General features: G+C 65.3%; 53 protein-coding genes, 3 tRNA genes and 1 other RNA gene (2 of these 57 only partly in view). 15 read left to right on the plus strand and 42 right to left on the minus strand.

Features of this window, described 5'->3' with window-relative positions:
* The 5 genes from NQ204_RS08390 to NQ204_RS08410 form a co-directional block, all read right to left on the minus strand.
* Positions 1-925, minus strand: the 5' portion of a protein-coding gene (locus tag NQ204_RS08390; RefSeq protein WP_116864231.1) for a PepSY domain-containing protein. 581 nt of this gene lie to the left of the window's left edge; only the first 925 of its 1506 coding nucleotides appear in the window; it begins with the start codon at positions 923-925; its stop codon lies off the left edge, out of view.
* Between the two features lie 11 nt (positions 926-936).
* Complete coding sequence (locus NQ204_RS08395; protein ID WP_256643561.1) at positions 937-3072, minus strand: TonB-dependent receptor; 2136 nt, start codon at positions 3070-3072, stop codon at positions 937-939.
* 176 nt (positions 3073-3248) lie between these two features.
* The gene (locus tag NQ204_RS08400) at positions 3249-3689 is read right to left on the minus strand and encodes a DUF2946 family protein (RefSeq protein ID WP_256643599.1); all 441 of its coding nucleotides are present in this window, start codon (positions 3687-3689) and stop codon (positions 3249-3251) included.
* A 128-nt stretch (positions 3690-3817) separates the two neighbouring features.
* A complete protein-coding gene (locus NQ204_RS19625) occupies positions 3818-4000 on the minus strand; it encodes a tautomerase family protein (RefSeq protein ID WP_343238472.1) in 183 nt (60 codons plus the stop codon).
* A complete protein-coding gene (locus NQ204_RS08410) occupies positions 3982-4197 on the minus strand; it encodes a tautomerase family protein (RefSeq protein WP_256643562.1) in 216 nt (71 codons plus the stop codon). Before NQ204_RS08410 ends, NQ204_RS19625 begins: the two co-directional genes overlap by 19 nt.
* A 618-nt stretch (positions 4198-4815) precedes the next feature.
* Between NQ204_RS08410 and NQ204_RS08415 the strand changes: the two genes are divergently transcribed.
* Complete coding sequence (locus NQ204_RS08415; RefSeq protein ID WP_256643563.1) at positions 4816-5121, plus strand: hypothetical protein; 306 nt, start codon at positions 4816-4818, stop codon at positions 5119-5121.
* An 82-nt stretch (positions 5122-5203) separates the two neighbouring features.
* Here NQ204_RS08415 and NQ204_RS08420 read toward each other — a convergent pair.
* From NQ204_RS08420 to NQ204_RS08485, 14 genes are all read right to left on the minus strand, one after another.
* A tRNA-Val gene (locus NQ204_RS08420) sits at positions 5204-5278 on the minus strand.
* A gap of 169 nt (positions 5279-5447) precedes the next feature.
* Positions 5448-5801 (minus strand): PilZ domain-containing protein, encoded by a 354-nt coding sequence (locus NQ204_RS08425; RefSeq protein ID WP_079220849.1) that lies wholly within the window; start codon positions 5799-5801, stop codon positions 5448-5450.
* Positions 5798-6751, minus strand: coding sequence for a DNA polymerase III subunit delta' (locus NQ204_RS08430; RefSeq protein ID WP_256643564.1), 954 nt, complete (start codon positions 6749-6751; stop codon positions 5798-5800). The genes NQ204_RS08425 and NQ204_RS08430 overlap by 4 nt, the downstream gene beginning before the upstream one ends.
* On the minus strand, positions 6748-7413 hold the full coding sequence (gene tmk / locus NQ204_RS08435) for a dTMP kinase (protein WP_116864242.1): 666 nt from the start codon (positions 7411-7413) through the stop codon (positions 6748-6750). Before tmk ends, NQ204_RS08430 begins: the two co-directional genes overlap by 4 nt.
* On the minus strand, positions 7410-8471 hold the full coding sequence (gene mltG / locus NQ204_RS08440; protein ID WP_256643565.1) for an endolytic transglycosylase MltG: 1062 nt from the start codon (positions 8469-8471) through the stop codon (positions 7410-7412). The genes tmk and mltG overlap by 4 nt, the downstream gene beginning before the upstream one ends.
* A gap of 104 nt (positions 8472-8575) precedes the next feature.
* Positions 8576-9940 carry an aminodeoxychorismate synthase component I gene (locus tag NQ204_RS08445; RefSeq protein ID WP_256643566.1) on the minus strand — a complete coding sequence of 455 codons (1365 nt, stop codon included), beginning with the start codon at positions 9938-9940 and terminating at the stop codon, positions 8576-8578.
* 102 nt (positions 9941-10042) lie between these two features.
* Complete coding sequence (gene fabF / locus NQ204_RS08450; RefSeq protein ID WP_116864245.1) at positions 10043-11305, minus strand: beta-ketoacyl-ACP synthase II; 1263 nt, start codon at positions 11303-11305, stop codon at positions 10043-10045.
* A gap of 141 nt (positions 11306-11446) precedes the next feature.
* A complete protein-coding gene (gene acpP / locus NQ204_RS08455; protein ID WP_005415509.1) occupies positions 11447-11686 on the minus strand; it encodes an acyl carrier protein in 240 nt (79 codons plus the stop codon).
* A gap of 153 nt (positions 11687-11839) precedes the next feature.
* Positions 11840-12583, minus strand: a complete 744-nt coding sequence (gene fabG / locus NQ204_RS08460) for a 3-oxoacyl-ACP reductase FabG (protein ID WP_079220844.1) — start codon at positions 12581-12583, stop codon at positions 11840-11842.
* 81 nt (positions 12584-12664) lie between these two features.
* Positions 12665-13609, minus strand: coding sequence for an ACP S-malonyltransferase (fabD, locus tag NQ204_RS08465; protein WP_256643567.1), 945 nt, complete (start codon positions 13607-13609; stop codon positions 12665-12667).
* 170 nt (positions 13610-13779) lie between these two features.
* Positions 13780-14562 carry a BUD32 family EKC/KEOPS complex subunit gene (locus tag NQ204_RS08470; RefSeq protein WP_256643568.1) on the minus strand — a complete coding sequence of 261 codons (783 nt, stop codon included), beginning with the start codon at positions 14560-14562 and terminating at the stop codon, positions 13780-13782.
* A 73-nt stretch (positions 14563-14635) separates the two neighbouring features.
* Positions 14636-15616, minus strand: coding sequence for a beta-ketoacyl-ACP synthase III (locus NQ204_RS08475; protein WP_108767982.1), 981 nt, complete (start codon positions 15614-15616; stop codon positions 14636-14638).
* A 90-nt stretch (positions 15617-15706) separates the two neighbouring features.
* A complete protein-coding gene (gene rpmF / locus NQ204_RS08480; RefSeq protein WP_004154640.1) occupies positions 15707-15901 on the minus strand; it encodes a 50S ribosomal protein L32 in 195 nt (64 codons plus the stop codon).
* Between the two features lie 116 nt (positions 15902-16017).
* A complete protein-coding gene (locus NQ204_RS08485; RefSeq protein ID WP_164073650.1) occupies positions 16018-16527 on the minus strand; it encodes a YceD family protein in 510 nt (169 codons plus the stop codon).
* A gap of 114 nt (positions 16528-16641) precedes the next feature.
* Between NQ204_RS08485 and NQ204_RS08490 the strand changes: the two genes are divergently transcribed.
* Positions 16642-17214: a Maf family nucleotide pyrophosphatase gene (locus NQ204_RS08490; protein WP_256643569.1), complete on the plus strand. Its 573-nt coding sequence runs from the start codon at positions 16642-16644 to the stop codon at positions 17212-17214.
* Between the two features lie 182 nt (positions 17215-17396).
* Here NQ204_RS08490 and NQ204_RS08495 read toward each other — a convergent pair whose 3' ends face one another.
* Positions 17397-19235, minus strand: coding sequence for a glycosyltransferase family 39 protein (locus NQ204_RS08495; protein WP_256643570.1), 1839 nt, complete (start codon positions 19233-19235; stop codon positions 17397-17399).
* A gap of 44 nt (positions 19236-19279) precedes the next feature.
* On the opposite strand from NQ204_RS08495, the gene NQ204_RS08500 reads away from it, so the two are divergent.
* From NQ204_RS08500 to NQ204_RS08515, 4 genes are read left to right on the plus strand one after another with little or no spacing between them, the layout of a single operon-like run.
* Positions 19280-20233 carry an AAA family ATPase gene (locus NQ204_RS08500; RefSeq protein ID WP_116864638.1) on the plus strand — a complete coding sequence of 318 codons (954 nt, stop codon included), beginning with the start codon at positions 19280-19282 and terminating at the stop codon, positions 20231-20233.
* Positions 20230-21180: a DUF58 domain-containing protein gene (locus NQ204_RS08505; protein ID WP_488192350.1), complete on the plus strand. Its 951-nt coding sequence runs from the start codon at positions 20230-20232 to the stop codon at positions 21178-21180. Before NQ204_RS08500 ends, NQ204_RS08505 begins: the two co-directional genes overlap by 4 nt.
* Complete coding sequence (locus NQ204_RS08510) at positions 21173-23122, plus strand: transglutaminase TgpA family protein (protein WP_256643571.1); 1950 nt, start codon at positions 21173-21175, stop codon at positions 23120-23122. Before NQ204_RS08505 ends, NQ204_RS08510 begins: the two co-directional genes overlap by 8 nt.
* Positions 23119-23637: a Slp family lipoprotein gene (locus tag NQ204_RS08515; RefSeq protein ID WP_116864625.1), complete on the plus strand. Its 519-nt coding sequence runs from the start codon at positions 23119-23121 to the stop codon at positions 23635-23637. The genes NQ204_RS08510 and NQ204_RS08515 overlap by 4 nt, the downstream gene beginning before the upstream one ends.
* Before the next feature lie 115 nt (positions 23638-23752).
* Here NQ204_RS08515 and NQ204_RS08520 read toward each other — a convergent pair whose 3' ends face one another.
* The 4 genes from NQ204_RS08520 to dnaX all read right to left on the minus strand — a co-directional run bounded on the left by NQ204_RS08520 (position 23753) and on the right by dnaX (position 27274).
* Entirely contained in the window at positions 23753-24112 is a 360-nt protein-coding gene (locus NQ204_RS08520) for a histidine triad nucleotide-binding protein (protein ID WP_256643572.1), read from the minus strand.
* Positions 24113-24172: 60 nt separating this feature from the next.
* The gene (gene recR, locus NQ204_RS08525; protein ID WP_256643573.1) at positions 24173-24772 is read right to left on the minus strand and encodes a recombination mediator RecR; all 600 of its coding nucleotides are present in this window, start codon (positions 24770-24772) and stop codon (positions 24173-24175) included.
* 111 nt (positions 24773-24883) lie between these two features.
* Positions 24884-25204, minus strand: coding sequence for a YbaB/EbfC family nucleoid-associated protein (locus tag NQ204_RS08530; protein ID WP_005408298.1), 321 nt, complete (start codon positions 25202-25204; stop codon positions 24884-24886).
* A gap of 6 nt (positions 25205-25210) precedes the next feature.
* Entirely contained in the window at positions 25211-27274 is a 2064-nt protein-coding gene (gene dnaX / locus NQ204_RS08535; protein WP_256643601.1) for a DNA polymerase III subunit gamma/tau, read from the minus strand.
* 145 nt (positions 27275-27419) lie between these two features.
* On the opposite strand from dnaX, the gene NQ204_RS08540 reads away from it, so the two are divergent.
* The 3 genes from NQ204_RS08540 (at position 27420) to NQ204_RS08550 (ending at position 29360) form a co-directional block, all read left to right on the plus strand.
* Positions 27420-27512 (plus strand) — tRNA-Ser (locus NQ204_RS08540).
* Between the two features lie 131 nt (positions 27513-27643).
* Positions 27644-28090 (plus strand): GNAT family N-acetyltransferase, encoded by a 447-nt coding sequence (locus tag NQ204_RS08545; RefSeq protein WP_256643574.1) that lies wholly within the window; start codon positions 27644-27646, stop codon positions 28088-28090.
* A 121-nt stretch (positions 28091-28211) separates the two neighbouring features.
* Positions 28212-29360 (plus strand): DUF3667 domain-containing protein, encoded by a 1149-nt coding sequence (locus NQ204_RS08550; protein ID WP_256643575.1) that lies wholly within the window; start codon positions 28212-28214, stop codon positions 29358-29360.
* A 10-nt stretch (positions 29361-29370) separates the two neighbouring features.
* On the opposite strand, the gene NQ204_RS08555 is transcribed toward NQ204_RS08550, so the two are convergent.
* Positions 29371-29688 carry a DMT family transporter gene (locus NQ204_RS08555; RefSeq protein ID WP_256643576.1) on the minus strand — a complete coding sequence of 106 codons (318 nt, stop codon included), beginning with the start codon at positions 29686-29688 and terminating at the stop codon, positions 29371-29373.
* A gap of 300 nt (positions 29689-29988) precedes the next feature.
* On the opposite strand from NQ204_RS08555, the gene ffs reads away from it, so the two are divergent.
* Positions 29989-30085, plus strand: an RNA gene (ffs, locus tag NQ204_RS08560) — signal recognition particle sRNA small type.
* 77 nt (positions 30086-30162) lie between these two features.
* On the opposite strand, the gene NQ204_RS08565 is transcribed toward ffs, so the two are convergent.
* Genes NQ204_RS08565 through NQ204_RS08575 form a run of 3 tightly spaced genes read right to left on the minus strand, consistent with a single transcriptional unit; the run spans position 30163 to position 32065 of the window.
* Positions 30163-30552: a nuclear transport factor 2 family protein gene (locus NQ204_RS08565; protein ID WP_256643577.1), complete on the minus strand. Its 390-nt coding sequence runs from the start codon at positions 30550-30552 to the stop codon at positions 30163-30165.
* On the minus strand, positions 30549-31316 hold the full coding sequence (locus NQ204_RS08570) for an MBL fold metallo-hydrolase (RefSeq protein WP_256643578.1): 768 nt from the start codon (positions 31314-31316) through the stop codon (positions 30549-30551). The genes NQ204_RS08565 and NQ204_RS08570 overlap by 4 nt, the downstream gene beginning before the upstream one ends.
* Complete coding sequence (locus tag NQ204_RS08575; protein WP_116864630.1) at positions 31316-32065, minus strand: 3-deoxy-D-manno-octulosonic acid kinase; 750 nt, start codon at positions 32063-32065, stop codon at positions 31316-31318. Before NQ204_RS08575 ends, NQ204_RS08570 begins: the two co-directional genes overlap by 1 nt.
* A gap of 20 nt (positions 32066-32085) precedes the next feature.
* On the opposite strand from NQ204_RS08575, the gene NQ204_RS08580 reads away from it, so the two are divergent.
* Positions 32086-33132 (plus strand): glycosyltransferase family 9 protein, encoded by a 1047-nt coding sequence (locus NQ204_RS08580; RefSeq protein ID WP_256643579.1) that lies wholly within the window; start codon positions 32086-32088, stop codon positions 33130-33132.
* 51 nt (positions 33133-33183) lie between these two features.
* Here NQ204_RS08580 and NQ204_RS08585 read toward each other — a convergent pair whose 3' ends face one another.
* From NQ204_RS08585 to NQ204_RS08630, 10 genes are all read right to left on the minus strand, one after another.
* Entirely contained in the window at positions 33184-33570 is a 387-nt protein-coding gene (locus NQ204_RS08585; protein WP_256643580.1) for a DUF6165 family protein, read from the minus strand.
* Between the two features lie 203 nt (positions 33571-33773).
* Positions 33774-34259: a hypothetical protein gene (locus NQ204_RS08590; RefSeq protein WP_256643581.1), complete on the minus strand. Its 486-nt coding sequence runs from the start codon at positions 34257-34259 to the stop codon at positions 33774-33776.
* A 240-nt stretch (positions 34260-34499) separates the two neighbouring features.
* Positions 34500-36542 carry a protease Lon-related BREX system protein BrxL gene (brxL, locus tag NQ204_RS08595; RefSeq protein WP_256643582.1) on the minus strand — a complete coding sequence of 681 codons (2043 nt, stop codon included), beginning with the start codon at positions 36540-36542 and terminating at the stop codon, positions 34500-34502.
* Between the two features lie 10 nt (positions 36543-36552).
* Positions 36553-39174, minus strand: a complete 2622-nt coding sequence (gene pglZ, locus NQ204_RS08600) for a BREX-1 system phosphatase PglZ type A (protein WP_256643583.1) — start codon at positions 39172-39174, stop codon at positions 36553-36555.
* A 63-nt stretch (positions 39175-39237) separates the two neighbouring features.
* Positions 39238-42813: a BREX-1 system adenine-specific DNA-methyltransferase PglX gene (gene pglX, locus NQ204_RS08605; protein WP_256643584.1), complete on the minus strand. Its 3576-nt coding sequence runs from the start codon at positions 42811-42813 to the stop codon at positions 39238-39240.
* 3 nt (positions 42814-42816) lie between these two features.
* Positions 42817-46476: a BREX system P-loop protein BrxC gene (gene brxC, locus NQ204_RS08610; protein ID WP_256643585.1), complete on the minus strand. Its 3660-nt coding sequence runs from the start codon at positions 46474-46476 to the stop codon at positions 42817-42819.
* 10 nt (positions 46477-46486) lie between these two features.
* On the minus strand, positions 46487-47065 hold the full coding sequence (locus NQ204_RS08615) for a DUF1788 domain-containing protein (protein WP_256643586.1): 579 nt from the start codon (positions 47063-47065) through the stop codon (positions 46487-46489).
* The gene (locus NQ204_RS08620) at positions 47062-47715 is read right to left on the minus strand and encodes a DUF1819 family protein (RefSeq protein WP_256643587.1); all 654 of its coding nucleotides are present in this window, start codon (positions 47713-47715) and stop codon (positions 47062-47064) included. The genes NQ204_RS08615 and NQ204_RS08620 overlap by 4 nt, the downstream gene beginning before the upstream one ends.
* 4 nt (positions 47716-47719) lie before the next feature.
* Positions 47720-47956 carry a hypothetical protein gene (locus tag NQ204_RS08625; protein ID WP_256643588.1) on the minus strand — a complete coding sequence of 79 codons (237 nt, stop codon included), beginning with the start codon at positions 47954-47956 and terminating at the stop codon, positions 47720-47722.
* A gap of 373 nt (positions 47957-48329) precedes the next feature.
* Positions 48330-48420: transfer RNA gene (locus NQ204_RS08630), tRNA-Ser, on the minus strand.
* Between the two features lie 166 nt (positions 48421-48586).
* Here NQ204_RS08630 and NQ204_RS08635 point away from each other — a divergent pair.
* The gene (locus NQ204_RS08635; RefSeq protein WP_256643589.1) at positions 48587-49291 is read left to right on the plus strand and encodes a PP2C family protein-serine/threonine phosphatase; all 705 of its coding nucleotides are present in this window, start codon (positions 48587-48589) and stop codon (positions 49289-49291) included.
* 70 nt (positions 49292-49361) lie between these two features.
* Here NQ204_RS08635 and dnaQ read toward each other — a convergent pair whose 3' ends face one another.
* The 3 genes from dnaQ to NQ204_RS08650 are packed head-to-tail and all read right to left on the minus strand — an operon-like array spanning position 49362 to position 51204.
* Complete coding sequence (gene dnaQ / locus NQ204_RS08640; protein WP_256643590.1) at positions 49362-50090, minus strand: DNA polymerase III subunit epsilon; 729 nt, start codon at positions 50088-50090, stop codon at positions 49362-49364.
* Between the two features lie 4 nt (positions 50091-50094).
* Positions 50095-50547 carry a ribonuclease HI gene (gene rnhA / locus NQ204_RS08645; RefSeq protein ID WP_108767964.1) on the minus strand — a complete coding sequence of 151 codons (453 nt, stop codon included), beginning with the start codon at positions 50545-50547 and terminating at the stop codon, positions 50095-50097.
* A gap of 12 nt (positions 50548-50559) precedes the next feature.
* Positions 50560-51204: a class I SAM-dependent methyltransferase gene (locus tag NQ204_RS08650; protein ID WP_256643591.1), complete on the minus strand. Its 645-nt coding sequence runs from the start codon at positions 51202-51204 to the stop codon at positions 50560-50562.
* A gap of 11 nt (positions 51205-51215) precedes the next feature.
* Between NQ204_RS08650 and gloB the strand changes: the two genes are divergently transcribed.
* Together gloB and NQ204_RS08660 are read left to right on the plus strand one after the other, a co-directional pair.
* A complete protein-coding gene (gloB, locus tag NQ204_RS08655; RefSeq protein WP_256643592.1) occupies positions 51216-51980 on the plus strand; it encodes a hydroxyacylglutathione hydrolase in 765 nt (254 codons plus the stop codon).
* Positions 51977-53182 (plus strand): lytic transglycosylase domain-containing protein, encoded by a 1206-nt coding sequence (locus NQ204_RS08660; protein ID WP_256643593.1) that lies wholly within the window; start codon positions 51977-51979, stop codon positions 53180-53182. The genes gloB and NQ204_RS08660 overlap by 4 nt, the downstream gene beginning before the upstream one ends.
* Before the next feature lie 194 nt (positions 53183-53376).
* On the opposite strand, the gene NQ204_RS08665 is transcribed toward NQ204_RS08660, so the two are convergent.
* Positions 53377-55332: a peptidyl-prolyl cis-trans isomerase gene (locus NQ204_RS08665; protein ID WP_256643594.1), complete on the minus strand. Its 1956-nt coding sequence runs from the start codon at positions 55330-55332 to the stop codon at positions 53377-53379.
* A 227-nt stretch (positions 55333-55559) separates the two neighbouring features.
* Here NQ204_RS08665 and NQ204_RS08670 point away from each other — a divergent pair, with 227 nt between their 5' ends.
* Positions 55560-56142 carry the 5' portion of an NAD-dependent epimerase/dehydratase family protein gene (locus tag NQ204_RS08670; RefSeq protein ID WP_256643595.1) on the plus strand. It continues 374 nt past the right edge of the window, so only the first 583 of its 957 coding nucleotides appear in the window; it begins with the start codon at positions 55560-55562; the stop codon falls past the right edge of the window.

The raw sequence follows: 56142 nt of genomic DNA on the forward strand, positions 1-56142 counted from the left end.
GCGCGACGGCGGTATCCAGCGACACAGCCCCGCCGCGATAGCGCGCCGCATCCACTGCACCTGCCGTGGTGCTGAACACCTGCAGCGGGTTCATCGACATCAGTCCGCTGAAGATCCAGGTGAACACGAAGGCGCACGCCATCAGGCCGACCAGATGATGCCAGCGCATCCATGGCTCCACGTAGGGCGTCTTCGCACCCGAGCGGTAGCTGCCACGAAAACGCCAGCGCCACACGCCCACCACGATGCCACTGATGGCCGCCACTGTGCACAGCGCGGACAGCACGATCACCATCCACGTCCACACCGGGTCCACCGATTGCATGCGCAGGAAGTACAGCCAGTGCAGCCACGCACCGACGTAGTTCCAGCGCTGCTGGTGGTACGGCGCATCCAGAACCACTTCGCCGGTGCGCGAGGAAACGTACAGACTGCCTGGCTGGCGGCCGCCCACTTCCACCTTGTACAGCGGCCGTTGCGCGTCCAGCCCACGCGAATGCGTCCAGCGATCCTCGTCCACGCGCACCGCACCCGGGAACGCCTGTCCACCAGCAAACACCGCGGCCGACAGCTCGGCGCGCTGGGCAGACACCGGCAGCAGCGCGTGGCCCGTAGCTGCCGACCACGCGCCGACGTTGGCACCGCTGCGCACCACGTAGGCCGGTTCACCGCGCAGCGTGGTCATCGCCACGCTTTCCGGTTCGGCCTGCACGGCGTCGGGCAGCACCCGCAGACCCTGGAGCACGCGTGCAACATCAAGCACCGGCAACGCCGCCAGCCGTTCGCCCGGCGTCAACTTGGGGTAACCGATGAACAGCATCACCATGCCGCTGACGAACCACAGCAGCATCAGCAGGCAGCCACCGATGCCCAGCCATCGGTGCAGCAGGTAGGTCCAGCGCTTGGCAGTGGATCGCAGCGACATCAGCGACGCCCTCAGAAGCGATGGTCGAGGGTGAACTCGACGCGGCGGTCCGCGCCCAGCAGCCACTGCGTGCTGGTGTAGTACGCCGTCGCGTAATACGCCTTGTCGAACACGTTGAACAGTCGCGCGCTTACCCGCGTGCGCGGTGCCGCCTGCCAGGTCAGGGCCAGATCGGTGGTGCTGTAGCCCGGCAGTTCCAGGGTGTTGGCGTTGTCCGCGTAACGCTTGCCGACATAGCGCGCGCCACCGGCCACGGTCCAGTCCGGCAGGAACTGCCAGCTCAGCCACACGTTCGCCATCCGCTCGGCCACGTTCGGCGGCACGTTGCCATCGCGCGAGACCACCGCCGCCGCCGAGCCGGTGGTTTCCAGGAAGTCCTCGAATTTGGCCTTCAGCACCGTGGCATTCGCATCCAGCGACCAGTGCGGTGCGAACGCCCAGTTCAACGATGCCTCGATGCCACGCGAGGTCTGCGCGCCCGCCTGCACGCGGCGATCGGGCTGCAGCGGGTCACGGCTGAGCAGGCCGGTCTTGCGGATGCCGTACGCCGCCAGCGTCCACTCGCCGCCATCGAAGGCCTGCTTCAAGCCCACCTCGAACTGGCGGCCCTTGGCCAGGTCGAACGCACCGTTGGCCGGGCTGATCATCAGCAGGCCACTGACCGGGTCGGCTGCGTGCGAATACTGCGCGTACAGGCTCAAGGTCGGCCGCAGCGCGAACACCGTGCCCGTGCGCCAGCCGGTGCTGCTGTAGGTCTTCGAGAACGCTGCCGCGCCGCTGATGAGATCGGTGCGGTCGATGGTCGCGCGGTCATGACGCAGCCCGCCCAGCACCGACCAGCGCTCGCTCAGCGTCAGGTGGTCTTCGGCAAACAGCGCGTACTGCTCGGCACTGTTGCGGTAGCGCGGCAGGTTCGGTGCATCGCTGGCGAACTCGCCCGGTACCGGATGGAACGGATCGACCGGCCCGGAGCTGCCTGCGTAGGTGTTGTTGGTGTGCTTGAAGTGCGCGCGGTTGGCATCCAGGCCCACCGCGAAGCTGTTGGCCAGCCCGCCCACCTGCCCCTGCACGCGCAGCGTCGAGGTCAGCCCGGTCTGGTCCTGGTTGTGGGTGATCTGCGTGTTGTCCGAGCGATCAATCAGACCCGTGGCATCGTTGTAGACGTAGGCCTCGGCATTGCGCCAGTCGCGCTGGCTGTCGATCTGGTAGAGGCGCGTGCGCCATTCGACGTTCGCGGTCGGCGTCCACAGCGCATCCAGCTGGGTCCAGCGGTCGCGGAAGCGGATCTCGCTGTCGGCCACGTTGTAGTTGCGATGGCGCAGCGCATCCAGCTGACGGCCATCCACCAGCGGCGTGCCGAAGTAGCGCATCGGCTGCTGGTAGCCCTGCGCATGGGTCAGGGTCAGCTGCAGGTCCGTGCGCGGCTGCCACAGCAGTGCGCCGGAGAACGTCGCATCGTTGTTGCGGCCACGGTCGACCCAGCCACCGCTGTAATTGCCGCGCACATCAACCCGGTAGGCCAGCCCCGGCGTCAGTGCACCGCCGCTGCCGAAGCCCAGGCGCGCGGTGTCCTCGCTGCCCACGGTCACGCTGATCTCGTTCTCGATGGCACCGCGCGACGGCTTCTTCGGCACGATGTTGATGACACCGCCGATGGCACCGTCGCCATGGATGACCGAGGCCGGGCCGCGCAGCACTTCGATGCGCTCGATGGACCAGGTATCGAACGGGAAGGTGACGCCCACCCCGCCGTACTGGCGCAGGCCGTCGTACAGGCGCATCACCGACGCGCCATCGGTGAAGCCGCGGCTGGACAGCGCACTGAGGCCATTGCCGGGATGCGGCATCGCACTGATCGCACCCGCGCGGCTGATCGCATCGTTGAGGTTGCTGTCGCCGCGTTGTTCCAGCTGGTCGCGGTCGATGACGGTGAGCGCGGCCGGCGTCTGCAGCACGCTCAGGCCAACGGCCGAGCCCGCGCTGGGCACGGCAGACAGTGCGCCATGGCGGGTATCGACCACGCGCACGGTGTCCAGGGTGGTGGGGTCAGCGGCATCGGCGCGGGCCGGTGCGGTGTACAGGGCGCAGGCGCACAGCGCCGGCAGCGTCGCCCAGCGCAGGGCAACGACGTTCGGGTTCGTTTTCATGTTTCCACGGCATGCAATGCCGCCCCTTCAACGGGGGCAGCAGAAAGAAAGTCGCACGCGGATGCACCGGGCCATACCCGGCGGCTTCAATCAGCTCGACAACGCCGGGCGATGCCCAGCAGCTTCAAGAGAATCGGTAGCGCCGGGCCATGCCCGGCGGCTTTCGCGTGCGCGGCTCAGCCAGCGAACTCCTGCGGCGGGCCACGCGCGCCCAGGGTTCCGCGCAGCCGCGAGGGCAGCGCTCTGACAGATCCTGCCAACGCTCGACACACCGGCGCCAAAGGCACCAGCAGCAGGAACGCCGCCACCAGCAGGGTGATCAGGCGTGCCGCGATCAGGCAGTACTCGCAGTCCACGCCCATTTCATGCTCGGCGTGTGGATCGATCGCCGGTTTGGCGGTGGTCTCGTCGTGCGCCATCGCCATCGCCATCGCCATCGCGTGGTGGTCGTGGTGACCTTCCATCGCGTGCAGCGCGCGTTCGGCATGCGCGCTGTGGTCCATGGCGCCATGATCCACCGCACCATGATCCATGCCCGCCATCATCGGCACGGCAGCGTGCGCCGGCCCATGGGCCATCCAACGGCTTACCAGCGGGGCAAGCAGCACCAGCAGCATGGCAAGCCATGCCAGGGTCTGGAACCGGCGGTGGAATCGGGGGCGACGCACCCGCCCATTCTACGGCGCAGCGGCCAACCCTGGACCACGTTCAGGGTTTTGCCCCTGCGACACGGTGACGCAGGCCATCAACTCACGTACTGCGCCACACCATTCCCGAACGACCAATTCTCCGGCTTCACTTCCACCAGATTGATGAACACGTCCTCGCGGCGGATGCCCACCGCCTCATGCAGGCCATTGGCAATGCACAGGTAGAGCGTTTTCTTCTGCGCCTGCGTGCGCCCCTCGCTCAGGTGATCTGCACGCAGATGAAGTCATCGGTGCGGGCCACGCCGAGGTAGCCCGGGTCGAAGACGAGGGTATCCGCCTCGTGTTCCTGGAATACCTGGAAGCGATCGTTTTCCGGAACACCCACCCCGCGCAGGGCCTGATAGATGACCTCCCCCACGCGCTGCAGATAATCGGCGGATTTACCTTTGCGAAGATCGATACGGGCGAGCGTCATGGTGGGACTTCAGAGCCAGAGGGGACAACGTGGGCCGAGACTACGCCTGCCGGGGTCGGCGACACAGCGCATGGATGGAACGTCTGCTTTCATCCATGGCACGTTCGCCCGGGGCTGCGCCGGGTGACGTGATTGCCACCTGCCGGGGCGGTGTAACGGCACGCCTTGATTCAGGTAACTCGGCTGGCTACGCCATGGGTGCTGGTACACCGTGGCGGCTGGCGTTGTTGCAACTTTCCTCACTGACTTCCGTGTTTGTGCGAATCGATGATCGCCTCGCCGAGGCAGGTTGCCTTGGTCGGGATTGGCGTCTCGAATAAACGAATGAACTCCCAATCGCTACGGTTTACGCCGCAGCAGAGAGAATGCACCGATTGCCTTCAATGGCGGCCGGTGCGTGGGGATCGACAGATCCGCCAGGCCTTCTTCTCGTTGGGAGTTCGTTTGCCTAGGTACGCCAACCCGCACCGTCCGCCACCTTCATTACGGAAGGTGGCTCTACGCCAGTGAGGGTTTCGCCATGACCCATCGAACCGCATCCACCCACGCCTGCACGCACTCATCGGCGACCTCGCCAACGACGTGCCCGAAGACCTCGCGCGTGAGATCGAGTGCGCCTTGAAAGAACAGAATCTGCTCGTGCAGACACCTACGTTCTTCGCCTGTCTCGATGTCATCCGCCAAGGTGATGGTGCAGATGGTCAGCCATGTCACGCCCGCAGGCTCGGCGCCGGCAATCACGCATCACTCAGTCGCTCGTTGGCGGGGCTCACCGCGCTGCTGGATCTGCTGCAGGCCGCCGATCGCGCGCGTGTCGAAGGCGTGCCCGAAGGTCAGCTGGGCAGCTTCCACATCGATGGTTTGATCGTGGCCGCGCGACAACTGGTGCGTGAGGCAAACCGCTGTCTGGCGGGGCTCGCATGACGATGCGCCAACACGGCATCTGTACGGAATTGCGGGCAACAAAAAAGCCCCCATTGCTGGAGGCTTCTTTCGTTCTGCAACATGGTGGGCGGTACAGGGATCGAACCTGTGACCCTTGCCGTGTGAAGGCAATGCTCTACCGCTGAGCTAACCGCCCGGTGTGTTGCTGAGCCGCTCATTATAAGGGCTTTTCAGAGGCCGTCAACAGTTTTTCACATTTGTGTTCACGGGCCTTTTCGAGGCCTGCAGCCGAGCATGGCTCGACTCTACAGAACAGCGGTTCACGGGTGTCTCGAAGGCGCCGCCGGGCATGGCCCGGCGCTACCTCACATCGTGTGCGTCGGCTTGTCCGAGCTGGTCAGGCCGGCCAGCAGGGTCTCGATCTTGTGGCGCACGTTCTCGCCTTCCTGGCCGTCGGCCAGCTGCACGCCGATGCCGGCCACGCGGTTGCCCTGTGCGCCGGCGGGGGTCACCCAGATCACCTTGCCGGCCACCGGCAGGCGCTCGCTGGAATCGGGCAGGGTCAGCAGCAGGAACACTTCGTCGCCCAGAAAGTAGCGCTTGGGCGTGGGTACGAAGATGCCGCCATTCTTCACGAACGGCATGTACGCGCTGTACAGCGCGGCTTTATCCTTTACAGCCAGGGACAGGATGCCCTGGCGGGCGTTGCTGGCACTCATCGATTTCCCCTTGCGGCAGGCCGCTCGTTCACCTTGTTCCAGGCCAGCAGCAACTCGACCACCGCAAGGTCTGCGCGCACGGTGGTGCGCAGCAGGTCGCGGGTGCGGTTGGCCGCATCGAACCAGGCTGCAAGCTTGTGCAATCGCTCCGGCGTGGTCAAGGCATCAGTGCTGGCCTGGGCCAGCGCCAGGTCGGCGGCGAAGCGCAGGCGCAGCGCCGCGTTGTCATCGGCGCACCACTTCTGCGCCAGCTCCACTGCGCCGGTCTTGCCGGCGGCCAGCTGTTCCAGCTCGCGGCCGACCTCGCGACGCAGGCTCAGGCCATCTTCGCGCAGCCAGTTGTCGGCCTGCCCGGGATGGCCGCGTGCTGCATCCAGTGCCTCGCGCGCGGCCGCTTCGCTGTGGCCCTGCTGCTGCAGCCAGGCCAGCGCTTCCTCGCGCGGCGGCAGCTTGAATTCCAGGCGCTGGCAGCGGCTGCGCACGGTCTGCGGCAGGCGCGCCGGGTCGCTGCTGATCAACCACAGGTAACGCCCGGGTTGCGGTTCTTCCAGGGTCTTCAGCAGCGCATTGGCGGCCGAACGGTTGATGGCATCGGCCGGGTCGACGATCACCACCTGCGCCACGCCGTACTGCGGGGTCAGCGCCAGCTTGTTGCTGATCTCGCGCACCTGCTCGATCACGATCTCGGTGCGCAGCTTGTCGCCGCTCTTGTTGGGAATGAAGCTGATCAGCTGCAGGTCGGGATGCGTGCCGGCGGCAATCAGCTGCCGGGTGCGGGTGGCATGCGTGGCATCCCCGCGTGCCAGCACGTGGTCGGCCAGCGCCAGGGCCACCTCCCGCTTGCCCAGCCCGGCCGGGCCACAGATCAGCAGGCCATGGCCCAGCCGGTCGGCATCCAGTGCGGCGACGGTCTGGTCGAAGGCGCGCTGCTGCCAGGGCGAAAAGCTCATGCGCCCTCCCCGGCCTGCAGCCAGCGCTCGACGCTGGCCACCACATCGGCGGCCACGCGCTCCTGCACCTGGCCGGCATCGATCAGGGCAAAGCGCTGCGGATCCTGCCGGGTGCGGCTGCGGAAGACTTCGCGCACGCGCTGGAAGAAATCGTCCTGCTCGCTCTCAATACGGTCCGGCCACAGGTCACGGCCATTGGCGCGGGCGCGGCCCACGGCCACGTCCACATCCAGCAGCAGGGTCAGGCCCGGCAGCAGGCCGACCGCGCGGCGCTCCAGGTCGGCAATCCACTGCGGGTCGAGGCCACGGCCACCGCCCTGGTAGGCGTAGCTTGAATCGGTGAAGCGATCGCTCAGGACATAGGCGCCGCGCTGCAGTGCCGGCTGGATGACCTGGCGCACGTGCTGGGCGCGTGCGGCGAACACCAGCAGCAGCTCGGCTTCGGCGCTGAGCGGTTCGGCGGCGATCTCCGCGTCGGGCTTCAGCACCAGGCCGCGGATGCGCTCGGCCAGCGGCGTACCGCCCGGCTCGCGGGTCAGCACGACCTCGTGGCCGTGGCTGCGCAGGCAATCGCGGATGGCGTTGATGGCGGTGGTCTTGCCCGCGCCCTCGCCGCCTTCCAGGCTGACGAAACGCGGATGGCGAAGCAGCGCGGAACTCATTGCGCCGGGGTCTCCTTGGTACGTTGCTGGCGCAGCTGCTGCAGGTAGCGGGCTACGGCGGCGTTGTGCTGGTCCAGGCTGGGCGAGAACACGTGCGCGCCACTGCCATCGCCCACGGCGACGAAGTACAGCGCATCGCCGGCGGCCGGCTGTGCGGCGGCCATCAGCGCATCGCGGCTGGGCATGGCGATCGGGGTCGGGGTCAGGCCCGCACGGGTGTACGTGTTGTACGGCGTATCGGTGGTCAGGTCGCGGCGGCGGATGTTGCCGTCGTAGGCCGTGCCGATGCCGTAGATGACGGTGGGATCGGTCTGCAGGCGCATGCCGATCTTCAGGCGGCGCATGAACACCCCGGCAATCTGCGGGCGCTCGCTGGCCAGCGCGGTTTCCTTTTCGATGATCGAGGCGATGGTCAGCAGTTCATACGGGCTGTTGATCGGCAGATCGGCGGCGCGGCTTTCCCAGGCCTCGTCCAGCGCTTTTTCCATCGCGGCATGGGCGCGCTTGAGCACGTCCATGTCACTGTCGCCGCGCTGGTAGACGTAGGTCTCCGGCAGGAAGCGGCCTTCCGGATGCTGGCCGCCGAAGCCCAGGCGCTGCATCAGCGCGGCGTCGTCCAGGGTGTCGGTGGTGTGCAGCAGCGGCTCGGCGCGCTTCAGCGCGGCACGTACCTGGCGGATGTTCCAGCCTTCGACAATGGTGACGCGGTGCTGCAGCACCTTGCCGGCACGCATGCGCAGCAGCAGCTCGCGCGGGGTCAGGCTGTTGTCCAGCGCGTACTCGCCCACCTTCAGCTTGCCGGCGGCATCGAGCTGGCGGGCCAGCAGCTGCCACTGGGTGTCCTGGCCTTCGTCCACGCCGGCCTCGCGCAGCTTGCGCAGCACGCTGTTCATGCCATCGCCGCTGGCGATGACCACGCTCTCGGCGGACGGGGTGATGTGGCGGTCTGCGAACTGGCCCTGCTGGTAGAAGAACCACGCGCCCGCGCCGGCGAGGACGGCGCCCAGCACCACCACCAGCGTGACCACGAACAGACACCCGCGCTTGGCTCCCGCCATGGACTACCTCTGAATGCGATTCCGCCGTGCAGGATACCGTGCCGGGTGGTGCGGGGTCATGACCGGGGTGGCCCCCGACCCCGCTTCGCCCAACGGGGATCCGGTTACCCCTGCTGGCCCAGCGCCCGCAGCAGGCCGCGGGCCTTGGCGCGGGTCTCGTCCAGTTCCTTGTCCGGGTCCGAGTCGACCACGATGCCGGCGCCGGTACGGAAGCTGACTTCGTGCCCGTCCACCTCGGCGGTGCGGATGAGGATGTTCAGGTCCAGGTCGCCATCGCGGTTCAGCCAGCCGAAGGCACCGGTGTAGGCGCCGCGCGGCACCTGTTCCAGCTCGCTGATGATCTGCATGCAGCGCACCTTGGGGCAGCCGGTGATGGTGCCGCCGGGGAAGGTCGCGGCGATCACCTCGCCCGGGGTGACTTCGGGGCGCAGGTGGCCGCTGACATTGCTGACGATGTGGTGCACGTGGGCATAGCTTTCCACGGTCATCAGTTCATCGACGACCACGGTGCCGGGCAGGCAGATGCGGCCCAGGTCGTTGCGCTCCAGGTCGATCAGCATCACGTGCTCGGCGCGTTCCTTGGGGTGGCCGACCAGTTCCTGGATGCGCGCGGCATCGTCGTCGCCTTCAAAGCGCGGGCGGGTGCCGGCAATCGGCCGGGTCTGCGCGTGGCCGGCATGCACCGACACCAGCCGTTCCGGCGAGGAACTGACCACATGGCGGCCGTGCGCGCTGAACAGGCCGGCGAACGGTGCCGGATTGGCACGACGCAGCTGCGCATACAGCGCCTGCGGGCTGACCGGCGCGGCGAATTGCGCGCTCCAGCGCCGCGACAGGTTCACCTGGAACACGTCGCCGGCACGCAGGTACTCGATCACCCGGCGCACGCCGTCGGTGAAGCGCTGCGGTGCGTCCTCGCCCACCGACTGCGGCGGCTGCCAGCCCTGCCCTGCTTCGGGCAGCGCGGCCGAGGCCTGCGCCACCAGCGCGTCCAGCAGGGCCTGTTCGCCGGCTTCGGCGATGACGAAGCTGGCGTCGTTCTCATGGTCGTGCAGCAGCGCGGCCGGGCAGCGCAGGGCCAGCGCGGGCGGGCGGCCGTCATCGCGCGCACGCGCCGGCAGCACGGTTTCGATCTGGCTGGCCACTTCGTAGTCGAGCATCAGCGCCCAGCCGCCGCGGAACGGCAGGCTGTGGCTGCCGTCATGCGGCAGGCGCGCGGCCTGCCAGGCGCGGTCGAGCACCTGCAGAAAGCTGCCCGGCTGCACGGCATCGTGCTGGTCGCGCACCTGGCCGTCGGCGTCCAGCCGCAGGCAGTCGCCCTGCGCGGCCAGCAGCAGGCTCCAGCGGCCCTGGGCGGTGCCCGAGGCGGTGGATTCCATCAGCAGCGGGAAGCGCGCCGGGTCGTGCTGCTGCAGGGCCAGCAGGTCGATCGGGTGCGGCAGCGGGTGGATCAGCGGGGCGTGGGTCATGGCGGCCAGTTCGGGGGTTCAGATGCACGGAAGCCGCCTTGCGGCGGCTCCCTCGTGCGTGAGGCACGTTCAGTCGAGCATGGCTCGACTCTACAACCTCGGTCAGACGCGCTTGAAGATCAGCGTGCCGTTGGTGCCACCGAAGCCGAAGCCGTTGGACATCACCACGTCGACCTTGGCCTGGCGTGCTTCGTTGGGCACGTAATCCAGGTCGCAGCCTTCGCCCGGCTGTTCCAGGTTGATGGTCGGCGGAATGACGTTGTCCTGCAGCGCCATCACCGAGAAAATCGCTTCCACGCCGCCGGCGGCACCCAGCAGGTGGCCGGTCATCGACTTGGTGGAGCTGACCATCATCTTGTAGGCGTGGTCGCCGAAGGCGGCCTTCATCGCCATGGTTTCGCCCAGGTCGCCCAGCGGTGTGGAGGTGCCGTGTGCGTTGAGGTAACCGACCTGGTCCGGGCTCACGCCGGCATCGCGCATGGCCATGGCCATGCAGCGGGCAGCGCCTTCGCCGTTCTCGCTCGGCGCGGTCATGTGGTACGCGTCGGAGCTGGCGCCGAAGCCAGCCAGTTCGCAGTAGATCTTGGCGCCGCGTGCCTTGGCGTGCTCGTACTCTTCCAGCACCAGGATGCCGGCACCGTCACCCAGCACGAAGCCGTCGCGGTCCTTGTCCCACGGGCGCGAGGCCTGTTCCGGGGCATCGTTGCGGGTGCTCATGGCCTTCATCGCGCAGAAGCCTCCCAGGGCGGTCGGCGAGGAACCGCGCTCGGCGCCACCGGCCACCATCACGTCGGCATCGCCGTACTGGATCATGCGCATCGCGGTACCGATCGAATGGTTCGAGGTCGCGCACGCCGAGACCGCCGAGAACGACGGACCCTTCAGGCCGGTAATGATGCTCAGCTGGCCCGGCAGCATGTTGATGATGGTCTTGGGCACGTAGAAGGGCGAGATCTTCTTGCCCTCATGGAAATCGATGGTCTGCTCTTCGATACCCAGCAGGCCGCCGATGCCGGCGCCGACGATCGCGCCGATGCGCTCGGCATTGGCTTCGGTGATCTCCAGGCCCGCATCGTGCAGGGCCATGAAGGAGGCACCGAGGCCGTAATGGATGAACGGGTCCATCTTCTTGGCATCCTTGCCGCTGACCCGGTACTTGCCGAACAGTTCGTTGTCGGCGGTGATGTCAAAGCCTTTGACCTCACCTGCAATCTTGGTGGTGAACCGATCCAGGTAGGCATCAGAAACGTTGGTCAGCGGACCGATGCCCGAACGACCATGGGTGATGCCTTCCCAGCTGCTGGCCAGATCATTGCCCAACGGCGAGACGATACCCAGGCCGGTTACGACGACGCGACGCTTCATTGCTGATTCTCCTGACCCGATGATGTCAACGGGCAACTCGGTTTGCTTCGATGTGATGCCCAAACACACGGGGCCGCAACTGCGGCCCCATGGGGTGCGGTGCGCGGCGAGCGGAACCCGCGCGCGCACTGCCGTCTGACATCAGGCCTTGACGTGGGCCTTGATGTAGTCGATGGCGGCCTGCACGGTGCTGATCTTCTCGGCTTCTTCGTCCGGGATCTCGCACTCGAACTCTTCTTCCAGGGCCATCACCAGCTCAACGGTGTCCAGCGAGTCAGCGCCCAGGTCATCGACGAACGATGCGCTGTTGGTGACTTCTTCTTCCTTGACGCCAAGCTGTTCGACGACGATTTTCTTGACGCGTTCTTCGATGGTGCTCATGGGGTATCGCTCCAGATGGAGTAGTGGTTCAAAAGTGATCGCCATCGGATGGCGATGGCCGTGGGATAGTGTAGTGGAAACCGGCGGGGCCTTGCATGCATGCAAAAAACCCAGCAGATCAACCACTTGCGGCGCAATCCATGCGCCCCTTGCTTACGGCATGTACATGCCGCCGTTCACATGGAGGGTTTCGCCGGTGATGTAGCCGGCCGCCGGGCTGGCCAGGAAGGCCACCGCATGGGCGATGTCTTCCGGCGAACCGAGGCGTTCGAGGGCGATGTCGTTGATCAGGGCGGTGCGGGCTTCTTCCGGCAGCGCCTTGGTCATGTCGGTATCGATGAAGCCGGGGGCCACGACATTGACGGTGACGCCGCGCGAGCCGATTTCCTTGGCCAGCGACTTGCTGAAACCGATGATGCCGGCCTTGGCAGCGGCGTAGTTGGCCTGGCCGGCGTTGCCGGTCACGCCCACCACCGATGCGATGTTGATGATGCGGCCCTTGCGCGCCTTCATCATGCCGCGCATGACGGCCTTGCTGGTGCGGAACACGCTGGTCAGGTTGGTGTCGATGATCGACGCCCAATCGTCTTCCTTCATGCGCATCAGCAGGTTGTCGCGGGTGATGCCGGCGTTGTTGACCAGGATCGAGATCGCGCCGAATTCCTTGGCGATGCCGTCCAGCACGCTGTCCAGCGCGGCGGCGTCGGTGACGTTCAGCGCGCGGCCGTGGCCGCCGTGGGCCGCCAGGCGTTCGCCGATCGCGGCAGCGCCGGATTCGGTGGTGGCGGTGCCGATGACGGTGGCGCCCTGGGCGGCCAGCAGATCGGCGATGGCGGCACCAATGCCACGGCTGGCGCCAGTGACCAGTGCGATTTCACCCTGCAGGGGCTTGCTCATGATGTTGTCCTCAGACGTGGGCAGCGACCGCGCCCGTGCCGCTTGCAGCGGCCACCGGCACGGTCGGCAGGAACAGGGGGATCAGGCCGACCACGCCTCGCGGGCGCCTTCGAAGTCGCCCGGGGTCGCAAGGGAACGGCCGTCGATGGTCTTGTCGATGCGCTTGACCAGGCCGGTGAGCACCTTGCCCGGACCGCACTCGGCGATCTGGGTGATGCCACGGGCGGCCAGGGCCTGCACGCAACCGGTCCACTGCACCGGCTGGTACAGCTGCTGCACCAGGGCGGCACGGATGGCGTCGACACCGTCGTGCACCTTGGCATCGACGTTCTGCACCACCGGCAGCTGCGGCGCCTGCCAGGAAAGGCCGGCCATCACTTCAGCCAGGCGGTTGGCGGCTTCGCGCATCAGCGGGGTGTGCGAGGGCACGCTGACGGCCAGCTTCACGGCCTTGCGCACGCCCTTCTCGGCCAGCAGCGCCAGCGCGCGGTCGACCGCAGCGGCGTCGCCACCGATGACGATCTGGCCCGGCGAGTTGAAGTTGGCCGGCACCACGACCTGGCTGCCAGCGGCCTCGGCGCAGACGTCCAGCACCAGCTGGTCTTCAGCACCGAGCACGGCGGCCATGGCACCGACGCCGGCCGGCGCGGCGTCCTGCATCAGCTGGCCGCGCAGGCGCACCAGGTGCGCACCGTCATGCAGGCTCAGCGCGCCAGCAGCGACCAGGGCGGTGTATTCGCCCAGGCTGTGGCCGGCCAGCACCGACGGGCGCGGACCGCCGACGGCGTTCCAAGCGCGCCACGCGCCGATGCTCGCCGCGAGCAGGGCCGGCTGGGTGTATTCGGTACGGTTGAGCATTTCCTCCGGGCCACCCTGGGACAGCGCCCACAGGTCGACGCCGGCACCATCGGATGCTTCGGTGAAGGCTTCACGCACCTGCGGGTGCAGCTCGGCCAGCTCGGCCAGCATGCCCACGGACTGCGAGCCCTGACCGGGGAAGACAAATGCGAGGGTGGATACGGTCACGCGGTCATCCGCTTGTTGCAATCGAAGCGGGCCATGATAAGGGCGAATCCCTCGTGTCGTCTGTACGTGCGCGTATGCAGGGCGTATGGACCCACGAAGGGGTCGGATTCCTTTGCCCCCTGCCCGGCGAACGGGTCCGGTAGCGCCGGGCCATGCCCGGCGGACCGCGATCAGCAGAACAGCTGCAGGATGTCGAGCTCGCCATCGGCGAACCAGTCGACGCACAGCCCCACCACCATGATCAGGCCCAGCGTGGTGGCGCCATGGGTGATGAAGATCGATTGCGCCAGCGCGCGCGCCGAGCGGCCCAGCTTCATGCAGACGCGGGCCAGGCCCTGCAGCCGGCCGCTGACCGAATGCACGTGCGCGCGCACCGGCGCCTGCACGCCATCCATGGCCTCGGCCATCATCGCCTGCAGGTGCTGTGGGCGGTCGGCGTAGTACTTGGCCACGCCGTAACCGAACATCAGCCAGTCCCGCGCCTGCGCCTCGGCCAGGTTCATCACTTCCAGCGGGTCTTCCTCGAAATCGATGAAGCCCACGTTCTGGCCGTCCCAGGTGAGGTTGCGCGGCACCGGCTGGCCGAAATAGGCGCCACGGGCATGGGCTTCGGCAAGGGCCTTCATCGCGGCGGCCACCAGCCGGTCACGACCGGCGTCATCGGCTTCGCGCAGACAGGTATTGAAGGAACCGCCGTTGTCGCCGATCACCAGCGCGGCATGGCCGCTGCCGATCACTTCGGGCACGTTCACGCCCTGCGCATGCAGCTCGCCCAGGCGACGCGCTTCGGTCTCGCGCGCGGCATCGCCTCCGCGGTGCGGCGGCGGGCGCAGGGCATCGAGGTGGAAGCGGCGGGCGATGAAATTGAGCAGGCCCAGGGCGAATGCGCGGCCTCCCTTGCCGTACTGCTTCAGCCAGGCGCGCTGCCCTTCGATGACGATGGGCTCAACCATGACGGATCTCCTGGACGCGTTACGGCCCCAGAGGGGCCGTAACGACAGACTTCACGTTGTCGTAACTACGCTATCAATATCGCAGCAGGGCCGAACCCCACGTGAAGCCGCCACCGAAGGCTTCCAGCAGCAGCAGCTGGCCACGCTCGACCTTGCCCGAACGCACTGCGGCGTCCAGCGCCAGCGGCACTGAGCCGGAGGAGGTGTTGCCGTGGCGGTCGACGGTGACCACGACCTGGTCCATCGACATGTCCAGCCGCTTGGCGGTGGCTTCGATGATGCGCAGGTTGGCCTGGTGCGGGATCAGCCAATCCAGGTCGGACTTGCCCAGGCCGTTGGCCTCCAGGGTTTCGTCTACGACCGAGTCCAGCGCCTTGACGGCGTACTTGAACACGTCGTTGCCCTTCATGTTGATGGTACCGCCGCCGTTGCCGCTGCCATCCTTGAAACCGACCGACACGCCGACCGGGTTCCACAGCAGCTCTTTCTTGCTGCCATCGGAATGCAGGTGGGTGCTGAGGATGCCGGTTTCTTCGTCGGCCTTGAGCACGACCGCGCCGGCACCGTCGCCGAACAGCACGCAGGTGGTGCGGTCTTCCCAGTCGACGATGCGGGTCAGCGTTTCGGCGCCGATGACCAGAACGTAGCGGGCATCACCGGAACGGATGAACTTGTCGGCCACGCTGAGCGCGAACACGAAGCCCGAGCAGGCCGCGTTGACGTCGAAGGCGGGGCAGCCCGACGCACCGAGCTTGGCCTGGATCAGGCACGCGGTGGAAGGGAAAATAAGGTCAGGGGTGGTCGTACCGACCACGATCATGTCGAGCTGGGAAGCGTCGATACCGGCCGCTTCAAGCGCACGCACCGCGGCGTGGTAGCCGAGGTCGCTGGTGGTTTCGCCTTCGGCCGCGATGTGCCGTTCACGAATACCGGTGCGCGACTGGATCCACTCGTCCGAGGTTTCGACCATTTTTTCCAGGTCGGCGTTGGTCAGGACTTTTTCCGGCAAATAGCTACCGGTGCCCGCGATCCTCGAGTAGATCCGCTTGCTCATCATGTTTCCTGTTGCGCAGGCTGCCGATCACCGGCATGCCCGGGGAAGAAGGCAAAGGCCGCTGCCCTGGGGCAGCGGCCTTTCGGCACATCAATCTTCTTCGACGGCCGAGGTCTTGGTCTGGATGACCTTCTTGCCGCGGTAGAAACCGTCAGCAGTGATGTGGTGACGCAGGTGCACTTCGCCGGTGGTCGGGTCGGTCGACAGCTGCTTGGCGCTCAGGGCGTCATGCGCACGGCGCATACCGCGGCGGGACGGGGTGACACGGGATTTCTGGACAGCCATGGGATTGCTCCAAACTCGGTTCGATTTGCTTCGTCGTATCGTCGCGCAGGACGCCAGCGCCCAGCACACTTTCGCTTTCGCCGCAGCCGCCGACGACAATCCGGCTGCTAATGCTTTTACTCTTTCTTCAGTGCCGCCAACGCCGCAAACGGGTTGGCCTGCTTCGTTTCTTCTTCGGTCGGTGCCCAGTCCTTGTTGACTGCCTCACCGTCCGGCGACAGCGGTACCACGGGTACCGCCAGCACCAATTCATCCTCGACCAGGTCCAGCGGACGCAGCTGCCCATCTTCCGGCACCAGCAACGCCTCGTACTCCTCGGGCAGGGACGATTCCTCGTCCTCGTCGCGGATCAGGCCAAGCCTCTGGGTCATCTTCACCGGCAACAGGAATCGCTGCATGCTGCGCTGACAGGTCAGCGGCAACGCGGTATCGATGGTCAGTTCCACATAGGATACCCGCAAGACGTCGTCGCGACCGAATTCAAGCGAGTAATTACACTCACCGTCGGTATCGGCGACCAACCCTTGCAGGCGAGTCAAATCAGCCAAAGAGACCTGGCCGTCGAAGCGCCTTCGCGCTACGACCATCCGCCAAGCATCCAGCGTTTCGGGCACGTTCGCGGACATAAGCCGCTGAATACTAAGGATCGGGACCGTCGCTGTCAAATGCCCGCCATACAGGGGCTTGCTGGCAGCCTCGGCGCCGGGCCAGACTTCCGCACCCTGCCCCGGAATTGTCGCATGCCTGCCCTGCTCCTGGCCTCCACCTCCCGCTACCGGCGCGAGCTGCTGCAGCGCCTCGGCCTGCCCTTCGACTGCGCAAGCCCGGCGGTGGACGAGACCCCGCAGGCGGGCGAAGCCCCGCTGGCCCTGGCCGGGAGGCTGGCGGCTGCCAAGGCCGCCGAGGTCGCCGCGCGCCACCCCGGCGTCTGGGTGATCGGCTCGGACCAAGTGGCGGACCTGAACGGCCAGCCGCTGGGCAAGCCGGGCACGGCCGAGGCCGCCTGCGCCCAGCTGGCGGCAATGGCCGGGCAGACGGTGCGCTTCCACACCGCCATCAGTCTCACGCGCGATGGAGAATCGTTCGCGTCCATGGACCTGACCGAGGTGCGCGTCCGCCCGCTGCAGGCGCGGGAGATCGCCCGCTACGTGGCCGCCGAGCAGCCGCTGGACTGCGCCGGCAGCTTCAAGTGCGAGGGTCTGGGCATCAGCCTGTTCGAGGCCATCGACAACCGCGACCCCACTGCCCTGGTCGGGCTGCCGCTGATCGCGCTGTGCGGGCTGATGCGCCGGGCCGGCTTCGCTGTGCCGTAATTTGAAGAGCCGAGCCCATGCTCGGCTGCTTCTGCTGTTTTGTAGAGTCGAGCCATGCTCGACTGTTTCTGCTCTGTGGAGCCGGGCCTATGCTCGGCTGCCTCTCACAGCCAGCCGAGCATAGGCTCGGCTCTACCAAGAGCGAAGAGCAGTCGAGCATGGCTCGACTCTACATGGCGCGCTTACCGCTCCACCTCGAACGGCTGTTCCTGCCAGTCTTCCACGCTGCCATCGCGCCCATGCAGGCGCAGGCCCAGCCAATGCCGGCCGGGTGACAGCGCCTGCGTATCCAGGCTGGCATCAAAGCCGGCATTCGGGTGCTGCGGATCATTGGACATCGGCCACAACGGGCGGATGTCGAGCTCGCGACCGTACTGCGCATCGCCCACCGGCTTTCCGTCCACCAGCACTTCCACGCGCGCCAGGCCGACGCCGTCCTTGAACGCCCAGCCCTTCACCGAAAGCGTGCCCGACACCGCTTCGCCGTTGGCCGGTGAATCCAGGTAGGCGACGGCCGGCGTCACGCACTCGCCTTCAACGCGCTGCGCAGGCAGGCGGAACAACAGGAAGCGCTGGAAACCATGATCGTTGCTGACCACCCTCGGCGGCGGCAGCGGCCCCACTTGCGCGCACACCGCGTGGTAGCGCGGCACCAGGTCGCGGAAACGCTGGTCGCTGGGCGACAGCACCAGCAGCATCGGTCCGCTGCGTTCGCCCTCGTGCACCTGGCCCCACTGCGCCAGCTGCGCGGTGCGCCCGTGCTTGTCGTTGAGCGGGTGCGGCAGCACCGTGATGTTGCCGTCGCCAAGCTGGAAGCCGAGCTCGGCCCCCACCTTGAAGTTGCCGGCCAGCACGCGCGTGCCTTCCGGCATCTGCTGCAGTTCGTCGCGCACGGCGGCCGCCAGCGGTTCCCAGCCGGCGAAGTTGCGCGGGTAGTACTTGTCACCGGCCAGCTGTTCGCGCAGCGACGGCGTCGACGCCATCAGGTAATAGCCGAAGGCCAGTGCCATGCCGAAGCCGGCCAGCCACCAGCCGGTGCGGCGCAGCCAGCGCGGCCAGCCGTTGAGCACCACCGGCACCGCCACCAGCAGCGCCAGGTAGCCCGACAGCGGCCAGTGGAAGCTGATGCGCTCGACATCGGTGAAGAAGCCCAGCAGAAAAATGCTCAGCGTTGAGACGCCGCCGACCAGGCCGAAGTAGCGCCACTGCGTGCGCGCGCCACCGCCGCTGCGCGTACCGGCCAACGCCACCTTCCACATCGCGATGCACAGGATGGGCGTGACCAGCATCGGCTGGATCACCAGGAACCACATCCCGCGCCATTCAAACGCCCAGGGATGGCGCTCGACCACCTGGAATTTCAGGCCGGCATCATGGTTGTCGGCATTCCACGCCAGCAGCGGCAACCAGGCCAATACGCCCACCGCCAGCGCCACCCACACGCGCGGATCGGCCAGCATGCGCCGACCCTGCGGCAATACCAGCAGCGCGATGAAGCCGACGCCGATCACGCCGATGAAGCGGTAGTGGCTGAGCGCACCGATCAGCAGGCCCAGGCCCAACTTGATCGCAGACGACGCATCGATGCTGCGCAGCAGGCGTGCCCCGGCGTCCAGGCACAGCACCGCGGCCAGTGCCATCGGCACATCGGGCACGGCCAGCAGGCCCAGCGTGGCCGACAACGGCATCAGCAGGGTCAGGCTGCCTGCCTGCCAGCCGGCCACGTTGCCGAACCAGCGCGTGGCGACGCGCGCGACCAGCAACGGCAGCAGCGCGCCGATGGCCAGGAACGGAAGACGCAGCGCCAGCACGTGCTGGCCGCCGATTTCCACGCCCAGGCGCGCCAGCCACGCGGTCAATCCCGGCAGGTCGGAGTATGCCGCCGCCAGGTGCTGGCCTTCCTGCCAATAGAACGCCTCGTCCACGAACAGGGGCAGACGCGCGGCCACAAGCAACTTGGCCGCTGTGACCAGCGTCCATAACCAGAGAAAAATCGTACGTGCGCGCTGTTCGCCCTGCATTGCTCTATGGATAGAATCGAATGGTTCCCGAACGTGAGACGAACATGCCAGCTCCGTCCCCCATGCCCAGCATGCTAACCGATCAACTGCGCCAGGCCCTGCGGGAGGCACAGGATCAGGTCAATGCCCTGGTGCTCGGCAAGGTGCCGGAAGTCAGGCTGGCTTTCGTCGCCCTGCTTTCCGGTGGACACCTGCTCATCGAAGATCTGCCCGGCCTGGGCAAGACCACGCTGGCCCATGCACTGGCCAGCAGCCTGGGGCTGAGCTTCCAGCGCGTGCAGTTCACCTCCGACCTGCTGCCGGCCGATGTGCTCGGCGTATCGGTGTATGACGCCGGGACGCGCCAGTTCCAGTTCCATCCCGGCCCGGTGTTCTCGCACGTGCTGCTGGCCGATGAGATCAACCGCGCACCGCCGCGCACGCAGAGCGCGCTGCTGGAAGCGATGGCCGAACAGCAGGTGACGCTCGACGGGCAGACCCATGCGCTGCCCGATCCGTTCTTCGTGATCGCCACGCAGAATCCGGTCGATCTGTCCGGTACGTTCCCGCTGCCCGATTCGCAGCTGGACCGCTTCCTGCTGCGGCTGGCGATGGGCTACCCCAGCCCGCAGGCCGAACGCGAGCTGCTGCGCGGCACCGACCGCCGCGACCTGATCGCGCGCGCCGTGCCGCAGCTGGATGACAACCAGGTGCGCCAGCTGCGTGAAGCGGTCGGCCAGATCCACGTCAGCGACGCGCTGGTGGACTACGTGCAGGCCCTGCTGACCCGCAGCCGCCAGCATGCTGGCGTGCGCGTGGGCCTGTCGCCGCGTGCCGGCCTGGCCCTGCTGCGTGCGGCCAAGGCCCACGCGCTGCTGCTCGGCCGCGGCCACGTGGTACCCGAAGACGTGCAGACCCTGTTCGTCGCCGTGGCCGGCCACCGTCTGGTGGGCGAGTCCGAATCGAGCACGGGCCCGGCGCTGGCGCGCGCCATCCTGCAGACCGTCGCGGTGGATTGAGGATGCCCGCACGCGGCTCACGCCTGCTTCGCCTGGCGCGTCCGCGCACGCCCGAAGCCCTGCCGCAGCGGCTCGACCGCCGGCGCATCTACGTGCTGCCCACGCGCTTTGGCCTGTTCGTGGCCCTGCTGCTGTCGGCGATGCTGCTGGGCGCGCTGAACTACAACAACAACCCGGCCCTGCTGCTGGCCCTGCTGCTGGCTGCGGCGGCCATCGCCAGCGCCATCGCTGCCCACCTGCAGCTGTCGGGCGTGCAGATCGACGCCATCTCGGCCGAACCGGTGCCGGCGGGCCAGCCGCTGCGCCTGCGCATCGACCTGTCGCTGCGCGACCCGCGGCCGCGCCACGGCCTGGAACTGCAGGTCGGCGGCAGTCAGGCCTGGACCGACCTGCCCGCACAGGGCCGTGGTGAAGTGGAGCTGGACGTGCCCACCGAGCGGCGCGGCTGGCTTGACCTGCCGCGCATCCGCCTGTCCAGCACCCAGCCGCTGGGCCTGGTGCGTGCGTGGTCCTGGGTGTGGCCGGAACAACCGCTGCTGGTGCACCCGGTGGCCGAGGCGGTGGCGCCCTCATTGCCCGAACAGGGCAGCGACCTGCTGCACACCCGCGCCCACGCCAGCGGCGAGGAGCTGCACCAGCTGCGCCCCTACCGTGCAGGCGACCCGCCGCGCAGCATCGCCTGGAAGCATTCGGCACGACGCGACACGCTGTTGGTGCGCGAATACGAAAAGCCGGTCGGCATCGAAGTGGTGCTGGATTGGCGCGCGCTCTCCACCCTGCCGACGGAAGCGCGCATCTCGCGCCTGGCGCGCTGGGTCGACAGCGCCGAACGCGAAGGCCGGCGCTACACCCTGCTGCTGCCCTCGCAGCCCGCGCTTGGCCCCGGCCAGGGCGCGAGCCACCATCATGCGTGCCTGCGCGCACTGGCGCTGATGCCCCATGACTGAGCCCGCCCTCCTGCTGGACCGCAACGCGCGCAACTGGACCCTGGCCAGCGCCGCGCTGGCGCTGCTGCCCCTGCTGCTGCAGCTCCCCAGCGCACTGGCCGCGCTGATCGCGGTGGCCGGCCTGGCAACCGCCGCATTGTCGCTGCGAGGCGTGCTGCCGATGCCGGTGCGCCTGCTGCTGGTACTGGCCATGCTGGGCGCCATCGTCTGGCAGATGGGCGGGGTTCGGCCAGGGCGCGATACCGGCTGCGCCCTGCTGGCGGCGATGCTGGCGATCAAATCCAGCGAACTGCGCAGCGTGCGTGATGCGCGCAGCCTGCTCGGCTTCGCCCTGTTCGCGCCGTTTGCCGCCTTCCTGCTCGACCAGGGGCCCCTGACCACGCTGCTGGCCGCGCTGGCCGGCATCAGCAGCCTGCTCGCCCTGCAGCGGCTGGCCCACAATGAAGGCCGCAGCGCGGCGCTGCCGCTGCCCGGCCAGCTGCGCGGCGTGGGCCGCCTGCTGCTGATCGGCCTGCCCCTGGCCCTGGCCTGCTTCTGGCTGTTCCCGCGGCTGTCCTCGCCGTTGTGGGGCGTACCCGAACGCGCGGTCGGCACCCCCGGCCTGTCCGACTCGATGGAGCCGGACAAGTGGCTGGACCTGATGGCCGATGACACCCCGGCGCTGCGCGTGCAGTTCTTCGGCCCCGTGCCGCAGCCGCAGCAGCGCTACTGGCGCGGGCCGGTGCTGACCCGCTTCGATGGCCACGTCTGGACGCGTGACCGCAACGTCGACTTCCGCCGGCCAGCGCAGGTGTCCCACGAAGGCCAGGGCTGGGACTACCAGATCGACTACGAGCCCACCGACCGCCGCCTGCTGGTGGCGCTGGACCTGCCCACGGCTGCCCCGGAAGGCACCGCGCTCAACTCTGAGATGAGCCTGGCCAGCCAGCGCCCGCTCTCCGCACTGACCCGCTGGCGCCTGCACTCGGCACCGGCGACGCGCTTCGATGCCGAGCTGTCGCCCTACCAGCGGCGTGCGGCGCTGCAGCTGCCAGCCAACTTCAACCCGCGCACGGCAACGCTGGCCCGGCAATGGCGGCAGGAAGCCGGTGACGACGATGCCGCCGTCGTCCGCCGCGCCCTGGACTGGATCACCGCGGATTTCTCCTACACGCTGGAAACCCCGGCGCCCGGGCGCGACCCGGTGGACGCGTTCCTGTTCGACTACAAGGCCGGCTTCTGCCAGCACTTCAGCTCGGCCTTCGTGGTGCTGATGCGCAACGCGGGCATCCCCGCACGCGTAGTGACCGGCTTCGCCGGCGGTACCCGCAACCGGCTCGGCAACTACTGGATCGTGCGGCGCATGGACGCCCACGCCTGGGCCGAAGTCTGGCTGCCCCAGCGTGGCTGGGTGCGTGTGGACCCGACCGCTGCAGTGGCGCCCGAGCGCATCCTCGACACGCTGGAAGACCGGCTGCCGGCCGGCGCCGACCTCGACCTGCAGCAGCGCTGGCTGCAGGCCGGGCAGATCGGCGATTGGCTGCGCCGTGGCTGGAACGACCTGGTGCTGTCCTTCGACGCGCGCCGCCAGCAGCAGCTGCTGCAGCCGCTGGGCCTGGATGAGCTGAAGCCCGGCCAGCTGCTGGCCGCTTTCGTGGCCACCGCCCTGCTGGCGATAGGCTGGATGGCCTGGCTGCTGGCCCGTGGCGAACGCGAGCGCGACCCGCTGCTGCGCGCCTGGCACCGGCTGGGCCGCCGCTACGCCCGGCTGGGGCTGGCCCGCGAGCCGCACGAACCCGCCCTGGCCTGGGCCCAGCGGGTCCATGCCCAGCGCCCCGAACCTGCCCTCATCGCACTCAGCCAGCGTTTCGCCGAAGCGCGCTACGCTGGCACTCGTACCGAGCTCGCCCCATTATTGCAAGACCTGCGCAGGCATCGCCCGACTTCCGGAGCTACTTCATGAACACCAAGTTCCTTCTCACCGCCGTGGCCACCCTGGCCCTGTCGGCCTGCGCCACGGCCCCCAAGCCGCTGCAGGGTCAGTTCAGCGTGGTTTCCCCGCGCGACTCGGTTGCCACCCAGCAGGTGGGCACCCCCGTTCGCTGGGGTGGCCGCATCATCGAAACCCAGCCCGGCCAGGGCGAGACCTGCTTCCAGATCATCTCGCGCCCGCTCAATGGCAGTGGCCGCCCCAACACCAGCTCGGCCGATGCCAGCGACGGCCGCTTCATCGCCTGCCGCGCCGGCTTCTATGACCCGGCGGTGTTCGAGGCCGGTCGCGACGTGACCTTCATCGGCAAGATCGACGGTTACGCCAACACCCGCATCGGCGAGTACGACTACCGCCTGCCCAAGCTGGCAGCCGACGTCATCTACCTGTGGCCGGAACAGCGCCAGGTCGATGTCGTGCCCTACCCGTATAGCCCGTGGGGCCCGGGTCCGTACTGGGGTGGTTACCGCGGCTGGGGCTGGTGGTAAACCTGCCACGTCCCGCGTGACGCAAAAGGCCGCCCTCGGGCGGCCTTTTTGTTGGTGCACCATCCACGGTGGGCGCCGTCCGTTGGTCGGCACGGAAGCCATGGCTGCCGTTGCCTCAACGCCCCGGCGTACCGAAATGGCCCAACGGCGCACCGGCCAACAGGTGCATGTGGATGTGGAACACGGTCTGCCCGGCATCTTCGCGGCAGTTCATCACGATGCGGTAACCATCCTCGGCGAAGCCTTCGCTGCGCGCATACGCGGCTGCCGCCAAAGCCAGCTTGCCGATCAGGTGCGCCTGCGACGGCTGCAGGTCGTCCAGGGTCGGGATGATCTCGTTCTTCGGAATGAACAACACGTGCACCGGCGCCTGCGGTGCGATGTCCCTGAAGCCCAGCACCTCGTCATCCTCGTAGACGATGGTGGCCGGGATCTCGCGACGGATGATCTTGCTGAAGAGGGTTTCGGTGGTCATGGTCGGCCTCGGCGGGATCTCTTCCGCATTGTAGGCCGGCCACGCCACGCGCGGCCGCGGTCAGTCGCGGAATTCGCTGCGCGTCCCGAAGGCATGTGACAGCGTGCCGCGATCGACATATTCCAGTTCACCGCCCAGCGGCAGGCCCTGCGCCAGACGGCTCGGCTGCACCTGGCGCGCGCGCGCCAGCTGGGCCAGGTAGTGCGCAGTCGCTTCGCCTTCAACGGTGGCGCTGGTGGCGATGATCATTTCCTGCACTTCGCCCTGCGCCAGCCGCTGTTCCAGCTGCTCCAGGCCCAGTTCGCGCGGGCCCACGCCATCGAGCGGCGACAGACGGCCCTGCAGCACGAAGTAGACGCCGCGGAAGCCGGTGGCATTTTCGATGGCCAGGCGATCAGCCGGTGATTCGACCACGCACAGCTGGCTGCGCTCGCGACTGTTGTTGGCACAGGTCGGGCACAGCTCGGTTTCGCTGAAATCGCGGCACTGCGCGCAATGGCCGATGCGTTCGACCGCCAGCGCCAGCGCCTCGGCCAACCGCTGCCCACCTTCGCGCTCGCGCTCGAGCAGGTGGTAGGCCATGCGCTGCGCGGTCTTCTGCCCGACGCCAGGCAACACCCGCAGTGCATCGATCAATTGTTCAAGCAGGGGTGCGGACACGGCGGCAGGCTTTGTAGAGTCGAGCCATGCTCGACTGAAGGTTGGAACAGTCGAGCAAGCTCGACTCTACGAGGTTCGTGGCACCCGCTTGCACGGGTGCCACGCTGAACATCAGAACGGCAGCTTCATGCCCGGCGGCAGCTGCATGCCGGCGGTGGCCGAACCCATCTTCGACTTCGACTCGGCATCGATCTTGTTCGAGGCATCGTTGAAGGCCGCGGCGATCAGGTCTTCCAGCATTTCCGGGTCGCTGGTCAGCGACGGATCGATGCGCACCTTGCGGCATTCCTTGGCGCCGGTCAGGGTCACGCTGACCATGCCGCCACCGGCGCTGCCGGTCACTTCGATCTTGGCGATTTCTTCCTGGGCCTTCTGCAGGTTTTCCTGCATCTTCTGGGCCTGCTGCATCAGTTGGGCGATGTTGCCGCGCATAGTGTCTTACTCGTCAAAAGAACGGATGGAGTCGGAAACAACCCGGGCGCCATGCTGCTGGATCAGCAGCTGCACTTCCGGATCGTCCATGAAAATGGCCTCGGCGGCCTGTTGCCGCTCGCCACGCTGGCGGTCGGCACGCTGGTGCAGGGTCTCGGCCGGGACCTGCTCGGTTTCCACGGTTTCGACCACGATCCTCGGCGCCTGGCCCAGGGCCTTTTCCAGCATGTCGCCCAGGGCGGACAGCGCGCGTTCGGAACGCAGGTACTCAAATCCGGGCGAAAGGCCCAGTTTCAAGGTGCCGCCCTGGCAGCTGATGAAGGCCGCGTTGGCCGCCAGCTGCCGCGAAGGACCACTGAGGCCGCTGTTGGCCACCAGATCGAGCCAGTCTTCAGCGCTGGCCAGGTCGGAGATGCTGCCCTGATGCGCTGCCGGCGCCGGTGTTGCCACCGGTGCAGCCGGAGCGATCTCGATGCCCTCGGCATGGAATGGGCGCTCCGGCGCGGCTGCCACGGCCACCGGGGCCGGCGGTTCCTGCCACGGGGCGACCATGGCCGCCTCCGGCGTCGCCATCGCGACCGGCGCGTCCATTTCCGCCGCCAGCGCCTGGTCGCGCGCGTCGGCTTCATCGGTAGCCCACGGCGGCAGATCATCCGCCTCGGCCACCTGCGGCGCCGCTTTGGCCTTCACCGGCGGCGGCGACACGGGTTCTTCCACCGGAACCGGCTCAGGCTCCGGGGTCGGCTCCGGCTCCGGTTGCGGGGCCGGATCAGGTTCGGGTTCGGGCTCTCGCGGCGCAGCCTGCATCGGGGCAGCCACGTCAGCCACCGCCGACGAGCTCGCCGCCGCAGCAGCAGCCACAGGTGCGGCGTCGTTGCTGCCGGCACCGGCGGCATGGCCACCACCGGCGTTGCCGCCCGCAGCACCCCCACCCGTCGCACCTTCGACCGACTTCGGCACCGGCGGCACCGCAGCGGCCGGACGGAACGCCAGCATGCGCAGCACCGCCATTTCGAAGCCGGCACGCGGGCTCGGCGCCAGCGGCAGGTCGCGACGGCCGTTCAGGGCCATCTGGTACCAGAGCTGCACCACTTCCGCACGCAGGCGCTCGGCAAACGCGGCAGCGTCCAGGCCTTCGACCGGGGCGGCGGCGCCGGGCACCAGCTGCTGCACCTGGATGCGGTGCAGGCCTTCGGCCAGCGCTTCCAGCACGCCACTCCAGTCCGGCGAGAACTCGGCCAGCGCGGCCACGACCTGCAGCAGGCGCGGGCCATCGCCCTCGGCCAACGCGTCGAGCATGGCCGCCACCTGGGTACGGTCGACCGTGCCCAGCATGGTGCGCACCACGTCCTCGCGCAGCGCGCCGCCGGCATAGGCGATCGCCTGGTCCAGCAGCGATAGGCCGTCGCGCAGGCTGCCGTCGGCGGCCTTGGCCAGCTGCACGATGGCGCTGCCGTCGGCCTCGATCTCCTCGGCGGCGAGGATGCGTGTCATCTGTCCCTGGATCTGGTCCTCGTCCAGGCGCTTGAGGTTGAACTGCAGGCAGCGGCTGAGCACGGTGACCGGCAGCTTCTGCGGGTCGGTGGTGGCCAGCAGGAACTTCACGTGCTCCGGCGGCTCTTCCAGCGTCTTCAGCAGCGCATTGAACGCCGCCTTGGAGAGCATGTGCACTTCGTCGATCAGGTAGACCTTGTACTTGCCACGCGAGGGCATGTACTGCGCGTTCTCGATCACCTCGCGCACGTCATCCACGCCGGTGTTGGATGCGGCATCGATTTCCAGCAGGTCGATGTAGCGGCCGGCGTCGATGTCCAGGCAGGCCGCACACTGGCCGCACGGGTCGGCGCTGGTGCCCTGCTCGCAGTTCAGCGATTTGGCGAAGATGCGCGCGATGGTGGTCTTGCCCACGCCGCGGGTACCGGTGAACAGGAACGCGTGGTGGACCCGGCCGCTGTCCAGCGCATTGCTGAGCGCACGGACCACGTGTTCCTGGCCCACCAGCTCGGCAAAACGCTTCGGACGCCACTTGCGGGCAAGCACGAGATAGGACATCAGGCCACCGTCTTCCATCGGATGTTCCATTGTGCCATGCCTGTCCAGCCCCCTCGCCTCCGACACACCCGCTGCACATGGATGACTGGGGGTGCTTGTGTACTGCCGCGCCGCCCGCTAGAATCTGCGCCCCTGCTGAGGCGTTTGCCGATGGCAGGGATCCGGAGAGGTGTCCGAGTGGTTGAAGGAGCACGCCTGGAAAGTGTGTAAGCGTCTAAACCGCGCTTCGGGGGTTCGAATCCCCCTCTCTCCGCCAGATAAACAAAAAAGGCCGCCTTTCGGGTGGCCTTTTTTGTTTATCTGGCACGGCCAGTAGATCCACGCCATGCGTGGATGGCATGCCGCCCGATCCCGCTCCCTGCCGGCCCCATGCGCTATGGTCACCCCATGAGGACCCGGCCCTACCACCGCAACGATCTGGCCGCCTGCCTGGCGATCTTTGACAGCAATCTGCCGACCTATTTCGCGCCGGAGGAACGCCCGGACTTCGAGTCGTTCCTGCGCGAGCTGGCGGGAGAACACGCCTACCAGGTCATCGAACTCGACGGCAGCGTCGTCGCCTGCGGAGGGCTGTCTCCTCCCGCGAACGGGACCGCCGGGTTCTGCTGGGGGATGGTCGAGAAATCCCGGCACGGACAAGGACTTGGCCGCCATCTTGCGCGGGTGCGCCTGCAGCAGGCCGCCACCGATCCCTGCGTGGAGCGCATTGCGTTGAGCACCAGCCAGCACACCGAGGGCTTTTACGCCGCGCTGGGCTTCCGCGTCACCCAACGGGTAACGGACGGTCACGGCCCGGGAATCCACGCCGTGCACATGGAAGCACGCCTGCAGTAGATCCACGCCATTCGTGGATGAGACGCTTTACGCACCCACAATACCCTGCCCCAAAAGCTGAACGAAACCTGAAAAATCGCTATCGTAGGCGCCTTCACCCTACGCACGGCCCTTTGCCCCGATGAGCTCGATCGACCGCGTGCACGCCGCCCTGCCCGATGCCGTTCCGTCGGCACACGGCACCTGCGAGAACTGCGACACCGCCCTGCGGGGCCACTACTGCCATCACTGCGGGCAGTCCGCGCACAACCCGCTCAAGCATGTCGGCCACGCCATCGAGGAAGTCTTCGAATCGTTCTGGCATCTGGACGGGCGCATCTTCCGCACGCTGCGCGACCTGTGGGTACCCGGCCGCATTGCACTGAACTATCTCAAGGGCCGCCGGGTGGGCTACGTGCAGCCGCTGCGGCTGTTCGTCATCCTCACCCTGTTCACCTTCTTCATCGGCAAGATGTTCGTCCACGTCGACGACTTCAGCGTGGGCGCCAGCGGCGATTCGGCGTTCGGCAAGGCCACCACCGCCGAACAGGTCGAAGCAGTCCGCGCGCAGCAGATGGCACTGATCGACCAGCAGGCCAGCTCCACGAACACCGGCAACCCCGGTTTCGCCATTGCCCGGGCTGCCGTCAATGCAGCCGCCGCGCAGCGCAGGGCCGAGCTCGGCGCGCCCACCGACACCCCCACGCCGCCAGCCAACGACGATCACGGCACGTTTTTCAACTACAGCATCAACGGCAAGCCCTGGGATGCGGACACCAATCCCATCGTGCTCGCCGGCCTGCCGCAGTTCGCCAACAACTGGCTCAACCGGCGCCTGCAGAACGGCAACGCCAACATCCAGCGCATGGGGGGCAAGACCGATCTGTACATGCAGGCCATCCTGACCGCACTGCCCGGCGCGCTGTTCTTCCTGATGCCGGTGTTCGCGCTGGTCCTGCGCATTGTCTACATCCCGCGGCCGATGGGCTACCTGGAACATCTGGTGGTGGCGCTGTACAGCCACTGCTGGCTGATGATGGTGGTGCTGGCGACCTTCCTGGTCGCCAGCATCAGCAATGCACTCGCCTCGCCGCCGGCCGCCACGCTCGGCCTGTGGATCACGGCACTGCTGTGGCTGGCGGTGCCGGTCTACCTGCTGTGGATGCAGCAGCGCGTGTACGGCGGCAACAAGCTGCTGACCGTGCTGCGCTACGCCCTGATCGGCGGCGTCTACTTCTTCCTGGTCAACGTGGTGGTGATGTACGCGGCGCTGGCAGGCATTTCCGCCTGATCGCGCAGCCTTAACTGCTGGAGAGCTTCATCAGCACCAGGCCGCAGACGATCAGCACGGCCGCACCGATGCGCATCGCACTGACCTGCTCGCCGAGGAACACGATGCCGACCACGAAGGCGCCCACGGCGCCAATGCCGGTCCAGATGGTGTAGGCGGTACCCAGCGGCAGCGTGCGCATGGCCACGGCCAGCAGCCAGAAACTGGCGATCATGCCGAGGATGGTGACTACGGTGGGGGTGAGCCTGCTGAAGCCTTCGGACTGCTTCATGGACACGGCCCAGACAATTTCCAGCAGGCCGGCGAGCAACAGACAGATCCAGGCCATGACGGCCCTCCTCTTGGTAGGGCCAGGCCGTCCTGGTCATTCATTCCCGATGCGGGGGAGGTCGTTCCTCCTGCGGCCGCATTCTAGCAACGGGGGCTCGCGCCGGCCGTGCCGCCTGTGCACGGGTTACAGCCGATTCATCGCATGAAGCTGGCGTCGATGGCCGCGTCTGCGCTAGAATGCGCGCCTGCCATCGGCCAGCCGATGTGCAGTCCGGCTATGGTCTCCGGCGCGCGACGCGCTGCTTCCCCTGATCCGTGAACCGGCCTCCCTTGGGCGGCCAACGTCTCTATGGTGGCCCCGTCGGCCCCTCGCGACGCTAGGTCGAAAATCCCGCCAGGGCCGGAAGGCAGCAACGGTATCGATCGACGCGGGCGCCGAGGTCAGCCGGCGGGGCCACCGCCTTTTTGGGCCGTGCCGCGCTCTGGTAGATGCCAACCTTGGTTGGCGCTCTTCGCCGGGCATGGCCCGGCGCTACCCCGCCTCCGGCGTTCCCTGATGGAACACCACCCGCCATCCCTGCGCATGCCTGCGCCACAGCGAACTGCGCAGCACCCAGCGCTGCGGCTGGCCGTCGAGGTGGTAGCGGCTGCGGTAACGCACCTGGGCCAGGTCCTGCGTCAGCAGCGAGACTGCGTACTGCTCCGATTCGATCTGCACCTGTGCCCGCTCCAGCGGGATCTCCGCCAGCGCCGCCGTACGGCCGTAGCACTGGCCGGAGCTGCCGATCTCGCTGAAATCCTCATCCAGCAGTTCCGACAACCGCGAACGATCACCGCGCACCTGCGGGGTGTGCAGCGCGCGCTCAAGATGTTCCAGCTCGGCAGCCAGCGTTGCATCAGCAGGCTGGCCAGTGGTGTTCACGGCGGATCCTGCGCCAGCACGCGCGGCGCCGTCGGCGTCGCCAGCGGCACGCACTGCCCCTGCTGCGCCACGCGGTGCCCACGCGCGGCCAGTGCCTGGCCATCGGCCGCACTGGCGTAGTGGTAGAGCATCATCCGCGACTGCAGCTCGGCGCTGTACTCGCGCTCCAGGTCATCCACGCCGGTGTGCGACGGGTTGCCATGCAGGCCGCAGTCGTGGGCGATCAGCTCGTTGTCATTGGCGAAGCGCGCCAGCATCTCCGGGATCGGCCGCGTATCGCCGCTCCAGGTCAGCGCGCCCTGCAGGCGCAGCCCGTAGGCCGTCTCCGGCCAATGGTGGCGCGCCGGGAACACTTCCAGGCGCACGCCCTCGTGCCAGAACGCATCGCCCACCACGATCAGCTGGAACGCATCCCAGAAGTTGGCGCCGCCCTCGGCCAGCACGTTGGGGTAATCGGCCACCCGCTTGTGCAGCAGCGGCACCACGGTGGCCGGCACGTAGAGGCGCACCTTGCCGCGCCGGTGCGTGTTGAAGAAGGTGTCCACGAACAGCCGCTCGAAGCCGGCCACGTGGTCCAGGTGCACGTGGGTGACGAACACCGCCTGCGGCAGGTGCCCGTAGTGCGCCTTGAACGCGGTCAGGCCTTCGCCGCCGCAATCGATGGTCAGCCACGGCCGGCCATCACGCTCGATCACCGACATGGGCGAGCCCAGCTCGACCGCCGACGCATTGCCGACGCCGAGGAAACGCAATGACCAGTCCATCAGGTGCCCCGGTTCCAGGCCATGTCGTAGGCGCGTCGCAGGCGCGCGTAGTCCTTCTGCACGTCTTCCACGCTGCGCTCGCCACGCAGCTTGACCAGCGAGCGCAGCAGGCGCTTGAGGTTGCGCTCGCGCCAGGCGGTGGCCGGAATACGGATCACCCCGCGGTCGAAGTCGATCAGCCAGCCATGGCCGTTGCCATCGAACAGGATGTTGTGGGCGTTGAGGTCGGCGTGGTCCAGGCCAGCGCGATGAAAGCGCGCGATCAGCCGGCCCGCTTCTTCCCACGGTGCACCACGGCCGGCCACCAGCGCGCGGTCGGCCAGCGAACGCACGCCCTCGATGCGCTCCATCAGGATGGCCGCGCGGTAGCGCATGCCTTCACGTATGTAGAAGGCGGCGATCGGCCGGGGCACCGGCAGCTTCTGCGCGCGCAGGGCACGCATCAGCCGGAATTCGGCGAAACTGCGGGTGCGGTCCGCGCCGCGCCAGATGTACTGGTCCCGGCTGAGCTTGGCTGCCAGGCCACCGCGCAGGTAGTGCCGCAGCACGCCGGGGCCGAAGGACGCATCGACGAACCAGGCACTGCCGCGCCCGCCTTCCGCCACCGGCCGGGCCCTGCTGCCCCAGTGCTGGGGCGAGAACAGGCCGACCTCGGCTTGCCGCAGCCGCTCGCGGTCGAACAGAATGGCCCCGATGCCGCGACCCTCGCGGCATGGCGTCAGCGCTTCATTGGCGTCAAATACGACCATTCCATTGAGTCTAACAACACATGGCATCAGCGTCCTCATCCTTGTGCCTCCTGCGCCTGTCTGCCCTGGGGGATGTCACCCACGTTGTGCCCCTGGTGCGCACCCTGCAGGCCGCGCGCCCGGACACGCCGATCCACTGGATCATCGACAAGGCCGGCCACAAGCTGCTGGATGGCCTGCCCGGCGTGGTCTTCCATGCGTACGACAAGAAGAGCGGCATGGCCGGCGTCAAGGAACTGCGCCGGCAGCTGCCGCCGGGGCGCTTCGATGCGCTGCTGCAGATGCAGGTGGCGTTCCGCGCGAACCTGCTGTCGGCCTTCATCCCGGCCGAGCGCCGCATCGGCTACGACCGCAGCCGCTCCAAGGACCTGCATGGGTTGTTCATCAACGAACGCATCCCCGATCGCCCGGGCATCCACGTGCTCGATGCCATCGGCAGCTTCTGCGAGCCGCTGGGCCTGCGCCAGACCGAAGTGAGCTGGGACCTCGCAGTGCCGCCGTCGGCCTACGAGTGGGCCGCTGCGCAGTGGCCCGACGATGGTCGCCCGGTGCTGATGATCTCGCCGTGCTCCAGCCACGTCATGCGCAACTGGTACGCCGACCGCTATGCGGCAGTGGCCAACCATGCCAGCGCGCGCGGCTGGCAGGTGGTGCTGTGCGGTGGCCGCAGCGAGCTGGAGCGCAGCATGGCCGATGCCATCCAGGCCCAGCTGGCAACACCGGCATTGGACCTGGTGGGCCGGGACACGCTGAAGCAGCTGCCGGCCTTGCTGGCCCGCGCCGACCTGGTGATGACGCCCGATTCGGGCCCGATGCACATCGCCAATGCGATGGGCACCAAGGTGCTGGGCCTGCATGCGGCCAGCAACCCGCACCGCAGCGGCCCCTACTCCGACCGGCGCTACTGCGTGGACCGCTACGACGATGCCGCGCGCAAGTACCTGGGCAAGCAGGCGCCCGACCTCAAGTGGGGCACCAAGATCGAGTTCGATGATGTGATGGAACTGATCACCGTCGAGGACGGCATCGCCGCCTTCGAGCGCTACGTCGCCGATCACCTCGGCTGAGCGACCGGTGCGGGCCGCCCGTGGCCCGCACCCTCCACGCAGGACGTGGGGTTATTTGTACGACTTCTCTTCCACGTACGCCGAGCCCAGCGCCAGGTTGATCGCCTTCTTGATGCGCGCGCGTTCGTCGTTGCGCAGGTAGACGCTGCGGGCCAGATCGACGAAGGCCTGGTCGAAGGCCTGCGCCTTCTCCTTCAGGCGGACCTCGTCCTCGATATCCCACAGCTGCTCGTTGACCGCCTTCAGTTCGGCACGCAGCTTGGCGATGTCCTTCACCGCCGCCGGATGGCCCATCCAGGTGGCATCCAGCGCCGACAGCTCGCGGCGCACGTTGGCCAGCTTGCCTTCATCGCTGATGCGCTCGGACTTGATCTGCAGGATCGAGATCTTGTCCAGCAGTTCGCCAAAAGAAACAGGCACAAGGATTTCAGCGGTCATGGCAGCGCTCCAGCAGGTAATGGCACATGGTAACCCGCATCGCGGACCGCAATCCCGCGTGACCCAATAAGCGTTATGTGGAACAAGCCCCTCTGCGAAGGGGCACCCCGACGGGGGCGGGGAACCGCAGGCAAGGGCAGGGCCCAACCATTGCCTGGTATCGTTTGCGGCGATGCGTGCCTAAAGTAGGTCGCAAGGGAAAATTAGGACGAGATGGCGTCGGACCTACCGGAGACTTTCGCAGCGGTTGCGGAAACTCCCAATCCGGTTGCTGCGCCAACGCCGGCAACAACAGCACTACCAGCTGCCATGCCGCCGCCGCCCGCCGCTAGCGCCCCTCCGCCTAGCGCCGCTAGCGAGGCATTGGTAAGGGCCGCCCCTGAAAGGGTGCTGATCGCGGTTCCCGTGCTGGCAGCCCCAAGCAAACCAAGACCTCCCGCCGTAGCAGCAATAGCGGGAGCAGCAACGAAAGCAACGCCCCCGGTGGCTACGGTGGCGACCGCCACAGCTGCACACTTCCCCGGATTATCAACAACATAGTCCTTTACTTCCCCAGCCGCGTCAGCAGCGATGCCTCCAACTTCGCTTGCGAAATCCTTTGTGGCGGCACCGATCTCGCTTGCCATGTCTTCAAAAGCATCTTTTGCAACGCTGAGCCAATCCAGAGCATCTGAAACAAATCGAGGCATACGGAAAATCCTTTTAATCCTAAAAGTAAACGGAACAGGAGTTCACATTCAGCCAAACCCCTTGCACTCACCTTAATGAAAGCTCATTGCGCACACGAAATGCATTCGCCTTCTGCCGGAATATCCATCACAAAACCTGTTGCACGAAAGATCAACCAGGCCAGCAAAGAAATGAAGAATACAACAACATCGACCCACACATCGAAGCCGCTACAAAATCGCCCCCCACCTAACATTAATTCAATCTACACCAAGTGCTTTGAACACTGCATCCACTGGATCAGAATAGAAACTTGTTTGAAATTTGGCAAACAATTCGCCCGGGACCGTCGGAATATCGGTCACACTACACATCGGAAGAAGGATCCGTTTCACACCTGCATCGAAAGCCACCTGGAGCGATTCGCCGAGGTTGCGGGCTGGGGCGGTAGTGCCCCCCAGGGACATATCCCCCATCACGACCATCTGGCTCTGTACCGGACGACCCAAAGCAGCGGAGCACAGCGCGACAAAGCTAGAAAGCGTGAGTGTCTCAGGGCTGCCGCTGTGCTGGAGTTCGACGAGGTGGAGGTGAAAGTCCTGAACGGAAGTTTTGATTCCGGCGCTGACCCGGCTAGCGTTAGCTTTGAAGTAGTCAAAGGCGATGCGCACAGACTCGCGAGAACCGGAGCCTGAGGTGATGAGCTTGCCGTTTCCTGCTATGGTCTGGATCTCCAGGCGGTAGACGCCCGGCATGCTGCCTGGGCCCATCGCGACGGTGTAAAGCGTACCGGGGGCCATCCGGCCTTCGGGGATCAGCCCACCACCGCCCTGCTCCGGCACGTTGATGAAGCGCTCGTCACTACTCTCGAGATCGATGTAGGAGAAGTGGACGTCGTAGAACTCCATGCCGCCGATCTTCTTGAGCTGTTCCTTGACCCGGCGACGCGTCTCCAAGGCATATTCAAGGCATTGCCGCACCTGCCCCTTGTCGTACTCGCCGTGCGGGCACAACAGCTTCAGCAGCCCTGAGGTCGTACGGCGCACCGCGATAACGTCGCGCTGGTTGAGGTTGTTGCCGAGCTTGAAGTATTTGTCGATCGCATCGGAGAAGCTGTACTTGCGCATCTCGCGCAGATATTCAGCCAGGTAGTCCACGATCAACCCGAACTGGTTGGTGAAGAACTCCGGGCGCATCTTCGGAATCTCCCAACCCGGCACATAGGCGTGGAAGCGGTCGAAGAACGCCGAGTCAATCATCACTTCAGGGAACGGGGCCAGGAGGTGTGAGGTTTTCACCAGCGATTCAACGCTCTGGTTGATGTTGCCGATGAACACCATTGATGCATTGGCGTTGATGGATTCGCGTCCCCGGCTAAAGGATCCGGAGGCCATGTAGTCCTTCATGATCTGGACACCGTCGTGATCCTTGAAAGTGATACCGGCCACTTCGTCGAAGGCGACCACGTCCCACAAGCCCACCAGGCCGACCTTGCGCGCACTCATGTTGTAAAACAGATTCGCCACGGTGGTCTGCCCACCAGACACCAGAATGCTGTTGGGGCTGATTTCCTTATAGATGTGGCTCTTGCCGGTGTTGCGCGGCCCCAGCTCGCAATAGTTGTAGTTGTTCTCAACCAGCGGAATCATGCGCGCCAGCAGGTGCCACTTCGCGCGCTTCTCTAAGACAGTGGGTTCCATGCCGGTAGAGCGCAACAGCACGTCGATCCACTGCTCATCGGTGAACGCACGGCGCCCTTCGAACAAGTCCTGCATATCCATGTTGGGCATCTGGATCGGTTTCAGATCCTCGACGATGAAGGGCGAGCTCTTCTGGCCCTCTTCATACACGTAGCGCAGCGTCACAATGCACCATATACCGCCGGCCAACAGCTTCTCGTACTCACGCACGAAGGCATCGGAGATCTCGGCGTTCTTCACGCCAAGATTAGACATCAACGCCTCGTACTGATCACGCTTCTCGTTGAGCTTGACGGTCAGCTTGTCGATGACCTTGTAAGTGCCGCTTTCGCGAATCTTCGATTTGACCTTCTCGGCCTCGTCTGGCCGCACGTAGTTCTCGGCCAGGATGCGTTTGACCGTGGTCAAGCCCGCCTGAATCGTCGCTTCGTCATCCGAGGCGCAGTACATGCCGAGCAGGTACTCCAGCACGTAGACCGGCACGTTCGCACCTTCTTTGATCAGCTTGGTCAGATCCTTGCGTACCACCTTCCCGCTGAAGTGAAGGTTGAGCAGCTGATCGAGATCCGGCACGGCGGTCTCGGCGGCGGTGGACTGGGTCATGTCGGAGGAGTCAGAAGTCATTGGAGAACGCCAGATCGATCTTCAAGGGAACACGCAGCACCTCGACCTTGGTCTGCGCGTCACGCGCGACAAGGAAGTAGTCCTTCTGCCGATCGTAGTTGCCGGAACGGATCGTCAGGATGATCGACCTAACGCGCTCCCCCAGCACGCCAGAGGTGCTGTCGAAGGTCAGCACCTGTTCGTCGCTCACCGGGGTCTCACCATCGAGCAACGAAATCCGCACGGTCCGCGGCAACACACGGCTGGAAGTGGGCTCCGTCTGGATCAGCTCGAAGCGCTGGGTATTGGTCACCACCTTGTTGGAGAAGCCCATCAGGCTGATCTCCACTGGATGGGTACGCGCTTTGTGGGAGTCGGACACGCGTACGGTCAGGAGTGGCACGATCACCTCCTGCGGCATCGCCGAACCATGTACGAAGCGGGCGCCGCCGGCAAAGTGGAAGCGCATGGCACCCTTGGGCAGCCAGAAGTCCACACTGCCTTCGCCGCCCAGCGTTCCCGCCGTCAGTGTCGTGTTGCCTTGCCAGACCTTATCGCTAACCGGCAAATCGCGCCCTATCAAATAGCGTTTCTTGGCCTTGAGTGTCCCGGCAGGCTTCTCCGGCAATGCGGCACGGCTGGCGTCATCCAGTGGCGACTCCTGATAGAGGAATCCGTGATCGGCCGTCACCAGCACGATCGAACCATTGAGGTTGTTGATGATGTGCGAAATGACACCACTCAGCTCTTTCAGCGTCCTGGCCACAGCGTCGAATGTCTGGCCCTCGGAGCCTTGCTTGTCACCCAGCATGTCGATCAGGTCGTGGTAGACGTAGATCACCCGGTGCTCACCGACCAACTCACGCCCCTTCGCCTTGCCCAACCCCAGCAAGTCATCCGCCTTCACCGCGATACCGTCATAGCGGCCCAGCTGTGCGTTGCGACTCTCCAGCGTCGCGGTCGATTGGCCATCGACCAGAACATCAAGGCTGTCGCCAGCCTTGTAGGCGATGCTCTGGTGCGGAAGCAACGCCGCCATGCCGAGCGCCGTGTAGCTGGGCAGCACGCTCAGCATTGCATCGAGCTTGGCCGTGAAACGGTTCTTGGCGTTGATCTCGCGAACAAGGGCCTCGCCGGCTTCGTAGCGGAATGCATCGGAGATCAGCACGAAAACGCGCTTGGTCGGGCCAGCACTGAGTGCCGCGACTACATGGTTATCGAAGAAATCCTGCTGCGGCGTAGTACCTGGCACGCGCCAGGCGGCCAACAAACCACCTTCGCCAGCCAGCACGCCAGCCCAGGCCGATGACAGGACCGGAATGAACCAACCGGAATAGGCATCTTCGATGGCACCGCGTAGTTCGTGCAGCACGCCCCAACCCATCGGCTCCACTTTGTCAGCCGCAAAATGGAAGCAGCGATACCACTGGTCAAAGCGATACAACTCGTCCCGATACGCCTGCACGGCCGTAGCCGCCTCGGCAAAGCTGAAGCCGGCAGCATGACGCTCCTTCAGAGCTAAGAACTCGGCTGCTGCCTCGATTGCGTCATAGCAAGCAGACAGGGCGCGGATCTCATCGCTTGCGTCGCTGATCACCGCATTACTCCAGTGACCATCACGACGGCGCGCGGTGACCGCCTGCACGTCGCCCAGCGACGCACCCCCCAGCTGCATTACCCTGGTCTTCAAGTCATAGATGATCTGACGTTCGACCGCAGCGAAGGTCATGCACTCCAGCAAATCCTCCGCGTGCCAGCCGGAAATCAGCTCGCCCAGCTTGAGCATCTGCGCCACGGCGGCGGACAGATCCGCGTAGGCCGCATGGCTGTGCAGATCGCTGCGCCACCGCGCGGCCAGGATCGTCGCGTTATTTGCCAGCTGCGGATTCTCCAACAGCAGATGGCGCAAGGCTTGTGGCACCTCGGCGCTGATAGCGCGGGCGAAGTCGGTGACCAGAATACGCAGCCACAAATCGGCAAGGGTCGGCTCGTCACTTTCATAGCCGAACGTGCGCTGCATCAGTGTCCAGAACGCCGGCTCCAGGCCGTAGCCCTGCAAATCAGTCCAAGGCTTGGCCGGCTCGCCGATACGGGGCTGACCCTCTACCCAAAGCCCCAGCAACAGCTGATGCGCAATGGATAGCGGCTCGGACTCGTCGCTGCGCAACAGCACGGCCATCATCTTGCGGTCGAGCTCCACCTCCCCGTCACCGGACTCGATCAGGCGCTTGAGTTTGCCGCGCCGCGCTTCTGCGCCGAGGAACTTGCTGCGCGAGCGGATATACGGCGCCAGCGTCAGCGAGGTCAGGCCAAGGTCGTCGATCAGCAGCGTGGTCAGATCGGCGCGGAACGACTTGGCGCGCAGGCGTACATCCAGCAGCCAATCGACGGCGGGATCGGGCTCCGGGTAGGTGCTGTACAGCAAGAATTGGGAAGCGGGCTGCTGCTCCAGTTGCCGTTTGACCGCCAGCACAGGCGTTTGATCCAGCCGCACGATCGCGATGTCGCTGCCAAGCTCCAGCGATTCGAGCGTGATGGCAAACTGTGAATCCGTGTCGTGCCAAAACACCACGCGCTCAGTCGTAAACAGAGCGCGCAGCGATTCGACCACGCGGCGTTCATTCACGTCCATGCATCACCTCGCCTTGCGCCGTCTTGAGCCAGGACGTCACGACGGGAGTGAGCCCGGCGGCAATCATTCGTCATCGCTCTTTCCGCCCGTGACTGCCTTGACATCGGCCAGCAGGTCGCCGAATTTGCCATAATTCACCTTCACTCCATCGTCCAGATCCAGCGTGATGCGCTGGTCGGCGTAGTGGCGCAGCTGCTCGTCATAGGCCAGCAGCTCCAGGTGTTGCTTGCGCAGCTTTTCAAGCTGCTTGGTTAGCTTGTTGCGTTGCGCGGTGGAGCTGGACGCAGCGACATCCTGCTCCAGCTCTTCGATCTTGGTCTGCATCTTGCCGGTCAGCGGCACCACGTATTCGGCGCGCAGACGCGATAGGGTGCCGGCGTTGTAACGATGCAGATAGACCAGCGCCTGAAACGCCCCCTGCTTACCGCTGGAGAACAACCAGTAAATCGGACGCTTCTTGTAGGTCTGCAGGTGATCCTTGAAGAACTTGTCCGCTAGGTAGCGGCGAATCGTCTGTTCCGGCGATTCGCTGGCCTTGAGGCCCAGATTCTCCGCCAGGAAAGCCATGTTCTGATCCAGCGAGTCCTTGTCCCATACGGCGAGCAGAAGTTCGCGCACGCGCAGCGCGGCATCATCCTCGAACCACAGCTCTTCAGTGACCGGCACGATGCCGTCGACGTCGGCAGGAAACTTCGTATAGCGCGAGGCGTCGAAGCCGACGTTGCCGCTGTTGGCGTAGATCAGACCCGGCCCGTCCAGGCTGTAGCGCCCCATCATGCAGCCGATAGCGTAGGAGACTAGCTCCTGCATAGTGTTTTCACGGAAACGGGTCCACAGCTGCTCGTCCATGAGCTTGCCGCCGTAACGGTAGGCGGGGTTCACCGTAAGGGTGATCTGCTCGATGGAGACGTCAGGGGTTAGTTCGTCCTGCAAGCCGTATGCTTCGATGAACAGGCGGTTGTTCTCCTCTTCGAGGCGCTTCATCTCAGCGATAGTGTCGCGGTTCTGGGTGATCCAGGCCGTGTAGCTAGATTCGAGGGTGCGCGCGGGCTCGAAGGAGGCCGTCAGCATGGGAATGGATTCGAAATCCCAAGACTCCTCGAACGAATCCCAATCCTTCCGGTGACTTTTAACTAGCCGAGTGACTGAATCATCGACCTCGCGCCTAAGCAAGAGAGCTTTAGGAACCGGCATAATCTTCAGAGCCCCTGGTCCAAAGTCTTTGGGTGAGAGAATCCGTAGAAACGGACCTATAGCGTCGGAATGCAAAAGCCCCAAGGTCAACGGTAAGTTTTTCGGAGAATCCGCAAAGAACATCGAGTTCTTTTGGTCGAAGATGAATCCGCTATCGACGCTCCGAGCTGAGAAGCGTTTAGCAATATTGTTGTAGGCAATTCCAGGTCTAAAGTAGTGATCCGCATTACGAACGGTGGCACTTGGATGGCTGCGAATCTCTTTGCCGGCATCCTCCCAGTCGACCACGCACAACTGATTTCCATACCACTTGCGGTAGTCACTTCCCTTCACATAGGGAAACCACCTTTTCCCCGAGGTATAGGCTGCGTCGTGATCTCCGTGACCGAACGCGATTGAATGAAACGGCAGCTCGAACCAGTACCTAATAAACCGGGGATTATCTCCAGTCTGAAGACCTGTAAAAGCCTCCGCGATTTCTTTCAGTGGAACTGAGTCTGCAAACACAGCGAGGACGGGGGGGCTTGCTCTATACGCCGTAAAGACTCCCCGAGGAACGTCAGCGAAAGCCGAGATTGCAACGATAGACCTTCCATCGCCACTCATAAGTTTCTGCTCTTTCGCGCCAGAGCTTTTTTCATCGACTAAATCAACGAAGGTGCATTCATAGCTGCTCGTGGTACCAACGGACGCGACGAATGATGCAACTTGAACCACCTCCCCCGTGATCTCTGGAAAGGCATAAGGGCCAAGGTGGCACATTGAAACAAAGGTCCCTTGCTCGGCGAATTTCTGTCTTGTCCCTTGGAAGTCTTCACCGGACAACCAGCTATCCATGCAGATCATGGCGACGTGATGACCTCCCTTGCAGAGGGCAATGGTGCGCTCTATGAACATGGCATAGAGGTCAGCTTGGCCGCTCTCGTAATGCGTAGATGCGAATCTTTTCAGGAGCGGGTTGAGATACTTCCGCCCCATGTACGGCGGGTTCGCCACTACCGCGTCGTACTGCGCCACCAGTAATTCTGCCTGCCTCACCAAAGGCCGCAGGCGCTCGAGCTCGTTCGCCATAAATATGTCGTGACTGGTCGTCTCACTTAGCCGCTTGAGCGCCGACAGCTTAGCTACCTGCCCCGCAGGCACCTGAATCAACGAGCCAAATGTCGTGGCGTTGTCAAACAACTTTTTCAACCCCATGAGATCGTCGGTAGTCAGCCCATGGTCGGCCAAATTCGCAGCTTGTGCGAGCAGAACCGCATCAAACCCCGTGCTATCCACCAGAGCCATCACATTGAGCTTCACCCCTCTTTCGAACAGTTGCCGGTCATCTGCCCGCGCCTTCATCATCAACGCAAAGCTTGTAAGCTGGGCTGCCCGCTCGTCGATGTCCAGACCAAACAGGTTCTTCTCCAGGATCAATTTAGCCACATCGCGCTGGCGATAGCCCCGCTCCAGGTAGATCGCCTTGAACAGATCGTAGGCCTCGACGAGGATGTGCCCTGAACCGCTCGCGGGGTCGATCAGCGTCAATTCTTCAGGGTTGAGCGAGGCTGGCGTGATCGCCGCAAGCTGGGCATTGACCTCGTCGGTCTGCTCGGCCGGCTCGATGTAGTACGCCATCTGCGCTTTGAGCGGCGAGCCCGGATAGGTCGCCAGCCACTGCGCGCCCAGCGAGTTCTGCACCATGTACTTCACGATCCAGTTTGGCGTGAACAACTGGGTCGCCGCCGGAATATCTTCGGACTTCACCACCTTGCCGATGACCTGGTCTTTCTTCTCCGAGATATAGAACTGGTAGAGCCAGCCGATGATCTCGATCTGCTGCCAGTCCGCTTCCGGAATGGACTGCACCAGTTTGGCCACCACCGAATCGGTGAGCAGCAGGTTCTCCGGCAACAGCAGCTCGGTCTCATCACCCAACTGCTCGAACAGGAACGGCATGGCCTGATGCAGCGCATTGCACTGGGCGATCAGGATCAACCGGTACAGCTCGGGATCCTGATTGGCCAACTTCAGCTGGCGCACCGTGTCGGCGGACAAGCCCGGCAGCGCGTTTGACTCAAGCAGATCCAGCGCGTGCGCCAGCACTTCGGGCAAGCCACCCTGCGGGTTCGACAACACACGCCGGCCGTGGCCGAGGTAGTCGTGTACTTCCATGTAGCGCAGCGCGGCCAGCCGGTTGAACCAGGCGTATGCGACGGCTTCGACCGTGTGGCCAAAGCCCTGCAGCTTCATCCGCGCGATGAGCTTGGTGCGCTGCTCGTTGACCTTCACCGGCCACGGGCGGCCAGCGATCATTACGATGTCGTTCTTGACCTCGGCCTCGGTGATCTGGAGCGCGCCTTTGGCCTCGCTCAGTCCCAGCAGGTTCGCCCGGGCCGTCACCGCCGCGATGAAATCCTTGCGCGCCTGCGGCGCGTAGCTCTTGAGATTGACTGTGTTCATTGCTTACTGGATCCGGATACGTTTGCCGGACTTGAGCACGGCGATGAAGTGGGCTTTGAGATCAGCGAGGTAGGTTTCGACCTCAGCTTCGGTTTCCAGATACGTACTGGTGGCCAAGTCGGCCGGGCGGATCGTCTGGGAGATTTTCGGTGCTGCTGCAGCGGCCGCCGATGCTGAAGCAGTGGTAGAACTCGATGTTGTTTGAGCCGCGCCGCTAGCTGTAGCCGCCTTACTGGCGGCTTGTGCCGCCGCGTGTGCCTTCAACAAGGCTTCACGGATCAGATCCATGGCATCTTCAAGCTTGTCGCCGGCGCCGTTAGCGAGAAACTGGATCTCCGGAATGCTGACCGCGCCGGCAATCTTCAGCTTCAGCTGTTGTAGAGGATGCAATGCGGCATTGCTGAGATCAGCATGCGCGGCCGCCTGCACCAACGCCTTGCTGGCCTCGTCGATGCGCTGTTCGACGATGCGCAGCGCCGCTTCGCGCTGGGCCTGCACCAAAGCCTGGTTGCTCGCTTCCAACGTGGCCAGCAGCGGTTCGATCCGGCTGATGCTGGCGTACGGGGCCGGCTCCTCACGGATGCGCTGCAGATCCTTCAGCGCGACGCTGGCCTTAGGGTCGGTAGCCAGCACGTCCCGGTTCGGCTCGAAACGGTTGAGCGTGGCCAGAAAGCGCTGCCAGGTCGCCAACTGGTTGGTGTAGAAGCCGCGGACATCGTTGAGATCCTCACCGGCATCCAGCCATTCATCGCGCGACTTATTCAGCGCCTCGATGAACTCGAACGGATCGCGGATGGCGAGCTGTCGCTCACAGCGCACTAGCAAGGCGTCGATAACTGCCTTGCCGGGATAGTGCAAATGCCCGGCGGTGAGCTGCCAGCGTTTCAGATCTTCCTTCCACTCGACCAGCTTGCTGCGGAAATCGGTGACAACGCCATCTTCCTCTTTGCGTGGCAAGGAGGAGAACAGCTGCCGGTACAGATCGGACGCGCGCGCGATGCTGCCGGCATCGGCGGTCTTGCGCTTGAGAATCGAGATCTGCTTATGCTGCACCGCCTTGGTTAGCGGATCGAACGCGCTACGCGGTTCCAGATCCGAGCCGCCCATCGTGAGCTTGATTTCGCCGGCCATGAACAAGCGAGTGATCAGCAGCACCACTTCCCACTCTGGCTTCCAGCCATAGGGAATGTCGGTGAAGCGATCGACCACATCAGACAGCAGTACGCGATTCTGCGAAGCGGCGAGCTGCAGGTATTGGCGAACCTCATCAATGGCCTGCGGGTTGCCGTCCTCGCCGCCCAGCGCCAGCTCCTGTTGTCCAACGTTATCGGCGCTGAGCAGGACGCGAATCTCGGCAATGGTATCGGGCTTGCGGATCTTCAGGTACGGCAGCTTGTTATAGGTATTGGTGATCAGGTAATTGATCAGCTCGTCCAGCAGTGCGGGTGCCGTGGCCGTCTTGGAACGCACCTGCTGGCCTTTGGCGTAGCAATCGCCCTGCACAATCAGGTCGCCAATTTGGGCAACCAGGCGCTGCCGGCGTTCGCGATTCTCGTCTTTGCGCTCAAGCAAAATCTTGCGCAAGGACGGCGATGCCGCGCTGGCCTTGGGGCTGTCGACGTATTTCTCGATCTGACGGTACAAGGTCAGTTCGATATCCAGACGAGTTCCCTCGCCCATGCGGATCAGCGCTTTGCCGTTGCCTTCGGCGCTGAGCATGACGCAGCGGTCAGACTTGAGGCTTTCGTAGTCGTCACCCAGCGGCGAACGGATATCCAGGCTGAGCGAGTGGTTGGCCTGCCGATATGGCGCACCGTCGAGCAACCGGTTGAATTCGTAGTCGGCCTTGGTATCGCGATGGCGCACTTTGGTTTGTTGGCTGAGGATTTCATCAAAGACGATCTCGGCCAGCAGCTTGGACTTCTCCGCGGCAGACACGTCGACATGGCCAATCTCGCGGGCGATGTCGCGCTCTTCATTGGTGAGGAAGAACCACAGATCCCCATTGCGATTGACCAGCCGCTGCTGTTCCAGGCGCTCCAGACTTTGCTGGATCTGCCGCTTGAGCTGAAGCTTGTCCGCATCGATCTGATCGAGGCAAAGCGCCGCCAGGTTGTCGATGGTGGGCTTGATCACCTCAGCAATATGGCGGATCAGGAACAGCACCTTCAGCAGGCGGATGTCCTGCTTTTCGAGGGCGGGATTCTGTTCGGCTTGGTCGATGGCACGCTTTACCGTGGTATCGAGGAAGCTCTCGATTGAGGGATAGAAGTCGTACAGCGGCACCAGCGACTGGATGCTGCGATCGGCATTGATCTTGGCAGCTGACTGGAATGCGTCCAGCAGGGAACGCTCGCCGCGTGAAAGGTGCTGGCCGGTGGCGCCGACCTTGCGGATCGCCTCGAAGATTTTCTGCAGCAGCTCAAACTGATATGGGGCGAACGGATAGTTGGCCACGTAACTGACAGAATCGGCGTAGCCACGCAGGGTCACAGCGTTGCCGTTGAACGATATCTGGTTGTTGATGATGTCGCCCTGCTGCTCGAACACGTCGCGCAGCGCCTCATGGGCAGCCCCGGTCTTCGCCAGCAGGCGTACGCCGATCACTTCGTCCGTGTTGGAACTGGCCAGCGACAGGCGCGTATGGAAACGGCCCTGAATCTTGGAGAAGTCCTGGGAACGGGCCTTATTCGCTTCGCCGATGGCCGCTTCGATGTCTTCCTGACTGGTGACGATGACCCAGGCGCGACCTTTGCATTGGGTGCCGAGCTGCTCAGCGATGGTCTGCAGATTGAGCATCAATTGCGTGTTATTACCGATGAACTGGCCGACCTCATCGACCAGGAAGATGATGCGATGGTCCTTGCCCTTGGTATTGAGGTACTCGCCCAAGAGTTTGGCGAAGTTCTCGATGTTGATCTTGTAGCTGTCGCGGGATTCATCGAACCAGCGCTGGGCGGACTCCACCGACATCTTCAATGCAATGGCCAAGGCCTGGGCGATCTCGTCGCGCAGGAAGTCGAACGCGTCGCGCTCAGCTGTCCACGAGCCACCATGGATGCGCGCGAATTCCTGCTGGAACGTCTCGTAGGCGCCCTTGCTGACGAGATAGCGCTCCATCTCGGCGATATGCGGCGCATCGCCTGAGAAGCCGAGCTTCTCGTTGAATACGCGCAGGAACACCTGCAGAACCACATCGCGATCGGACTTGCTGTCCGCCTTAGCATCGATGTTGAACAGGATGACATCGGCGCTGCCGCGGGTGGCGCGCTGGATGTCCGCGAGCAACAAAGGGTCCTTGACCTTGTTTTCGTCGAAGAACTCAGCCGCACGCTTGGTGTTGCCAGAGAACGGGTCGACCGCTTCCTGGTTTTCCAGAAGGTACGACAGGATCTTAATGAAGTGCGATTTACCGGAGCCGAAGAAGCCCGATACCCACACGCCCATACGATCGGTGATCACCGAATTGTTCGGATTGTCGCCGGCCGCTAGGTACGCGTCGAAGAAGCGACGAAAGTAGTCGGCCAGCTGCTTGGTGACCACGTATTCGTCCAGCTCCTGCCAGATGCTTTCGACATCACGCTGGTCAGCCTTGATAACGCCGTTGATCGGGCGGTCGATCGGCTTGCGGAAAAGCTCCCTGATTTTCATGTTCTTAGTCATTCCCTGTGAATCATTCCGCGAGCCGGAAGGCTCGGTAGTAGTGGTCATCGGCCAAGGTGTTGAACAGGCGCAGCGAGAAGCCGTCGTAGCGGCCTGGATAGAACATCACCACCGGCGTGTGGTCCATGATCGGCTGCAAGGCGGTCAGCAATGTGTGCGAGCGCAGCATCGGATACGCTGCCCCTACGCCGGTCAGCAGCAGCATGTCTATTTGGTCGAAGTCGATCTTGCTGGCGATGCGCTGGGCCAGCTTGTCTTCTTTGAGCACGGGTCTGAGCGCAGCGAGAGCGGCGTCATTGCCCTTGTCGGCCTGGATGGCCAGGACGCGGTCATAGAGCTTGCGGTCTTCTAGCAGGTCGACGATGAGATCGAAGAGGTTGACGACCACGGGGCGCAAGACCGGTTGCTGCCGGGCCAGACCGGGCAACAGGATTTCGGCGATAAAGTCACGCATCTCCATTTCCTGCTCAGGCAGGTAGTCAAAGACCCAGAAACCGATCTCGTTGCCCAACCCTTTATTGGCAAGGAAGTCGGCGGAACTGAGCTTGGGCAGGATGCGATTGAGGCGCTCGCGAAATTTTTCGCTCATACACGAAGCTCCATCATCTGAACGAGCTGTCCTTCCCCGGCAGCCAGCAAGGACCGCCGCACCACCGGGTGGAGGTGCGGAGGTAGCAGTCGAAGGGATCTAGTACTTTCCAGGTACCGGGCCTCGGCTAGGATCCGAATAATTACCTGCAGCAGCTTCTTCCGCGTCGAATTGCTCCACGTGGCAACGGCAGGATCGCGCGCTGCGCAATCGTGCAGGAAGGACTCCCAGACGGTGACCGAAAGAGAGTGTTCCAAGCGTCGGACGTGATCAGCCACGACTTCACGCAGGAAGTCCTTGAAGAGCTCGCTGTGCTTGAGCGCCGCAGCAAACAACAGCTGAGTCGCCATCTCATTGTCCCCATCCCTGATAACACTCCAGACCGACGCATCGATGGACTCCAGTCGAAGACGGATCAACCGCGCCTGGCGTACCGCCGTGGCCGGCGCCGACTTCTGCAGCACGTTCTCCACACGTAGCGCGTGTTGCCACGCGGCATCGTCGAGCCGCTGAAGCAAAAGCCCGGCAATGATCCGGCTCTCGGGGAGCATCAGGGATCCGGCGGATAGATCGGCTTGGTACTGCTTCAAAGGGTGCGTCCAGTGGTATTCGGTTGGTAACGTCTGCGAGTGGGAAGCGTCGATCAACATGGCTTCAACCCGCCTCCTCGGCGGGCAACAGCCATGGAGCCAGAGCTAATGGATCGGCTACGGCTAACTGATGAAATGACGGAGGAAGTTCTTTGGCGACATCCAATGGATGCCCAGCATGGCGGGCTCCCCCACTTCGCTCCCGGAGATGCAACAACTCCGCGACGCGAAAACCCGCATTGACAATGAATCTCGACTCCCACAAGGCATCCCTTTTCTCTGCATTGGAATCGTAGCTCATTGGCTATGATCCTTGAGCAACCAAAGGCACCCTACGTGTGCATTGCTGTCGCTCTCGCTGGATATCTGCGAAGTCATTGGGCACGCCCAGGCTGATGAGCATGTAGAAACTATCCTTGATAGCGTCCCCGACTACGATCAAAGCGGATCCAACCGAGTCGGATCGGTGCTCGCTGCTCAAAACCATAGGTGGCGAACAATCGACCAGCTTGAAGGCGACCAATGGGGCCACGCCCGAACTTATCAATTATCAATGACTGGGAACGTCCGATGACATCCGGGGCCAGCCCACCTGAAACGGCATACCCGATGGCATACCCGAATGCTCTGAAATGAAAAAAGCCCCTGAAAATCAGGGGCTTAGTTCATGCGTCTGGCGGAGAGGGGGGGATTCGAACCCCCGAGGCGCTATAAACGCCTGCCTGATTTCGAGTCAGGTACATTCAACCGCTCTGCCACCTCTCCAGGTGTTCCCCGGCGAACCGGGGACGCGCATCATACGAGGAAGCGCGGCAGACCACAAGCCATTGCGCCTCATCATGTAAAAAATTTCTGACTGAACGCCTTGCCGGATGTCCGCTTGGCCGTGATGATGCCGTTCTCCCCGGCACTACCCCGCCCAGCAACCACCATGATCGAATTCGGACACCTCACCCACCCTGGCCTGCGCCGCGAGCTCAACGAGGACACCTACTACGGTGACAGCGAGCTGGCCCTGTGGCTGGTGGCCGACGGCATGGGCGGGCACGCCTGCGGCGAGGTGGCCAGTGCCCTGGCACGCGAGACCATCGTCCGCGAGATCCGCCGTGGCGCCCCGCTGGCCCACGCCATCCGCACCGCCGACGAGGAGATCATCCGTGCCTCGCGGCGGCGCAACGACACCCTGCCGATGGGCACCACCGTGGTCGCCGCACGCGTGCAGGGCAACCGCTATGAAGTGGCCTGGGTCGGCGACAGCCGCGCCTACATGTGGCGCGACGGCCAGCTGGCCCAGCTCAGCCAGGACCACAGCGTGGTGCAGGAACTGGTCGCGCAGGGCAACCTGACCGCCGAACAGGCGCGTGCCCACCCGCACCGCAACGTGGTGACCCAGGCACTGGGCGTGACCGACCCGAACCATCTGAACGTGGCCACCACCAGCGGCGAACTGCGCCCGGGCATGCAGCTGCTGCTGTGCAGTGACGGCCTGACCGAGGAGGTCGACGACCGCGACATCGCCCGCACCCTCGCCTACGACGACGCCAGCGCGCAGGAATGCGTGGACAGCCTGGTCGCCTCGGCATTGGACGGCGGGGGGGCCGACAACATCACCGTGATTCTGGTGCGCTGCCATTAACCCGTAGATCCACGCCATGCGTGGATGACGCATCGTGGATGCCGGCCAGCGGCCGGCACTACCACCGCGCTTACGCGCTCGCGACCTCTTCCACCTTCGGGCCATCCCACAAGGCGTGGCCGGCCTTCTTGCGCAGGCGCTCCAGCCGCGCGGTGTGCGCCTCCAGCTCCGACGCCGTGGCCACCACGCGCGGGCGCGGCAGCAGCTTGCTGGTGTCGAAGGCCAGCAGCGCGGCGCCATCGGCCCCGCTGTCGTCTTCCAGGCCGAAGCCGATCTCTTCCTGTCCCGAGGTCAGCGCGATGTAGACATCGCCCAGGATCTGCGCATCGAGCAGGCCGCCATGAAGCGCACGGTGCGAGTTGTCCACGCCCAGGCGCCGGCACAGGGCATCCAGCGAGTTGCGCTGGCCGGGGAAGCGCTCGCGCGCCATCGCCAGTGTATCGATCACCGTGCAGCGGTCGGTGATCTTGCCGAACTGCGGCCCCAGCAGGGACAGCTCGTAATCGAGGAAGCCCAGATCGAACGCCGCGTTGTGGATGATCAGCTCGGCGCCGTCGATGAACGCCAGGAACTCCTCGGCGATCTGCGCGAAGTCCGGCTTGTCGGCCAGGAAGTCCAGGCTCAGGCCGGTGACTTCCTGCGCACCCTGCTCGAAGTCGACGTCGGGCTTGATGTACTGGTGGTAGTTGTTGCCGGTCGGGCGGCGCTTGAACAGCTCCACGCAGCCGATTTCAACGATGCGGTTGCCCTTCTTCCATTCCAGGCCGGTGGTTTCGGTATCGAGGATGATCTGACGCATGGGCTCAGTTTACCGGGCTGCCGTCGCGGATCTGGATCGCGGCATTGCGCGCCAGGGTGTCGACCCGCTCGTTGTCGGGGTCACCGGAGTGGCCCTTCACCCAGCGCCAGTCGATCTGGTGCCGCAGCGTGGCCGCATGCAGGCGCTCCCACAGCTCTCGGTTCTTCACCGGGTCGCCGCCCGCGGTCTTCCAGTTCTTGCGGATCCACCCGGCCATCCACTGGGTCAGCCCCTGCCGCACATACTGCGAATCGGTATAGAGCACGATCTCGCAGGCTTCGGTGAGGCTTTCCAACGCGGAAATGGCGGCCATCAGCTCCATCCGGTTGTTGGTGGTATGCGCTTCGCCGCCACTCAATTCGCGCTCGTGGCCCTTGTAGCGCAGCAGTGCGGCCCAGCCACCCGGGCCGGGATTGCCGAGGCAGGAACCGTCGGTGTGGATTTCGATGGTTTTCAATACAACTCCAGATCAGGTGGCAACGGTGCCCAACCAGCGCACCGGCAGCGGGGTCGGCCCAGACAGGGCCAGCGTACGTTTTTCGGCATGGAACAGGCAGGCCGCGCGCAGTGGCGCCCAGCCCGCCCCACGGCGGCTGCCGGCGCCTTGCCACAGCGGCCCCAGGTAGCGGGTGTCGTCGCATTCCAGCCCATGCCGAGCCAGCAGCTGGCGCAGCCGCTGCGGCGTGCGCACCACCAGACCATGGTGTCGCCAGCGGGTGCGGAAGGGGCTGAACGGGTTGAGGCTGCTCAGCCACAACTGGCCGCCGGGCATCAGCACGCGCGAGCACTCGTCCAGCAGGTAATCAGCATCGGCGGCGGTGACATGCTGCAGCACGATGGCGTTGACGCTTTCATTGGCCAGCGGCAGCGGCAGCGCGCAGCGGGTATCACCGGCATAGCCGGCGCCCTCGCGGTACAGCCGCAGGCCGCGGCCGCCCAGCTGCGCATCCTCCATCCAGGAGGCCGTGGGTGCGATCCACAGCCAAGGCTGGGACGGCAGGCCGGCCAGCCGTGGCAGCAGCAGCTGGCGCTCAAGCAGGCGCAGGGCTGCCGCCGGCTCGCTGTCGAACCACGGCACCAGGCTCGCTTGACGGTGGCTCTGCAGCAGGGGCATGGTCCAATTCTATGCGACTGACTGCCCTGACCGCATTTGCGGACAACTACATCTGGATGCTGATCGCCGACGATGGCGCCGCCGTGGTCGTCGACCCCGGCGATGCCGCGCCGGTGCTGGCGCTGGCCGATCAAGGCCTGCGCGTGGACACCATCCTGCTGACCCACCACCACGACGACCACATCGGCGGCGTGCCCGCGCTGCAGGCGCGTTTTCCCAGCGCGCGGGTGATCGCGCCGGTCGACGAGCGCATCCCGACCGCCACCGAACGGGTGGGCGAAGGTGAACGCGTTCAGGCACTGGGCCGGATGTTCCACGTACTATCCGTGCCCGGGCATACCCGCAGCCACATCGCGTTTCACACTGCTGAACATCTTTTCAGCGGAGATTCGTTGTTCAGCCTGGGCTGTGGGCGCCTGTTCGAAGGTACGCCGTCCCAGCTGCTGGCGTCGATGCGCAAGCTGGGTACCTTGCCTGTGCAACTGCTGCTTTGTTGCGCCCATGAGTACACCGTGTCAAATGCCGTCTTCGCGCGGCATGTCGACCCCGCCAACGCTGCCCTGTGGCAGCGCCAAGAGGAGGCTTTGGCCATGCGCCGCGATGACCGTTCCACCCTGCCGGTAACCCTGGCCAACGAGCTGGACTGCAATCCGTTCCTGCGTGTGCACAGCGCGCCGATCCGCGCGGCGGTATCAGCGCACTTGGGGCGCGATGTCGTGGACGATGTCGACGTCATGGCCGGTCTCCGGCACTGGAAAGACGGCTTCCGCGCATGACGCGCCGAAGTCTGCCGCTGGCCCTGGGCCTTGTCCTGGGGTTGGCCGGAAACGCGGGCGCGCAGTCGCTGGGCGCCGGCATCAGCCAGAACCTGACCGCCGCCTCGGCCGTGCCGATGGACCCGGCCCTGTTGCCGGCCGCCTCGGTCCGCAATGGCCAGGAGATCTTCGCCAGCTTCCGCGAGGGCCTGGCTGAACCGACCTGCGACGCCGAGGCCACCAGCCCGCGCTGGCAGAAGCAGTTCGCCCATGCTCCCTCGCGCCTGGCCAACCAGGATGACGACGCGCTGGTGCTGTTCGGCTACGTGGTCGAAGAACTGCGCAAGGCCAGCCTGCCCACCGAATTCGCGCTCATCCCGTTCGTGGAGAGCGGCTACCGCCCCAACGCCCGCAACGGCAGCGGTCCTACCGGCCTGTGGCAGTTCATCGCCACCACCGCGCGCAACCACCGCGTGCCGATGGCCAACGGCTACGACGGCCGCCTGTCGGCCGTGGATTCCACCCAGGCCGCAGTGCGCTACCTGAAGACCCTGCACGGCATGTTCGGCGGTGACTGGCGCCTGGCCACCATGGCCTACAACGCCGGCGAGTACCGCGTGCTGCAGTCGATGCGCAAGGCGGGGATGAACGCGCAGAACGCCAAGCCGGCGGCCCTGCCCGGCCTGTCGCCGGTCACCCATGCCTACGTCGAGAAGCTGCATGCCCTGGCCTGTGTGCTGGAGGATGCCGAAGACGAACCCGGCGTGATGGCCTCGCTGGACCGCACCGTGCCCGTACTGAAGGGCCACACCCTGCCAGCGGGCACCAGCGTGCAGCAGTGGGCGGCGCAGCGTGCGCTGGACCCGAACCGCATTGCCCGCCTGAACCCGGCCCTGGCCGGCAGCAGCCGCCCCTCAGGCACCACCCGCGTGCTGGCTCCGGTGGCCGCCGCCCCTGCCCCGGTTGACGATGTCGCCACGGTTGCGACCGCAGCGACCGCCGTGGCCCCCAGCGCAAGCCTGCAGCCGGCCCCACAGGTCGCCAGGACCGTGGCCAGCGCGGCCGACCGCCCGCGCAATCGCCGCCACACCGTGCGCAACGGTGAATCGGCCTGGACCATCGCCCGCCGCTACGGCATGCCGGTGAAGGCCCTGCTCTCGTTGAACGGCCTGAGCGGCAGCAGCGTGCTGAAGCCCGGCGCCGTCCTGCGCATCGAAGACTGACAGCCGCAACCGGCTCTTTGTAAAGGTCGAGCTTGCTCGACCGCTCTTCTGCTCTTCCGCCCTTTGTAGAGTCGAGCCATGCTCGACTGCTTCTGCCCGTCCAGTCGAGCATGGCTCGACTCTACCTACAGCGGACGCGCCAACAAAAAAGGCCCGGCATTGCCGGGCCCTCTTCGTCCTGCTCGCCTGGCGGCTTACAGGTTCGCTTCGGTGGTCTGCACCACGAACTTCTTGCGCATCGCGTCGATGTAGGCCTTGGCTGCCGCCATGCCGTCGATCTGGCTCAGCTGGTCCTTCAGCTGCTTCTGCTGTTCCGGCGTCACTTCCTTGATGTTACCCGGGGTGACCTTGTTCACCACGAACACCAGCGCGTGGCCGTTGACGTCGACCTTGCCGTAGCTCGGCTTGCCTTCGGCCGGCACCGGCGCACTGAAGATGGCGCGGTTGATTTCCGGGGTCGGCACCGGCTGGCTGCGCGGCAGGCCCGGCATCGGGCTGACCTGCAGCTTGTCGCTGGCCACCAGCGACTGCAGGCTGGCACCGCCCTTCAGCTTGGCCATCACGGCGTCAGCCGCCTTGTCGCTTGCCTGGCGCTGGCGGTCGGCACGGATCGCGGCGATGACCTGCTCACGGGCCTTGTCCAGCGGCAGTGCCTGTTCCGGGGTATGCGCGGCCACGCGGATCACGACACTGTGGTTGGTGCTGCCGCCCAGGGCGATCGGATCGCTGGCGGTACCGTCCTGCACCATCACGTCGGAGAACGCTGCGCGCAGCACGGCCGGATCAGCGGCGATACCGCTGGCGGTGGCACGGGTGATCGGGCCCAGGGTCTGCACCGGCAGGTCGACCGACTTGGCTGCAGCAACGAGGTCGCTCGGGCTCTTGTTGATGGCATCGACCAGACGGCCGGCCAGATCGTTGAAGCCACGCTCGCCGTCGGCCTTCAGCTGCTCGGCGGCCAGCACGTCACGCACTTCCTCGAACGACTTGCCTTCGCCGCCGCGCACGGCCGCGACCTTGATGATGTGGTAACCAAAGTCGGTCTTGACCGGACCGATCACGTCACCAGCCTTGGCAGCAAACAGTGCGTCCTCGAACGGCTTCACCATCGCGCCACGCTCGACCCAGCCCAGGTCACCGCCCTGGTCCTTGGAACCCGGGTCTTCCGAGTTGGCCTTGGCCAGCGCGGCGAAGTCGGCACCGGCGGCCTTGGCTTCGGTGGCCAGCTTGGCGGCCTTGGCTTCGGCACCGTCGCCGGTGATCAGGATGTGCGAGGCCTGGCGCTGTTCCGGGGTCGCGAACTTTGCCCTCTCTTCTTCATAGCGCTTGCGCAGGGTGGCCTCGTCGGCCGGCACCGGCGCCGGCAGGTTGGCACCGTTGAGCTCGACGTATTCCAGCGAGACCGATTCGGCCTGGCGGAAATCCTTGCCGTGGCTGTCGTACCACTGCTTGATCTGCGCGTCGGTGACCGGCGCAGTATCGGCCGGCACTTCCGGCAGCGCGACCAGCTCGACGTCACGGGTCTCGCCCAGCAGCTTCAGCAGGCGCTCGGTCTCGGCCTGGGTGACGAAGCCCGAGTTCTGCAGGCCGGCCGGGATCACCGACTGCTGCAGGCTGGCACGCACTTCTTCCTGGAACTGCGACGGGGTACGCGGCGGATTGCCACCGCCCAGTGCCAGCCGGTAGTTGTTCTCGTTGAACTTGCCATCGCTGCCGAGGAAGGCCGGGATGGTCATTATGTAGTCGCGCACGGCGCCGTCACCGACGACCACGCCGGCCTGTTCGCCCACCAGGCGCACGACCTGTTCGTCGATCAGCTGGTCGAGCACGGCCAGCTTGTTCTCGGTGCTCTCGAACGCGCGCGGGTCGAAGTTCTCGCCCTGCTGCTGGCGCTCACGCATGCGCTCCTGCTCGAAGCGGGTGCGGAAATCCTGCGCGCTGATCTCATGGTGCTGCCACAGCATGCGCACCGGCCACCACGACGGCGCCGAGCGCCACCAGGTCGGCGGTGCCGAAACCTTGGCTACGTTCTGTGCGCCGACACCACCGAGGTAGCTGTTGTCGATCACGAACAGGAACGGAATCATCAGCAGCCCCAGGATCACGGTGACGATCCAGCCTGAGGTCTTGTCGCGGAGTTTCTGCAGCATGGTGAGGAATCACATGGCCTGATTGGCGAGCCCGGCAGTGTAACCCGCTTCGCGGCCCGCACCAAAAACGGCGCGGAGGCAGGCGGGACAAGGATCTGCACCGCATGCGCAGCCGCCACGCCCATGCCAGCGCTGGGCGCAGACGCGGCAGCAGGCGCATACTGGCCGGTCAGATGGGCGGCATGCCCCGGCTGCGGCGCGTCACAGGCACAAGGAGGACCCCGTCCATGCGCATCCTGGTCACCGGCGCCTCCGGCTTCGTGGGGGGTGCCCTGCTGCGCCGCCTTGCCGACGTGCCCGGCGTGCAGGCCTTCGGTGTCGCCCGCCGCCCGTTGCCCCTCCCCAATTACGCCGCGCGCGACCTGTCGCAGCCGTTCGAGCTGCCGTTCCGGCCCGACGTGGTGGTGCATGCCGCCGCCCGCGTCGCCCCGTGGGGCAGCCCGGCGCAGTTCCGCCAGCAGAACGTGGACACCACCGCGCAGGTGATCGAGTTCTGCCGACGCAACGGCCATCCGCGCCTGCTGCTGGTGTCCAGCACCGCCGTGTTCTACCGCGAGGCACACCAGCATGACCTGGACGAGGACAGCCCGATCGGTCCCGCTTTCCTGAATGAATACGCGCGCAGCAAGGCCGAGGCCGAGCGCCTTCTGAGCCGCTACGACGGCCCGACCTGCATCCTGCGACCGCGAGCCGTGTTCGGCCCCGGTGACACCGTGCTGCTGCCGCGCCTGCTGGCGGCCGCGCGCCGCGGTGGCGTGCCGCTGCTGGTCAGCCCCGGTGGCCCGCCGAAGATCGACCTGATCCACATCG

The organism is Stenotrophomonas testudinis (assembly GCF_024499815.1).
Taxonomy (GTDB): Bacteria; Pseudomonadota; Gammaproteobacteria; order Xanthomonadales; family Xanthomonadaceae; genus Stenotrophomonas.

Coding starts and splice junctions, on each gene's coding strand:
- NQ204_RS08395 (WP_256643561.1), bottom strand. CDS start 3,072: ATGAAAACGAACCCGAACGTCGTTGCCCTGCGCTGGGCGACGCTGCCG.
- NQ204_RS08400 (WP_256643599.1), bottom strand. CDS start 3,689: ATGCTGCTGGTGCTGCTTGCCCCGCTGGTAAGCCGTTGGATGGCCCAT.
- NQ204_RS08410 (WP_256643562.1), bottom strand. CDS start 4,197: ATGACGCTCGCCCGTATCGATCTTCGCAAAGGTAAATCCGCCGATTAT.
- NQ204_RS08425 (WP_079220849.1), bottom strand. CDS start 5,801: ATGAGTGCCAGCAACGCCCGCCAGGGCATCCTGTCCCTGGCTGTAAAG.
- NQ204_RS08430 (WP_256643564.1), bottom strand. CDS start 6,751: ATGAGCTTTTCGCCCTGGCAGCAGCGCGCCTTCGACCAGACCGTCGCC.
- tmk (WP_116864242.1), bottom strand. CDS start 7,413: ATGAGTTCCGCGCTGCTTCGCCATCCGCGTTTCGTCAGCCTGGAAGGC.
- mltG (WP_256643565.1), bottom strand. CDS start 8,471: ATGGCGGGAGCCAAGCGCGGGTGTCTGTTCGTGGTCACGCTGGTGGTG.
- NQ204_RS08445 (WP_256643566.1), bottom strand. CDS start 9,940: ATGACCCACGCCCCGCTGATCCACCCGCTGCCGCACCCGATCGACCTG.
- fabF (WP_116864245.1), bottom strand. CDS start 11,305: ATGAAGCGTCGCGTCGTCGTAACCGGCCTGGGTATCGTCTCGCCGTTG.
- acpP (WP_005415509.1), bottom strand. CDS start 11,686: ATGAGCACCATCGAAGAACGCGTCAAGAAAATCGTCGTCGAACAGCTT.
- fabG (WP_079220844.1), bottom strand. CDS start 12,583: ATGAGCAAGCCCCTGCAGGGTGAAATCGCACTGGTCACTGGCGCCAGC.
- NQ204_RS08470 (WP_256643568.1), bottom strand. CDS start 14,562: ATGGTTGAGCCCATCGTCATCGAAGGGCAGCGCGCCTGGCTGAAGCAG.
- NQ204_RS08475 (WP_108767982.1), bottom strand. CDS start 15,616: ATGAGCAAGCGGATCTACTCGAGGATCGCGGGCACCGGTAGCTATTTG.
- rpmF (WP_004154640.1), bottom strand. CDS start 15,901: ATGGCTGTCCAGAAATCCCGTGTCACCCCGTCCCGCCGCGGTATGCGC.
- NQ204_RS08485 (WP_164073650.1), bottom strand. CDS start 16,527: ATGTCCGCGAACGTGCCCGAAACGCTGGATGCTTGGCGGATGGTCGTA.
- NQ204_RS08490 (WP_256643569.1), top strand. CDS start 16,642: ATGCCTGCCCTGCTCCTGGCCTCCACCTCCCGCTACCGGCGCGAGCTG.
- NQ204_RS08495 (WP_256643570.1), bottom strand. CDS start 19,235: ATGCAGGGCGAACAGCGCGCACGTACGATTTTTCTCTGGTTATGGACG.
- NQ204_RS08500 (WP_116864638.1), top strand. CDS start 19,280: ATGCCAGCTCCGTCCCCCATGCCCAGCATGCTAACCGATCAACTGCGC.
- NQ204_RS08510 (WP_256643571.1), top strand. CDS start 21,173: ATGACTGAGCCCGCCCTCCTGCTGGACCGCAACGCGCGCAACTGGACC.
- NQ204_RS08515 (WP_116864625.1), top strand. CDS start 23,119: ATGAACACCAAGTTCCTTCTCACCGCCGTGGCCACCCTGGCCCTGTCG.
- NQ204_RS08520 (WP_256643572.1), bottom strand. CDS start 24,112: ATGACCACCGAAACCCTCTTCAGCAAGATCATCCGTCGCGAGATCCCG.
- NQ204_RS08530 (WP_005408298.1), bottom strand. CDS start 25,204: ATGCGCGGCAACATCGCCCAACTGATGCAGCAGGCCCAGAAGATGCAG.
- dnaX (WP_256643601.1), bottom strand. CDS start 27,274: ATGGAAGACGGTGGCCTGATGTCCTATCTCGTGCTTGCCCGCAAGTGG.
- NQ204_RS08545 (WP_256643574.1), top strand. CDS start 27,644: ATGAGGACCCGGCCCTACCACCGCAACGATCTGGCCGCCTGCCTGGCG.
- NQ204_RS08550 (WP_256643575.1), top strand. CDS start 28,212: ATGAGCTCGATCGACCGCGTGCACGCCGCCCTGCCCGATGCCGTTCCG.
- NQ204_RS08555 (WP_256643576.1), bottom strand. CDS start 29,688: ATGGCCTGGATCTGTCTGTTGCTCGCCGGCCTGCTGGAAATTGTCTGG.
- NQ204_RS08570 (WP_256643578.1), bottom strand. CDS start 31,316: ATGGACTGGTCATTGCGTTTCCTCGGCGTCGGCAATGCGTCGGCGGTC.
- NQ204_RS08575 (WP_116864630.1), bottom strand. CDS start 32,065: ATGGTCGTATTTGACGCCAATGAAGCGCTGACGCCATGCCGCGAGGGT.
- NQ204_RS08580 (WP_256643579.1), top strand. CDS start 32,086: ATGGCATCAGCGTCCTCATCCTTGTGCCTCCTGCGCCTGTCTGCCCTG.
- NQ204_RS08585 (WP_256643580.1), bottom strand. CDS start 33,570: ATGACCGCTGAAATCCTTGTGCCTGTTTCTTTTGGCGAACTGCTGGAC.
- NQ204_RS08590 (WP_256643581.1), bottom strand. CDS start 34,259: ATGCCTCGATTTGTTTCAGATGCTCTGGATTGGCTCAGCGTTGCAAAA.
- brxL (WP_256643582.1), bottom strand. CDS start 36,542: ATGACCCAGTCCACCGCCGCCGAGACCGCCGTGCCGGATCTCGATCAG.
- pglZ (WP_256643583.1), bottom strand. CDS start 39,174: ATGGACGTGAATGAACGCCGCGTGGTCGAATCGCTGCGCGCTCTGTTT.
- pglX (WP_256643584.1), bottom strand. CDS start 42,813: ATGAACACAGTCAATCTCAAGAGCTACGCGCCGCAGGCGCGCAAGGAT.
- brxC (WP_256643585.1), bottom strand. CDS start 46,476: ATGACTAAGAACATGAAAATCAGGGAGCTTTTCCGCAAGCCGATCGAC.
- NQ204_RS08615 (WP_256643586.1), bottom strand. CDS start 47,065: ATGAGCGAAAAATTTCGCGAGCGCCTCAATCGCATCCTGCCCAAGCTC.
- NQ204_RS08620 (WP_256643587.1), bottom strand. CDS start 47,715: ATGTTGATCGACGCTTCCCACTCGCAGACGTTACCAACCGAATACCAC.
- NQ204_RS08625 (WP_256643588.1), bottom strand. CDS start 47,956: ATGAGCTACGATTCCAATGCAGAGAAAAGGGATGCCTTGTGGGAGTCG.
- NQ204_RS08635 (WP_256643589.1), top strand. CDS start 48,587: ATGATCGAATTCGGACACCTCACCCACCCTGGCCTGCGCCGCGAGCTC.
- dnaQ (WP_256643590.1), bottom strand. CDS start 50,090: ATGCGTCAGATCATCCTCGATACCGAAACCACCGGCCTGGAATGGAAG.
- NQ204_RS08650 (WP_256643591.1), bottom strand. CDS start 51,204: ATGCCCCTGCTGCAGAGCCACCGTCAAGCGAGCCTGGTGCCGTGGTTC.
- gloB (WP_256643592.1), top strand. CDS start 51,216: ATGCGACTGACTGCCCTGACCGCATTTGCGGACAACTACATCTGGATG.
- NQ204_RS08660 (WP_256643593.1), top strand. CDS start 51,977: ATGACGCGCCGAAGTCTGCCGCTGGCCCTGGGCCTTGTCCTGGGGTTG.
- NQ204_RS08665 (WP_256643594.1), bottom strand. CDS start 55,332: ATGCTGCAGAAACTCCGCGACAAGACCTCAGGCTGGATCGTCACCGTG.